Below are 56,541 nucleotides of genomic sequence, written 5' to 3'. Positions count from 1 at the left end.
GTCTGCCACCGAGGAGCCGCGACGACCGGGGGTCGTGGGCTTGTACTTTCTAATAGCCATGAGTTATCCCTCTTGCGTTTCTATCGACGCAGGCTTAGCCGACAGCCGTGAAGATGTCGATGGAACCGGACTTGAGCGTGACGATGGCGCGCTTGGTGTCCTTGCGCTTGCCGATGCCGAACCGCGTGCGGCGGGTCTTGCCGGGACGGTTCAGGGTGTTCACCGAGTCCACCTTGACGCTGAAGATCTTCTCGATGGCGAGCTTGATCTCGGTCTTGTTGGCTCGCGGGTCCACCTCGAAGGTGTACTTGCCGTCGTCGATGAGGTTGTAGCTCTTCTCGGAGACGACGGGCGCGATGATGATGTCGCGGGGGTCCTTGTACGTGAGCGTCATGCGCTGGCCTCTTCCTTGGTCTTGGCCGTCTTCGACGCGACGAACGCCTCGTAGGCGGCCTTCGTGAAGACGACGTCGTCGCTGACGATCACGTCGTAGGCGTTGAGCTGGTCGGCCCACAGCACGTGGAGGTTGCGGAGGTTCCGCACGCTCTTGTAGCCGACCTCGTCGCCGCGCTCGAGCACCACGAGGATGTTCTTGCCGGTGACCGAGGCGAGCAGCTCCGCAGCGCCCTTGGTCGACGGAGCGCCGGCCTTGCCGAACGAGTCGACGATCGTGAGGCGCTCGCCACGGGCACGGTCGGAGATCGCGCCGAGCAGGGCCGCGGCGATCATCTTCTTGGGGGTGCGCTGCGAGTAGTCGCGCGGCACGGGGCCGTGGACGGTGCCACCGCCGCGGTGCTCGGGAGCGCGGACCGAGCCCTGACGGCTGCGACCGGTGCCCTTCTGCTTGAACGGCTTGCGGCCGGAGCCGGAGACCTCGCCGCGGCCCTTGGCCTTGTGCGTGCCCTGGCGGGCGGCGGCGAGCTGGGCGACGACGACCTGGTGGATGAGCGGGACGTTGGTCTGCACGTCGAAGATCGACGCGGGCAGCTCCACGCTGCCGGTCTTCTTGCCCGAGGTGTCGACGACGTCGAGGGTGTTCGCCATGGTTAGGCCCCCTTCACAGCGTTGCGGACGAAGACGATGCGACCACGAGCACCGGGCACGGCGCCCTTGATGAGGACGATGCCCTTCTCGAGGTCGACCGAGTGGACGGTGAGGTTGAGCACGGTGACGCGGTCGCCACCCATGCGGCCCGCCATGCGCATGCCCTTGAAGACACGGCTGGGGGTCGAGGAGGCGCCGATCGAACCCGGCTTGCGGTGGTTGCGGTGCGCACCGTGCGACGCCGAGACGCCGGCGAAGTTGTGGCGCTTCATGACACCGGCGAATCCCTTGCCCTTGCTGGTGCCGACGACGTCGACCTTCGAGCCCGGCTCGAAGATCTCGGCCGTGAGCTCCTGGCCGAGCGAGTACTCGCTCGTGTCATCCGTGCGCAGCTCCGTGAGGTGGCGGCGCGGCGTGACGCCGGCCTTCTCGAAGTGGCCGGTGAGGGGCTTGGTGACCTTGCGCGGGTCGATCTGGCCGTACGCGATCTGCACGGCGCTGTAGCCGTCGACCTCGGGCGTGCGGACCTGGGTGACCACGTTCGGGGTGATCTCGACAACGGTGACCGGGACGAGCTTGTTGTTCTCGTCCCAGACCTGCGTCATGCCGAGCTTCTTGCCCAGCAGACCCTTGGTCGTCTTGGTGTTAGACATGGCGGTTTCCTATTGGCTTGACGACGAGCTAGAGCTTGATCTCGATGTTGACGTCGGCGGGCAGGTCGAGTCGCATGAGCGAGTCGACGGCCTTCGGCGTCGGGTCGATGATGTCGATGAGCCGCTTGTGGGTGCGCTTCTCGAAGTGCTCGCGGCTGTCCTTGTACTTGTGAGGGGAGCGGATCACGGCGATCACGTTCTTCTCGGTCGGAAGCGGCACCGGGCCCACCACCGTGGCACCCGCGCGGGTGACCGTGTCGACGATCTTGCGAGCCGACGAGTCGATGACCTCGTGGTCATAGCTCTTGAGCCGGATGCGGATCTTCTGTCCCGCCATGGTTCTCTCTCTCTGCTTCCTGGTCTTGCTGCGAGCGCTGGGCAACGGTCTGCCTCGCGGCATCCTCGTGCTCAGCTCCTGCTGTCGCACCACTGTTTATCTGTCAATGTCGCTCCCCGACCGCGCACGGGGGTGCGCGGCGCATGGAGGAGCGATTGAGCTTGTGGGAGTCCTGCTCCCCGCGGCCTAGCCTCTGGACTCTTCTGAGCCGGACTATGCACTGCCTGGGAGTGATCCGCGCGCTACGCAAGCGGCGAAATGTTGAACTAGAAGAGTTTGCCATATAGCCGCATTTGCTGCAACCCGGGCGTGTCGCGCTCGCGGTTGCGTGCTCCTCGGCACACTCGGAGCACGACGAGGAGGCTCGAATGGCTCGGAACTGGGATGCCCGTCGCGGTGCGACCACTCTATCGACGGCCGCCGTGGGCACTGTCGCCGTGCTCGCCGCGCTCGGGCTGCTGAGCGCAGCGCTCGCGGTACCGTACGCCGATGCCGGAGCCGCATTCGTGGTTGCGGGAGTGTTCTGGATCGGCTCGGCCGTTCTCGTCCTCCCGGTGACGGCGGCCGCGGTGGTCGGCATCGTGCTGGGTGCGCGGACCGGCGTCTGGCCGCCGATCGTGCTCGGTGCGCTCGCGCTCGCCGGCGTCGCCCTCGGGGTGTGGTGGTTCCTGACGCTGTAGGCGCTAGAGCACTCGGCGCACGAGCGGCACGCCGGGCCGGTAGGCGAGGTGCACGTAGGTGGGGGCATCCAGGAGCACCGCGTCCGCGCGAGCGCCGATCCGCAAGTGGCCGATGTCGTCGCGGCGCAGGGCGGCGGCTCCGCCGAGAGTCGCGGCCCGCAGTGCCTCGGCGGGCGTCATCCCCATCTCCCGCACCGCGACGGCGATGCAGAACGGCAGCGAGGTCGTATAGCTCGACCCGGGGTTGCAGTCGCTCGCGAGGGCGACCGTCGCGCCCGCGTCGATGAGGCGCCGGGCATCCGGGTAGGGCTGCCGCGTGGAGAACTCGGCGCCGGGCAGGAGCGTCGCGACCGTTCGCGACCCGGCGAGGGCGTCGACGTCGGCGTCCGAGAGGAACGTGCAGTGGTCGACGCTCGCCGCCCCGAGCTCGACGGCGAGCAGAACGCCGTCGGACTCGCCGAGCTGCGCGGCGTGGATGCGGGCACCGAGACCTCGGGCGAGGCCGGCCTCGAGGATGCGGCGGGACTCCGCCACGGTGAACGCGCCGGACTCGCAGAACACGTCGATCCAGCGCGAGTGCGGCGCGCACGCGTCGAGCATCGGCCCGCAGACGAGGTCGACGTAGTCGTCGCGGTCGATTCCGTCCGGCACGACGTGGGCGCCGAGGAAGGTCACCTCGCTCGTCAGCTGCGCGGCGAGCCGCACCGCGCGCGCCTCGTCGTCGACCGACAGCCCATAGCCGCTCTTGATCTCGATCGTCGTCGTGCCCTGCGCTCGGGCCTCCGCGACGAGCCGCGCGGCGTTCGCGAGCAGGTCCTCGTCGCTCGCGGCGCGGGTGAGGCGGACCGTGCGACGGATGCCCCCCGCCTCGTACCGGCGTCCGGACATCCTGGCCTCGAACTCGTCGGCGCGGTCGCCCGCGAACACGAGGTGCGCGTGGCTGTCGACGAAGCCGGGGATGACGCAGCCCCCCTCCGCGTCGATGCGGGTGTCGGCGGCCGGCGCCGCGGCGCTCTCGCCCCACCACGCGACGCGCCCGTCCTCGATGAGGAGTGCCGCGCCCTCGACCTCCGGTCGCTCCTCGTCGTGCGTCACGAGCAGGCCGATGCCGTCCACGAGGGTCGTCGTCATCGCGCCGCGACCCCGGAGATCACCTCGAGAACGCACAGCGCCATGAGTCGAACAGTACGCCCGTCGGGGGCGTCGGCGGCGGCATCCACCTCGGTGAGGTCGACCGAGACGACGGCGGGATGCCCGCCCGCCGCTCGGGCCGCAGCCCGCAGCTCGAGAGCGCTGATGCCCCCCGGCACCGACGCCGGGCATCCCGGTGCGACGCTGCGGTCGCACGCGTCGACGTCGAGGTCGACGTGCACGGGGCCGAACCGGGCTGCCCGGTCGATCGCCTCCGTCATGAGCTCGACGATCGGGCGCCGGCCGAGCTCGGCGCGCTCGATCACCGTGATGCCGAGCTCGGCGCGCTCGATCACCGTGATGCCGAGCTCGTGGGCGCGGTCGCGGTAGGCGCGGGAGTTGGCGAGCGGCTCGATGCCGAGCTGCGTGATCGCGGGGCCGGGCATCCCGAGCTCGACGAGCTCGCGAACGGGCGAGCCGTTGCTGATGCCGTCGCGGAGGTCGTGGTGGGCGTCGACGGTGACCAGGCCGGCCGCGCCGCGTCCCCGCGCCACGGGAACCGTCGCCGAATTGTCGCCGCCGAGCGCGATCACGACCCGGGCGTCGATCGCGGCCACCCAGTCGGTCGCGTCGACGGCGTCCGGATCGGTCGCGTCGCCCGCATCGACGATGTGCAGCTCCGTGTCGAGACTGTAGCGACGCAGTGCCTCCCGCACGGCGGCGGGGGTGAGGTCGGCGCGCGTCGGCGAGAGTGACCGGCGGAACGTCGGGATGCCCGCGACCGCGACATCCGCCCGCTCCCCCGCCACCGGTGCCGGCCAGCCGCCGGCCCGCGGCCACAGCGGATCGTGCGGCAGAGCCGGCACCGGCGGGGTCACTCCGCACCCTCCCGCATCGGCACGCGGACGTCGAGGCGCTCGGCCGTCGCGATCGCCTCCGGGTAGCCGGCGTCCACGTGCCGGATCACGCCCATGCCGGGGTCGTTGCGCAGCACGCGCGCGAGCTTCTCCGCGGCGAGCGCGGTGCCGTCCGCGACCGAGACCTGGCCGGCGTGGATGCTCCGCCCGATGCCCACGCCGCCCCCGTGGTGGATCGACACCCAGCTCGCCCCCGACGCCGTGTTCACGAGCGCGTTGAGGAGCGGCCAGTCGGCGATGGCGTCGGAGCCGTCGAGCATCGCCTCCGTCTCGCGGTACGGGCTCGCCACCGACCCGGCGTCGAGGTGGTCGCGGCCGATCGCGAGAGGCGCCGCGAGCTCGCCGGAGGCGACCATGTCGTTGAAGCGCAGGCCCGCGACATCCCGCTCGCCGTAGCCGAGCCAGCAGATGCGCGCCGGCAGTCCCTGGAAGTGCACCTTCCTCTGGGCGAGGGGGATCCAGCGCTGCAGCGACTCGTTCTCGGGGAAGAGCTCCAGCACCGCCTGGTCGGTCTTCGCGATGTCGCTCGCCTCGCCGGAGAGCGCCGCCCAGCGGAACGGCCCCTTGCCCTGCGCGAAGAGCGGCCGGATGTACGCCGGCACGAAACCGGGGAAGTCGAACGCCCGAGCAAACCCCGCCGCGAGCGCCTCGGTGCGAATGTTGTTGCCGTAGTCGAAGACCTCGGCACCGGCATCGAGGAAGCCCACCATCGCCTCGACGTGCACCGCCATGGATTCGCGCGCGCGGTCGGCGAACCCGGGGCCGGAGCGAGCGTCGGCCCAGTCCTCGAACTCGACGCCGAGCGGGAGGTAGGCGAGCGGATCGTGGGCGCTCGTCTGGTCGGTGACGATGTCGATCTCCGCGCCGAGGGCGAGGAGCCCCGGGAGCACGGCGGCGGCGTTGCCGAGCACTCCGATGGAGAGGGGGCGGCGGGCATCCCGGGCCTCGTACGCCAGACGCAGGGCCTCCTCCAGGCTCGTCGCCTCGACATCGAGGTAGCCGTGGTCGATCCGTCGACGGATGCGGCTCGGGTCGACATCGACGCACAGGGCGACCCCGCCGTTCATGGTGACGGCGAGGGGCTGCGCGCCGCCCATCCCCCCGAGACCGGCGGTGAGGGTGATCGTGCCGGCGAGGGTGCCGCCGAAGGACTTCGCGGCCACGGCGGCGAACGTCTCGAAGGTGCCCTGCAGGATGCCCTGCGTGCCGATGTAGATCCACGAACCCGCCGTCATCTGCCCGTACATCGTGAGCCCGAGCTGCTCGAGGCGGCGGAACTCGCTCCAGTTCGCCCAGTCCCCGACGAGGTTCGAGTTGGCGAGGAGCACCCGCGGCGCCCACTCGTGCGTCTGCAGGACGCCGACCGGTCGGCCCGACTGCACGAGCAGCGTCTCGTCGCCCCGGAGCGACTCCAGTCTGCGCACGATCGCGTGGAAGCTCGGCCAGTCACGCGCGGCCTTGCCCGTGCCGCCGTAGACGACGAGCTGCTCGGGGTGCTCGGCGACCTCCGGGTCGAGGTTGTTCTGCAGCATGCGCAGGGCGGCCTCCTGGGGCCAGCCCAGGGTGTGCAGCTCGGTGCCGCGGTGGGCGGTGATCATGCGGGCTCCTTCTCGGTGAGGGGGGCGAGGACCGCGCCGGTCGCGACGAGCTCGACCGCCGCGGCGATATCGGGGGCGAGGTAGCGGTCGGGCCCGGCCGGCGGGATGACCCGGCGCACGACCTCCACGAGCGCCCCCGTGATCGGTGCCGGCCGCTCCCCCCGCAGCTCGATGCCGCGCACCGCGGTCATGATCTCGATCGCGAGCACGCGAGTGAGTCCGTCGAGGCTGCGGCGCAGCTTGCGGGCCGCCGACCACCCCATCGACACGTGGTCCTCCTGCATCGCGCTCGTCGGGATCGAGTCGACGGATGCCGGTACCGCGAGCCGCTTCAGCTCGCTCACGATTCCCGCTTGCGTGTACTGCGCGATCATGTGGCCCGAGTCCACTCCCGGATCGTGGGCGAGGAACGGGGTGAGCCCGCCGTTGCGGCTCTTGTCGAGGAACCGGTCGGTGCGCCGCTCGCTCATGCTCGCGACATCCGCGACGGCGATCGCGAGGAAGTCGAGCACGTAGCCGACGGGCGCGCCGTGGAAGTTGCCGTTCGACTCGACGCGGCCGTCGAGGGTGACCACGGGGTTGTCGATCGCGCTCGCGAGCTCCGCTGCCGCCACTCGGCGCGCGTGGTCGACGGTGTCCCGGGCGGCGCCGTGCACTTGCGGGGCGCAGCGCAGCGAGTAGGCGTCCTGCACTCGGGTGAACCCGGTGGCGCGGTGCGACGCGATCGCCCCCGACCCGTCGAGGGCGCGGCGCATCGTCGCGGCGCTCACCGCCTGGCCCGGGTGCGGGCGCAGCGCCTGCAGGTCGGCGGCGAGCACCGCGTCCGTGCCCGCGAGACCCTCGATGGAGGCGGCGGCGGCGAGATCGGCGGTGGTGAGGAGGCGGTCGAGGTCCGCGAGCGCGAGGCACAGCATCCCGAGCATCCCGTCGGTGCCGTTGATGAGGGCCAGGCCCTCCTTCTCGCGGAGGACGAGCGGCTCGATCCCGGCGCGCTCGAGGGCGGTCGCCGCGGGGACGAGCTCGCCGTCGGCGCGAACATCGCCCTCCCCCATGGCCGCGAGCGCGAGGTGGGCGAGAGGTGCCAGGTCGCCGGAGCAGCCGAGACTGCCGTACTCGCCGACGATGGGCGTGATGCCGGCGTTGAGGATCGCCGCGTAGGTTGTCGCGACGAGCGGGCGGACCCCCGTGCGGCCCGTGGCGAGGGTGGACAGGCGCAGGAGCATCGTCGCCCGCACCACCTCGCCCTCGACCTCCGGGCCCGAGCTCGCGGCGTGGCTGCGGACGAGGGAGCGCTGCAGCTCCATCCGGCGGTCGAGTGGGATGTGCTTCGTCGCGAGGGCGCCAAAGCCCGTCGAGATGCCGTAGTGCGGCTGCGGGTCGTCGGCGAGCGACTCGATCACCGAGCGGGATGCCGCCATCGCGTCGATCGCGTCGGGGGCGAGCTCGACGGGCGCGCCGCCGCGCGCGACCGCCACGACCTCCTCGACCGACAGGGGACCGACACCGACGACGACTGACTGCATGCGACCAGTGAACGCCGCCGAGCGCGTGCGCGGGAGGCCGAGCGGAGATACTGTGTCTGAGATATCAGACAGGAGCGACGGATGCCCCAGATCCCGGCCGCGCGAAGCACCCTCGCCATCCTCCGCTACCTCGCCCGCCGCCGCGGGCCCGTCGGCGCCGCCACGCTCGCCCGCGACCTCGGGCTGCCGCGCTCCTCGGCGTACCAGCTGCTCGCCGTCATGATGGACGAGGGCTTCGTCGTGCACTACCCCGAGGACCGCACCTACGGACTGTCCGGCCTCGTCTCCGAGATCGGCACGTCGGCACTGCGCAGCGAGCAGCTCGGCCGACTCGCCCGACCGCTCCTCGACGACCTCGTCGCGCGCTCGCCCACTCCCGTGGTCGCGCACCTTGCCGTGCTGAGCGGGGCCGACGTGATGTACGCCGGGCGGGCGCAGGGGTTCCGGGCGCCCACGACGGTGTCGGCGGTCGGGGTGCGGCTCCCCGCGCACCTCACGGCGACCGGGCGCGCGATGCTCGCGCGGCTCCCGCACGAGCAGGTGCGGGCGATCTACCCGTCGCGTGATCGGCTCGTGCGCCGGGCATCCGCGGGGCCGTCCACGCTCGGCGAGCTCGACCGCCTCCTCGACGCGGCGCGGGAGCGCGGCTGGGCGGTGGAGGAAGGGGATGTCACGGACGAGTACGCCTCTGTCGCGGCATCCGCCCTCGACCGCAACGGGTACCCGACCGCCGCGATCGGGCTCACGTATCGGCGCGACTCCGACCACGACGCGGACGCCCTCGGCCGGGCGGTGGTGGCCGCCGCCGACGCCCTCACCGCCCGGTTGGCCGGGCAGCGGTAGGGGCGAGCTCCCGTTCGCCCGCGCGCGCGGGAGCTACTGCCCGGCGCGGGAGCCAGGCCTCCCGCGCTCGGCATCACCTCCCGCGCAAGCGGGGCACCCCGGGCACCAGACCCAGCTCGAGGAGCTGGGGTCGAAGCGCTCTCGGCGAGAATGCCTCCGCGCTGCCCCACCGTTGGAAACCTCGGACCTGGCGGCGGATCGCATCTTCGCGTCGCTTCTCCGCGCGGACTACCTCTGCGACGCTTCGGCCGCGGAGGAACTCCGGGTCCTCGTATTTCGTCTCACCGTCGCACTCTCCCACCCCCCTGACGGACTCCCAGAAGAAGTCGGTCCACGCGTCGCCGCCATCGACCAGGAAGTGGTGCTGGAGTTCGGGAGCGGGGAAGCCGAGCACAGCCATCGTCACCCGGCTGCCGGACTCGGAAGGAGAGGCCGCTCCCGTCTCCGCGAACTCGATCAAGCGGTGAGCGCGCCGGAATCCGCGAAAAGGCCCCTGCCGGTCCCACTGGTCGAGCACCGCATCCCTGGTGATCAGGGGGCCGGATCCGAACCGTGGGGTGAAGAACGCCGCATCCAATGCAGCCACGGCGCTGTAGACAGGAGAGGTGGCGGCGAGATCGACGAGCGTCCTAGCGAGGGTCGTCACGGCGATGCCGTCGATCACGGTGACATCCCGGTCGTCGACGCCCAATGCGTGCCTGCGGACGCCCGGATCAGATCGACCCCCAGTGGTCTTCGGGACGAGGAGATGGACATCGTCGGGCCACGGCCCGATGTTCGGCAGACCCCACAGAGCCGCCGCCGACTGGTGCGAGAACACTCGCTGCTCTCGTTGGGCGGTCGCCGCCGCGCGGATCACCGCCCGATAGCGATCGTCCGCGCTTGAGGCGGCCCAGTCAGAGCCGAGAGCGTAGGCACCACGCCGAACCCGGACCAGAGTTCCCGACCGCACGCGGGATCGGCGCTCGGACGCCGAGAGGAGCGGGTCGATGGCGGCCGCCGTTATGACAACGGGATCGGTTGGAGACATCCGCCCAGCATGAAGTCCCGCAGAGATCGGTTGCACGGAGCGAGAGGGATCGTGGACTTGAGGGAGAGGGACAATCTGGGGAGGAGCGGTGCGCCCGAGTCCGCGACTGGTGCGCGCGGGAGTCGGTGCCGCGCGCGGGTGCCAGAGCACCCGCGCCCAGCATCAGCACCCGCGCAGGATCAGCACCCGCGCAGGACGGTGCCGGAACGACGAAGGGGTCGGACCCGAAGGCCCGACCCCTGTCGTGTGCTCCTGATGGAGCTCAGAACTACTTGATGATCTTGGTCACCTTGCCGGCGCCCACGGTGCGGCCACCCTCACGGATGGCGAAGCCGAGGCCCTCCTCCATGGCGATCGGCTGGATGAGCGCGACCGTCATGTCGGTGGTGTCGCCGGGCATGACCATCTCGGTGCCCTCGGGCAGCGTGATGACGCCGGTGACGTCGGTGGTGCGGAAGTAGAACTGCGGGCGGTAGTTCGCGTAGAACGGGTTGTGACGCCCGCCCTCGTCCTTGGACAGGATGTACGCGGTGCCCTCGAAGTCGGTGTGCGGCGTAACCGAACCCGGCTTCACGACGACCTGGCCGCGCTCGACGTCCTCACGCTTCGTACCACGGAGCAGGAGACCGCAGTTCTCGCCGGCCCAGGCCTCGTCGAGCTGCTTGTGGAACATCTCGATACCCGTGACGGTGGTCTTCTGCGTGGGGCGGATGCCGACGATCTCGACGTCCGAGTTGATGGCGAGGGTGCCACGCTCGGCGCGGCCCGTGACGACGGTTCCACGACCGGTGATCGTGAAGACGTCCTCGATGGGCATGAGGAACGGCTTGTCCTTGTCGCGCACCGGGTCCGGAACGGACTCGTCGACGGCGTCCATGAGGTCGAGGATGGACTGGGTCCACTTCTCGTCACCCTCGAGGGCCTTGAGGCCCGAGACGCGCACGACGGGAGCGTTGTCGCCGTCGAAGCCCTGGCTGGAGAGGAGCTCGCGGACCTCGAGCTCGACGAGCTCCAGGATCTCCTCGTCCTCGACCATGTCGGACTTGTTGAGCGCGACGAGCAGGTACGGCACGCCGACCTGCTTGGCGAGCAGCACGTGCTCGCGGGTCTGCGCCATCGGGCCGTCGGTCGCCGCGACCACGAGGATCGCGCCGTCCATCTGGGCCGCACCGGTGATCATGTTCTTGATGTAGTCGGCGTGACCCGGGGCGTCGACGTGAGCGTAGTGACGCTTCGGGGTCTCGTACTCGACGTGCGAGATGTTGATCGTGATACCGCGCTGACGCTCCTCCGGAGCCGAGTCGATCGACGCGAAGTCGCGCTGCACGTTGGTCGCCGACGGGTACTTGTCGGCGAGAACCTTGGAGATCGCCGCCGTGAGGGTCGTCTTGCCGTGGTCGACGTGACCGATGGTTCCGACGTTGACGTGCGGCTTGCTCCGCTCGAACTTGGCCTTAGCCACTGTGGGTCCTCCTCAGGACTCGGTGCTTCGGCATCCGGATGGTTTCCGGATGCTTCGGCGATTGGGATGTAGTTACTTTAGTTGAATCTGCCGTAGGCACGAGGTGGTGTACCTCGTAACCGGAGGAATGCCGGTGCGAGCACCGGAATCCCTCCGGCGATTGACTACGTCAATCGCCCTTGTTCTTCTGGATGATCTCGTCAGCTACCGCTTTGGGAACTTCCGAGTAGCTGTCGAACGTCATCGAGTACACCGCTCGACCCGAGGTCTTCGACCGCAGATCACCGACGTATCCGAACATCTCCGACAGAGGCACCTTGGCCGTGACGACCTTGACGCCGGTCGCGTCCTCCATGGACTGGATCTGTCCACGGCGGGAGTTGAGGTCGCCGATCACGTCGCCCATGTACTCCTCGGGAGTACGCACCTCGACCGCCATGAGCGGCTCGAGGAGCACGGGGCTCGCCTTGCGGGCGGCCTCCTTGAACGACATGGAACCGGCGATCTTGAACGCCATCTCCGAGGAGTCGACGTCGTGCGCAGCACCATCGAGCAGGATGCCCTTCACGCCCACCATCGGGTAGCCGGCGAGAACACCGACCGCCATGGCGGCCTGGAAGCCCGCATCCACCGACGGGATGTACTCGCGCGGAACGCGACCACCCGTGACCTGGCTCTCGAACTCGTAGGTCTTGTCCGCCGTCACCTCGAGGGGCTCGAGCGAGATCTGGACCTTCGCGAACTGACCCGATCCACCCGTCTGCTTCTTGTGGGTGTAGTCGTGCTTCTCGACCGTGCGACGGATCGTCTCGCGGTAGGCCACCTGCGGCTTGCCGACGTTCGCCTCGACGTTGAACTCGCGCTTCATGCGGTCCACGAGGATGTCGAGGTGGAGCTCGCCCATTCCCTTGATGATGGTCTGGCCGGTGTCCTGGTTCTGCTCGGTGCGGAACGTCGGGTCCTCTTCGGCGAGCTTCTGGATGGCCGTGCCGAGCTTCTCCTGGTCGGCCTTGGTCTTCGGCTCGATGGCGACCTCGATCACGGGCTCCGGGAACGTCATCGACTCGAGGACGACCTGGTTGTTCGCGTCGGACAGGGTGTCACCGGTGGTGGTGTCCTTCAGGCCGATGACCGCGTAGATGTGGCCAGCGGTCACGCCGTCAACCGGGTTCTCCTTGTTGGCGTGCATCTGGAAGATCTTCCCGATGCGCTCCTTCTTGCCCTTCGTCGAGTTGACGACCTGCTCGCCGGAGGCGAGCTTGCCCGAGTAGACCCGGATGTAGGTGAGGCGGCCGAAGAACGGGTGCGTCATGATCTTGAACGCGAGCGCCGAGAACGGCTCGTTCGCGTCGGCGTGACGCTCGATGACCTTCTCCTCATCGCGGACGTCGTGGCCCTCGATCGCCGGCATGTCGAGCGGCGACGGGAGGTAGTCCACGACCGCGTCGAGCATCGGCTGCACGCCGCGGTTCTTGAACGCCGAGCCGCACAGGACCGGGTAGATCTCGCTCGCGATGGTGAGCTTGCGGATCGCGCCCTTGATCTCGGCGACGGTGAGCTCCTCGCCGGCGAAGTACTTCTCGAGCAGCGCGTCATCCGTCTCGGCGACCGTCTCGAGCAGCACCTGGCGGTACTCGTTGGCCTTCTCGACGAGGTCGGCCGGGATCTCCTCGATCGCGTACTCGGCACCCATCTTCACGTCGCCCTTGGCGTCGCCGCGCCACGTGAGCGCGCGCATCTCCACCAGGTCGACGACGCCCTCGAAGGAGCTCTCGGCGCCGATGGGGAGCTGGATGACCAGCGGCTTCGCGCCGAGGCGCTTGATGATGGTGTCGACGGTGAAGTAGAAGTCCGCGCCGAGCTTGTCCATCTTGTTGACGAAGCAGATGCGGGGCACGTCGTACTTGTCGGCCTGGCGCCACACGGTCTCGGACTGGGGCTCCACGCCCTCCTTGCCGTCGAACACCGCGACCGCGCCGTCGAGGACGCGGAGGTTGCGCTCAACCTCGACGGTGAAGTCGACGTGGCCGGGGGTGTCGATGATGTTCAGCTGGATGTTGTTCCAGAAACAGGTCGTCGCGGCCGACGTGATCGTGATGCCGCGCTCCTGCTCCTGCGCCATCCAGTCCATCGTCGCGGCGCCGTCGTGGACCTCGCCGATCTTGTGGGTGATGCCCGTGTAGAACAGGATGCGCTCGGTCGTGGTGGTCTTACCGGCATCGATGTGCGCCATGATGCCGAAGTTGCGGACCTTCTTGAGGTCGGTGAGCACGTCCTGTGCCACGGGGTTTCCTTACTGTTGAGGATGAACTTGCTGCTGCCGCACGGACCGAGCGGCCGAGGCATCCCGCCGACTGGCGTCGGGGACTCGGCCGGCTCGGGCCGCGCGAGCGGCTACCAGCGGTAGTGCGCGAAGGCCTTGTTGCTCTCGGCCATCTTGTGGGTGTCCTCGCGGCGCTTGACCGCGGCACCGAGGCCGTTCGACGCGTCGAGGATCTCGTTGGTGAGTCGCTCGGTCATCGTCTTCTCGCGGCGCGACTTCGCGTAGCTCGTGAGCCAGCGGAGGGCGAGGGTGTTGGCGCGGTGCGCCTTCACCTCGACCGGCACCTGGTACGTCGAGCCACCGACGCGGCGGGACTTGACCTCGATGGTCGGGCGCACGTTGTCGAGCGCCTTCTTGAGGGTGACGACAGCATCCTGACCGGTCTTGGCGGAGACGCCCTCGAGTGCACCGTAGACGATGCGCTCGGCGAGGCCCTTCTTGCCGTCGAGCAGGATCTTGTTGACGAGCTGGCTGACGATCGGCGCGCCGTAGACGGGGTCTGCGACGACGGGGCGCTTGGGAGCGGGACCCTTACGAGGCATTACTTCTTCTCCATCTTCGCGCCGTAGCGGCTGCGAGCCTGCTTGCGGTTCTTGACGGCCTGGGTGTCCAGGGCGCCGCGGACGATCTTGTAGCGAACGCCGGGGAGGTCCTTAACACGGCCGCCGCGGACGAGCACCATCGAGTGCTCCTGCAGGTTGTGGCCCTCGCCGGGGATGTAGGCGGTGACCTCGGTGCCGTTGGAAAGCTTCACACGGGCGACCTTGCGCAGAGCCGAGTTCGGCTTCTTGGGCGTGGTCGTGTAGACGCGCGTGCAGACGCCGCGCTGCTGCGGGTTGGAACGAAGGGCGGGGGCCTTGGTCTTGGTGACCTTCGGCGAGCGGCCCTTGCGCACCAACTGCTGAATGGTGGGCACTAACTGACTCCTTGTAGTTGCTGCACGGTGACAGCGGGTTGATGTGGGTGACATCCGACCCGGTCCACGCCGACGAATCGACGCGATATGACTGGGTATGCCGTGGGGGCCGCCCGGCGGGCGAATCCCTGATGATGTGGAGTGCCGACCCCTCTCGTACGCTGGGCATACGTCAAGGGCGCGACAAAGCGCACACCCGATCAAGAATAGTCTTCGGCGACGCGCCGGTCAAATGGTTGCGCTGTCGGCGGACGGAGTCTCGGTGGGGGTTACGCGCTGTTTGCGCGCCAGCTGGATGAGCGAGAAGATGCCGATCCCGCTCCACACGATGTTGAGGATCACCGACGGCCACGCCCCGTGCACGGCGCCGTTGATGAGCAGTCCGATCGCCCCGAACAGGTTGAAGAGCTGATAGGCGCGGCCGTTCGGGATGCGGCCGATCGACAGCAGGAAGTAGGCGGCGATGAGCAGGACCGTGCCGACCCACCCGATCACCTCGAAGACGATGTCCATGGTGACTCGAGGCTAGCGGCGCGCGCGGGACAGCGCCCACGTTCCCACCGCCGCGAGGAACGCGAGCACGGCGGCGGCGACCACGAACGGGCTGAGGGCGAAGTGGGCGGCGGCCAGCAGCATCCACGCCGCCGACCCCCGGATGAGCCCGTACCCGACGCCGCCGACGACCACGAACGCCGCGAAGGCGCCGAGAGCGGTGAGCAGCGCCGGTAGCCAGGGGGCGGATGCCCGGGCCGATCGCCAGCACCCTAACCAAGTGAGCACCCCGGCCGCGACCACCATGACGACGCCGAGCAGGGGGCCCGCGTCCGGGTAGTCGATGACGTCCCGGTCGGTGAGGAGGCTGATGATCCCCGAGGATGCCACGACCGCCGCCGCCCACGTGACGGCGGCGAGAACCGGCGGGAGCGCCGGGTTAGACGGCGGAGGAAGCTGCCGCGGTTGCTCGCTCATGCTCGGCCTTCTTCTCGGCGAGCTCCCGTTCCCACGCCTCGCGCGCCTCGGTGTTGCGCACCTTCACGCGGCGACCGCGCCGGGCGATGATCGAGCCTGTCCACAGCGACACCTCGCGGGCGAGGAGCGCCGCGGCGATCACGATCGGGTTGGCGAGGCCGTTGGCGAACATCGCCGCTGCCTCGTCGGGCGTGCGCAGGATGACCCCCGAGCCGAGCAGGACGGCTCCGACGGTGCCGAAGTAGACGACGAGGCCGACGACCACGCTGCCGACGATGTACGCCCACCAGTTGGCTCGGTTGGCGAGCAGCACGAGCAGGACGAAACCGATGACGAAGAAGAGGGTCGGCAGGTAGAAGTTCGCCTGAGCGAGGAAGCCGAACGAGAACCGGCCCGTCGCGACGCCGCCGATAATCGCGGTGATGATCGCCAGCAGGGCGGTGAACACGAGGGCCGAGAGCAGCGCGATGAGGGCGCCGACGCCGCGGTTGCCCTTCTTGACGGGAGCGGCGGGCGCCTGCACGTACACGACCTGCGGCTGAGCGGGGCGAACGGGCTCGGGCTCGACGACGGCCTCCACGACCCGCGGCTCGCTCGACTCGGCGGGCTTAGGAGCGGGCTCGACGGCGGTCTCCTCGACGACGACCGCGTCTTCGATGACCTCGGACTTCTTGGGCTTGCGGGCGCTCGAACTGCTCGTGGCATCGGTCATGCGCGTAAGCCTAGCAACGGGACACACCCCGCCGGCAGGGGGATGGCGGCGGGGTGCGCCCGGTCTGGACCCAGCTCCTAGGGGCTGGGGGTCGGTGACGGCGTCGAGGTGTCGCTCGGCGCCGGGGTCTCGGTGGGGGTGGGGTCGGGGTCGGCGATCTCCTCGGCAGTGGGTACGGGCGCGTTCGGGTCCACGATCACGAAGAGGTAGCCGGTGATGGTGCCGGTCTTGTCCTCGTCGGCGTCGTAGCTGATGTTGGAGATCACGAAGAGGCGCTCGCCCTTCTGCAGGGCGTTGATGAAGGCGAAGAACGGGGCCGGATCGCTCTGGGTAGTGATCGTGACGGCGATCGTGTAGACCCCCTCGGGTGCGGTCGGGATCGGTGGCGCCTCGGCGCCCTGGGCCGGCTCGGGCGCCGGTGCGCCGTCGGAACCGGCGGCGACCCCCCAGCCGCCGGGTTCGGCAAAGATCGCGCCACCGAACGTGACTTGCGCTGCCGCAGCCGCGGCCGCGATCGAGTCTGTGAAGTCGTCCACAGCCGCCGAGTCGGGGATGCTCCGACGCGCGTTCTCGACGTCCGCCTCAAGGTCGTCGAAGTTCTCCTGCTGATCGCGGAGGACCTGGATTTCGGCAGCCTGGGCGGTATTGAGGAGGTCGACGCTGTCGCGCTCCGCGGCGGCTCCCGCCGCTTCCGCCAGACGCGGGGAGATTCCGAGCAGCCAGCCGATCAGCACGATCGCGACGATCGCGGCGGCGGCGCCGAGGACCCACAATCTATTGCCCTTCATCGCTGCCCTCCTCGTCGTTAGTCTCCGCCCCGTCGGTTGAGGTGCCGTCCGTCGACTCGTCCTCGTCCTCGTCCTCGCCCCACCGCGCCGAGAGTGCGTCCGCATCGAAATTGATCGTCACTGTCGTGGCGAAGACCTTGAGGTCATCGAGCCACTCCACGGAGTCGATCGAGACATCCGCGACGCCGTCCACTCCGGCGAATGCCCGGTACAGCCGCGTCGCCTCCGGCGGGGTGGGGCTGACATACCTGAGTTCGAGCGACGCGACGCGCGGAGTGCGCAACGAGCCGGTCACCAGCATCGGCGCCTCCCAGGGCATGGGCGCGAGCCCGGTCATCTTGTTGACGAGGATGACCTGACCGGGTGCGGCGAGGATGAGCTCCTGCATGAGGTCGCTCCACATGACCTCTGTCGATGTCGCCTGCTGCTGGGTGGAAGTGATGAGTGCCAGCCCGCTCGTCGCCGAGATCACGTCGGAGTAGGTCGCCTTCTCCTCGAGGAGCTCCGACGTTCGCGCCTGCGCCGCGGCAAGCCCCGCCTGGGCGGTGAGAGCCTGGATGGAGGCGTACGCGTACCCCGCGGCCGTCGCGATGAGCACGACCACGACGAGGAGAACGAGGTAGCCCCGCACCCTGCGCGCCTTCGCCCGCTCGATAACCTCGGGCGGGAGCAAGTTGGCTCGCGGTTGAGCGCCGAGCACGAGCCCCGGCGTCGTCTTGGCGGCGCGGGCGCTCACGCGACGCCCCCGAGCGCGAGGGAGTATGCGGTGGTCAGAGCATCGTGCTGCTCGCGGGTGGTGCGCGACTTCTCGCGAGGCAGCGGCGCCCCGCCGACCGGCTCGGCCGGCGCGACGGGAGTCCCCGACAGGTCGCTAAGCGCTCGAGCCAGCCCCTGGAGCTGGCTGCCGCCCCCGGAAAGGACGATGCGATCGATTACAGACCCGGGTCGGCTGTTGGTGTAGTACGCGAGGGTGTTGCGGAGCGCATTGACCTGCTCGCCCGCGACCTCGAAGATGACCTCCGCCGCCGGTCGGTACTCTGGCCGCAGCGGGTTCTGGGTGAGGCCCAGCTCTCGCTTGGCGGTTTCCGCCTGACCGGGCGACAGCTGCAGTCGCTGCACGAGCGCACGGGTGATGTCGTCGCCGCCAGCCGGGATGATGCGCACGAACTGCGGTACGCCGTCCTGCACGAGCACGACATTGGTCGTGTTCGCACCGATGCTCACGATCGCGATGAGACCTCGACCGCCGCCCGGGGGAATGAGTCCGCGCACGAGCGCGAAGGGGATGAGGTCGACGCCCACCGGGTGCAGACCGGCTCGCGTGATGGCGGCGACGTTCGCGTTCACCGCCTCCTTAATAGCGGCGACGAGGAGTCCGTGAACAACGGGACCGTTCTCGCCCGCGCCCTCAGAGATCGGGTAGAAGTCCAGGAGCGCCTCGGCCACCGGGACCGGCAAGAGGTCCTGGACGTGGAAGGGCAGCGCCTCCCGAATCTGAGCGAGGGGGGCCCGGGGCACCGAGAGGTCTCGGGACAGGACGCGAGGTCCGCCCATGCCGAGCACGACGTCCTTGGTCGAGAATCTGCCATTCGCCCACAGCCGCTTGAGCGCCGTGGCGACCGTCGCGATCTCGAGCACCTCGCCGCGGCGGACCGACCCCTCGGGAAGCGGCACCTCCGCATACTTGACGATGCTCGGACGCTTGTCCGGACTCTTGACCTCGACCGCGCGGACGCTCGCGCTGCCGATGTCGACTCCCACCAATGAACTCACGGCTCCCCCAAACCGAATAGCGACAGGTACCAGGTGGCGAGCGGGTGGCCCGCCAGGATTCCGAGCCAGGCGCCGGCGAGCATCCACGGCCCATAGGGGATGCCCGTCGAGCGGCCCGCGCGACGGAAGAGCAGGAGGGCGAGGCCGAAGAGGCCGCCCATGACGAAGCCGGCGAGGGCGCCGACGGCGAGCGCGTCCCAGCCGAGCCACGCGAGGAACAACCCGAGGGCACCGGCGAGTTTGACGTCTCCGAAGCCCATGCCCCCGGGCCGAATGACGGCGATGAGCAGGTAGGCACCGCCGAGGATGATCGCGCCGAGCGCCGCGCGGCCCAGTGCCGCGAGGTCGCCGACGAGGAGAGCGGCCGTGCCGAGCAGCACCGCGCCGACGGCGTACGCCGGCAGCACGATCACGTTCGGAAGCCGCTGCACGTCGAGGTCGATGAGTGCGAGGACGAGCGAGATCGCAGCCAGGTAGAGGAAGGCGACCAGGGACAGGACGCCTGCCGCGATCTCGAGCCCGCCCTCGCCTACCGGGATGCTCGGGATGAACCGCAGCGCGACAACGGCGAAGAACACCGCCGCACCGAGCTCGACGAGGGGGTAGCGCGCGGAGATGGGTGCCCCGCAGTCGCGGCACTTGCCCCGCAGCAGCAGCCACGACACGAGCGGGATGTTGTCGTACGGCCGCACCTCGTGGCCGCACGACCCGCACGCGCTCGGCGGCGAGACGATCGAGCGCCCCGCCGGTACGCGGTAGATCACGACGTTGAGGAAGGAGCCGATGAGCGTACCGAAGGCTCCCAGAGCGATGGCCGCGATCATCCGGTCACGTTCCTCAGGGAGAGCACGGTGCGGCTTGCCGTCGAGGACCCCGTCGGAGTCGTCGTGCCCGTCGACAGGTTGACACCCGGAAGACCGATCGGGGTGTAGCGCAGAGTGGCGGAGCCGCTCATCTCGACATCCGCAGCGAAGACCTGACCGGTCACCGTGATGCCGGAGCCGACCACGACCTTGCAGCCGGAGTAGAGCATCGTTGAGATGTTCGTGAACTTCGTGTCGCCGCCGGTGATCTCCAGACTCCCCGGGCAGTTAGGCGTGCCGTTGGCGACGGTGTCGGGGTTGATCAGCCACAACCGCTTCGGCGTCGTCGAGGAGAACCGTCCACTGCCGTCGATGCGGATGTTGTTCGCGATGATCGCGAGGTCGTTGGTGATCTGGATGTTGTTGTTTCCGCCGATGCCGAGGTTGCCCGAGCACGTGCGGCCGTCGATGACTCCCGGAGCGCTCCCGATCGCGGTGATGGCCGCGCGCAGCGCCGTCTCGTTGCAGTTGGTCCCCATCGTGTACACGGTGAACCCGTTCCACACGGTGGTGGTGTAGTCCTCGGCGCGCGAGCCGAAGTCCACCCAGTTCGGCACGACGGGCGTCGCGGGCAGATCCGAGTTGAACGTCGGTGCCGTAATCGGGTTGACGCGCGAGATCTTGGAGTTGCCGCCCCACCAGTCGGGGGGCGTGGGGTTCGCCGTCTGAGTAGTGAGGGTGCCGTTGAGCGTCGTGCCACCGGCGTTCTTCACGTTGGTGTTGCCATAGATGTACGCAGCGGAGCTGAACGTGCCGCCATCCAGGCTGGCGCTGAACGCCTTCACGATGCCAGAGACCGTCGGGTTGCCGGTGAGGGTGATGTCCGAGGTCGACCAGACGCGCTGGTAGATGCGCGTGCTGCCGGACATCGTCACTCCGTTGGCGACCACGAAGCCCTGCACGTAGCCACCGCCGTCGAACGTCATCCGTCCGCTCGAGAACGCGTTGCCGCTGATCTTGCAGCTGCCCCCGACGGAGAGCGAACCGCCGTTGACGACGAAATTCGCCACGCCCGTCGCGTCACCGGTGCAGTTGACGTTGCCTGTCTTGACGAGGACATCCGGAACTGAGCCGTCGACGGAGACCAGGCTGCCGCTGCCCCCGAAACTGCTGGCGCTGTAGGCGTAGATCGCCGGCCCGCTCGCAGCGATGGTGATCGGGGTGGATGACGCGGCGAGGATGGCCTCGAGCACCGTGGAATTTGCTGCGCTGTACCCCGACGCCCCAGGCGCGACGGCGTAGCCTGTGGAGAGGATGCGCACCTGGGTCGACGTGCCGATCGGGCATCCCTGAACCCAGCCGCCGGAGCCGTTGGGTCGCCAGATGGTGGCGGCGTAGGCAGGGACGTCTCCAGTCGCGCTGCGGTAGGTGGGCGTCGAACCGGAGCACGTGCCCGCGGTGAGACCGGCGCGCGCGGCCGCGATGCCAGCCTCCGCCGCGGCCTGCGCCTGCACGCCCGCCCGCGTGTAGCCCGAGAAGCTCTGCGCGCTGACGACCGACGTCAGGATGACAGACGTCAGGATGAGCCCGACGGCGAGCAACCCGAGCACGGCGGCCATGGCGACCCCGTCCTCACGGCGGCTCGACCGAACAATCCTGGTGATTCTCGTCAGTAGCATGACCCCACCTCCGCGACGCCGGTGCGCTTGATGGCCGTCGTGTCGATCGCGACCGGGCGGCCGTTGCTGATCGTGGCGTTGTAGGTGATCGAGATCCCGCCGGCCACGACGGAGAAGATCTGAGTGCCGCTCGCCGGTGTCACTCCCGTGACGAGCGTGCTCCAGGTCGCGAGCTGGGTGGAGTTCGGCGCCGGGATGGCGGCACCTGTCGTCACCTTCGTGCGGATCGTTCCCGTCGACGCCTGGTAGTACCATGCGCGGCAGCTCCAGCTGAGCGTGCTCGTCGTGTTGGCGGTGCGGACGACAAGCAACTGGTCCGAGCCGGTCGGCGTCGAGAGCCGCACGTCGGAGGCGTTACGCACGCCCGTGGCGATCGCCGTCGCGGCGCTCTGCGCGCTCGTCGCCGTCTGCGTGACAGCGGCGACCGTGCGTTGCGCGGACAGGATGCCGACGGTGATGCCGCCGATCGCCAGAAGGACGAGAGAGAGGATGAGGCCGGCGACCATGAGCTCGATGAGCGTGAGGCCGGAGTCACTGCGTCGCATGCTCAGCCCCCCACGTAGACGATCGTGGAGGCTGACGTGATGGTCTCGACCGTGTCGAGACGGACGACCGCCGCCGACACGGACAGCAGGGTCGTGCCGGATTGGCAGAGGCCGGTCGTCGTCGTCACCTGAAGCGGAACGCCACGCCCGTCGGTGAACGTCGTGACGCCGCCGAGCGCGGCGACGTTCGCACAGACGGGACCCGCGGCTTGGGCGAGCTGCATCTGCTCGGAGACGAGCTGCGTAGCTGTGGCGAGCGTAGTGTTCCGCGCGGAGAGCTTGAGGCCCTCGACGAGCAGCGGAAGGAAGGCGACCGCGAGGATGGCGAGCATCAGCATCGCGACGACGATCTCGATGAGTCCGAGGCCCGCGTCCTCGCTGTCTGAGCGGTTGGCCGAGTGGCGGCGCCCGGTCGGTGCGGTGGTCATGCGATCGAGTCCCCCTCTCGAATCGGATGTGGCGGTCGTGCGTATGAAGTTTGGTGCGGAGGTGGGGCGGCACTGGTGCGCCGCCCCACCTCCGGTGCTAGATGTTTACGGCGCGCAGTCGGTGTTGTTCGCGGCGGAGTCGCTGGCCGACAGATACCACGTGGTCGTGCCCGCCACCGCCGACAGGCAGAACGACGCACCGCCCGCCTCGATGGTCACGCTCCCGTCCTTCGGGAAACCGAGAGACTCCAGCTTGTTCGTGGTGTCAGGAACCGTGGCGGTCCCGCTCGGGTTGCTGACCAGGTAGGCCGAGTAGGCGATCTTGGCGTTGGCGAGGTTCGCCTTCGCCGCCGCCTCCTGCGCCTGCGCCTGCTGGCCGAGGAAGACCGGGATGGCGATCGCGGCGAGGACGCCGATGATCAGGATGACGACGAGGAGCTCGATGAGCGTGAAGCCCTTGTCCTCGTTCTTGATCGCGTCGCGCTTAGCGGCGAGCGAGCGGTGAATTGCAGAAATCATGCGTGTTCTCTACTTCCTGTTCCGTTGATATGGACAGGAGGCCCCCCAGTGGAACTGCCCCCACCAGAATGGTGCTCCCCCTCCGACCCCCCGTACATCCCGCGAACAGGGGGTTTTGTCCCCCTGATCCGCCCCCAGTACGCGGGGCAGGTCTTTTAGTGGATCTGTTGAAAGATCGTGAAGATCGGCAGGTACAGCGCGACGATCATCCCGCCGATGACGAGCCCGATGAACCCGATCATGAGCGGCTCGATGAGCGACGTGAGCTGCTCCGTGGTCGTCTGCACCTCGTCCTCGTAGAAGTCGGCGATCTTGTTGAGCATGGGCTCCATCGACCCGGAGTCCTCGCCGACGGCGATCATCTGCACGACCATCGACGGGAAGACGGGTTCCTGCGCGAGCGGAGCCGCGATCGACTTGCCCGTGCGCACCGAGTCCTGCACCTTGTGCAGAGCCTCCTGGATGACCCAGTTGCCCGAGGTGTCCCCGACGATCGCGAGCGACTGCAGCACCGGCACACCGGACTTCGTCATCGTCGCGAAGTTGCGGGCGAAGCGGGCGATCGCGACCTTCTTCGTCAATTGCCCGAACACGGGCAGCTTGAGCTTGATCGGATCGACCTTCGCCCGGACGCGATCCGCGTGCTTGTTGCGGCGCCACCAGATCGCGCCGGCCACGCCGCCGACCACGAGGATCGGCAGGATCCAGATCATGTTGCGCGAGAGCACGACGAGGATCTGGGTCGGGATCGGCAGCTCGCCCCCGAGGTCCGCGAACATCTTCTCGAAGATCGGGACGATGAAGATGAGCATCGCGATGACCGCGACGATCGCCATGATGAGCACGATGACCGGGTACGTGAGCGCCGACTTGATCGTCGCGCGGAGCTTGACGTCGGCCTCGAACGTGCGGGCGATCGACTCGAGCGACTGGTCGAGGAAACCGCCCGTCTCGCCGGCTCGAACGAGGTGGATCATGAGGGGCGGAAACACGTCGGAGTGCCGGGCGAGGGCCTCCGAGAGCGACGAGCCCGACTCCACCTGGGCCCGAACGGTGCCGAGCACCTTCGCGAGCGCCTTGGACTCGGTCTGCTCCGAGAGAATCGTCAGGGACTTGAGCAGCGGGATGCCCGCGCTCACCATCGTGGCGAGCTGGCGGCTCATGATCGCGAGGTCCTTGAGGCCGACCCCCTTCTCGAACGCGCCGAGGGAGATCTCCCGGTTCAGGCCCGTCCCTGCGGAAGCCTCGGTGATCGACACCGGGGTCAGGCCGAGCGTCTTCATGCGCGCCACGACGGCGGACTCGCTCGGCGCCTCGAGCTTGCCCGAAACCACCTTCCCCTCGGCGTTGCGCCCCTTGTAGGCGTAGGTCTGCACGGCGATGGTCATGGGCTACCTGCCCTCCAGTCCGGCGCCGAAGTCCGACGCGAAGGCGGCTGGCGTGCCCGTGCTCTCCTGCCGGTGCACGAGGCGCGAGAACGTCTCGGCGTCGTGCACCTTCGTCAGCGCGGCCCGATGGGTGATGAGGCCCAGGTTGACGAGCTCGGCGAGGTGCTGGTCCATCGTCTGCATTCCGTGTTGGCGACCCGCCTGCATCGCCGAGGCGAGCTGGTAGGTCTGGCCCTCGCGGATGAGGTTCGCGATCGCCGGCGTCGTCACCATGACCTCCGCGGCGACGACTCGACCGGTGCCGCTCGCGTGCTTGACGAGCGTCTGGCAGACGACGCCCTGCAAGGTCGCGGCGAGCTGTGCCCGCACCTGTTCCTGCTGGTGGGGCGGGAAGACGTCGATGATGCGGTCGACGGTCTGCGGGGCGTCCTGCGTGTGCAGCGTCGCGAAGACGAGGTGGCCGGTCTCCGCCGCCGTGAGGGCGGTCGAGATGGTCTCGAGGTCGCGGAGCTCGCCGATGAGGATGACGTCGGGGTCCTGCCGCAGGACGTGCTTGAGCGCGTTCGAGAACGAGTGGGTGTCATGCCCCACCTCGCGCTGGTTGATGAGCGACTTCTGGTTCGAGTGCAGGAACTCGATCGGGTCCTCGACCGTCATGATGTGGTCGGAGCGAGTGCGGTTCACGAGGTCGATGAGCGCGGCCAGGGTCGTCGACTTGCCCGAGCCGGTCGGGCCGGTGACGAGCACGAGCCCTCGGGGAAGCGTGGCGAAGGTGGAGACGGCGTCGGGGATGCCGAGGTCGGCGAGCTGCTTGATCTCCGTCGGGATGAGACGGAATGCCCCGCCGATCGCGTTGCGCTGCTGGTAGAAGTTCACGCGGAAGCGCGCGTTCGCCGAGAGGGTGAACGCGAAGTCGAGCTCGAGCTCGCGCTCGAAGACCTCGCGCTGCTCCTCGGACATGATGCTGTAGAGCGCGCTCGTCACCTTGTGGCGCTCCCACACGACGTTCGACGCGATCGGTCGCAGCGCGCCGTCGACGCGGATCATGGGCGGCGCGTTCACCGTCACATGGAGGTCGGATGCCCCGGACATGAGCACCTCCTGGAGCGCCGCCATGAGGTCCTGGTCCGCTCCCGACTTGCTCGACGCGCGCGTCGCCTCGTGCGGGATCGGGGCTGCGGGCGGCGGGAACGCGGAGAGGTCCGGGGCGGCGGCCGCGGGCGACGGAGGCGCCGGCGGCGGGAATCCCGACGGCGGCGGCGCCGAGGCGAGAGTCGGGGGCACCGGCGGGACGGCAGACCCGGGTGCGGGCGGGGCGCCGACGGGGGCATCCACCACCGGCGGCGGTCCGTAGCCCTGCGGCGCGCTCGGCGGGAAGCCGGGCGGCGGCACGGGCTTGCTGTCGTTGAGTCCGCCGGTGACGGGGATCTCGTAAATCGGCTGACTCATCAGGCCACCACTCTCAGGATCTCTTCAATCGACGTCAGTCCCATCTGCGCCTTCGCCCACCCGTCCTGGCGGAGCGTGGTCATGCCCTGCTGAATCGCGACTCGGGCGATCTCCGCGCTCGAGGCGCGAGCGACCGCGAGCCGCTCGATCTCCTCGGTCACCGTCATGAGTTCGTGAAGGGCCAGCCGGCCGCGGTAGCCGGTGTTCGAGCAGCTCGAGCAGCCCTGCGGCCGGAACAGCTGCCCGATCGGCTGCCCATACTGGTACCCGAACTTGAGCTCCACGAGCTCCGCGGGGTCATGGGTGTAGGGCTGCTTGCAGCGGTCGCACAGCCGCCGCGCGAGTCGCTGGGCGACCACCGAGTCGAGCGCCGAACCGACCAGGAACGGCTCGATGTCCATCTCGGTGAGCCGGGTCACCGCGCTCGGGGCGTCGTTGGTGTGCAGGGTCGAGAGCACGAGGTGGCCGGTGAGCGAGGCCTCGATCGCGATCTGCGCGGTCTCGTGGTCGCGGATCTCCCCGAGCAGCACGACATCGGGGTCGGAGCGCAGGATGCTGCGCAACGCGCTCGCGAACGTGAGCCCCGCCTTCGGGTTGACCTGCACCTGGTTGATGCCGGCCATGCGGTACTCGACCGGATCCTCGACCGTGATGACGTTGATCTCGGGCCGTGCCACGGCGTTCAGCGTCGTGTAGAGCGTCGTCGACTTGCCGGACCCCGTCGGGCCCGTGACGAGGATCATCCCGTACGGCTTCGTGTACGAGCGCCGGTACGCCTCGAAGTTGTGCGGCAGGAGGTTCAGGTCGGACATCTGCATGCTCGACGAGTTGTTGTCGAGGATTCGCATGACGACCTTCTCGCCCCACACCGTGGGCAGGGTCGCGACGCGCAAGTCGATCTTGCGCCCGCCGTGGCTCACCGACATGCGGCCGTCCTGGGGCTTCCGCCGCTCCGCGATGTCGATGTCGGCCATGATCTTGAGCCTCGAGATGACGCCGTTCTGGATGTTCTTCGGGGCCCGCTGCATCTCGTGCATGACGCCGTCGATGCGGTAGCGAACGCCCATGTCGTACTCGCCGGGCTCGATGTGGATGTCGGATGCGAGGTCCTGGATGCCCTGGCTGATGAGGAGGTTGACGAAGCGCACGATCGGCGCGTCGTCCTCCTTCGGCTCGTTCGGCTCCTGCCGGACGAGCTCCGAGGGGCCAGCCTGCTCCTCGAGCTCGGTCGAGAGGCTCGAGAGCTCGCCGTCGGCGCGGTGGTACCGGTCGATCGCCGCGAGCAGGTCGCTCTTCTCCGCGACGACGCACTTGACCTGCTGGCGAGCGATCGAGCGGACGTCGTCGACGGCGAACACGTTGCCCGGGTCGATCATCGCGAGGATCAGGTAGTCGCCCGAGAACGCGATCGGTAGCACTCCATAGCGGCGGCAGACGGCCGCGGGGACGAGGGAGACCGCGCGCTGGTCGACGGCGAAGTCGAGAAGTTCGACGAACGGAAGACCCACGAGCGCGGCTCGAGCGGAGGCCAGCTGGACCTCGGTGAGCACTCCGCGCTCGAGCAGGTCACGGACCGTGCTCTCCTCGTCGGCGGCACCCGACATGCTGTCGAGGCTCTCGATCGGCATGACGCCGCGCAGGATGAGGATCTCGGTGAGCGACGCCATTCTTTCACCCCCCAGTGATAGCGACGTCCCACGCTATCCACACGCGTCACACCGCTACCAGTCCCGCAACCGGGGGGCAGCGCAGCGCGCGAACCGCGGCAGTCCGCGGGAGCTCCCTCGCCCGCGGACCGCCGCTGCCTCCCGCGCTCGATCGGGTTCGATGCGGAAGGCGGCTCGGGTGGGTCAGGACAAGAGGTCGACCCTGACGAGACCCCGCTCGAGCTCCCCCTGAGCCCAGGCCTCGACCCGGGGCTCGACGCACTCGGCGAGCACGTCCCGCAGGTCGTCGGCGCTGTCTCGGACGCGCGAGGCGATGTACTCGCGCACCTCCTCGAAGGAGCCGTTCACGGTCAGTGAGTCGAACACCTGCAGGCTCAGCGACTCGAGGGTGGAGGCGAGCTGGTGGATGAGTTCGTGGGGCCACTCGGAGGTCTCGACGCAGTCAGCGAGGAGGGAGGTGCGGCACAGGGCGCACGTGTCGGCACCCCACTGGCCGGGCGGCATCCACTCGGCGATGGACTCGTACCATCCGGACAGGATTCCGCCCAGGAGGTCGTTTATGGCGGGGCGATTCACGGCTTGCGGCTCCGTTGTGCTCGGGTTACTACCATCGTTGCAGTGGACAGAACAGTCCGCAGTCGTCGAATCCACTGACACCCGTTCGGGGGTCAGTGCGGGTGCATCCCGACGAAACGTGGCATTCTCATAGCAACAACGGGAGGGGCGATGTCGCGAGAGTCCGAGCGGGTGCGCGCGCTGCGCATCGCGCACGTCGACGATCACGAGACCGTGCAGCTCGGCTTCGCCTCCCTCCTCGCCGGCGCTGAGGATCTCCACCTCGTGCAGTCCTCGACCCGAGTCGACGACATCCTGCCGATCGTGCCGACTCTCGATCTCGTCGTCCTCGACATCCGCCTCTCCGACGGGTCGACGATCGCGCACAACCTCTCCGTGCTGCACGCCGCCGGGGCGCGGGTACTCGCCTTCACCGCTGCCGACAACGCCGCCGAGCTGCGCACCGCGTCGCGGGGCGGCGTGCTCGGCATCGTCCGCAAGTCCGAGTCGCGCGACACCATCGTCGAGGCGGTGCGCAGCGCGGCGCGCGGCGTCACCGTCGCCACCACCGAGTGGGCGGCGGCCCTCGACGCCGACCCCTTGCTGGCCTCCGCGGGACTCAGCCCCAAAGAGCGCGAGGTGCTCGCGCTCTACGCCGGCGGGGACAAGTCGGTGACGGTCGCGAACCGCGCCGGGCTCTCGACCGGAACCGTCGCCGAGTACGTCCGCCGCATCCGCTACAAGTACGCCATCGCCGGCCGACCGGCCCACACCAAGGTGGACCTCTACAAGCGGGCCGTGGAGGACGGCATCCTGCCCGCCCCCGAGCAATGAGCGCCGCCACCGCGGAGCGTCAGCGCCTCGGTGCGCTCGACGGGTTCGGCCCGCACGCTGAGGAGCGCGTCGCGCGCACCATCACCGTCGTGACCGCGGCCGCGGCATTGCTGCTGGGCGGCACGGCCGTCGGCGGGATGCTCGACGCCGCGTCCTACCTGCAGCCGTGGTACACCCCGTTCGCGGCCGGCGCGATCTTCGGGGGACTGGGGTTCGTGGCGGTCGTCACGTTCCTCGTGCCGATGCCGGGCATCCGCATCGCTCACGGCATCTACGCCATCGTCTTCGTCGTCGTGCAGCTCGCGTGGTTGCCGGCGCTCGACCACTCCACGCCGGGCAACCTCAACCCCTGGGTGCTCGAGATGACGGCGCTCGGCTCGGTCCCGGCGACGATCGCGTGGCGTGCCTGGATCGCGTGGGCGTACCTCCTGCTGAACGCCGCGGTCGTGGGCGTCGTGCGCTACATCTCCCTCGACGGCACCGACCTCGTCGTGCCGCTCCAGTACGCCCTGCTCACCGTGACTCTCGCGGGGCTCTTCACCGCCCTCGCGAGCGTATCTCTGCGCAACGCGGCCATCGTCGATGCGGCCACGGCGGAGCTCCGCGAGACGGCGGCGAGGTCGGCGGCCGCGACCGCCCGGGCCCAGGAGCAGGCCCGGCTCGATGCGCTCGTGCACGACGAGGTCATGAGCACCCTGTTCTACGCCTCGCGAGACGACGGGTCCCTGCTCGCGAGCGTGCGGTCGCAAGCGGCCGACGCGCTCGCGCAGCTCGAGGCGCTCAGACTCGGCCGGCCCGAGAGCAGCGGCGAGGTGGATGCGGCGACCTTCGTCTCGCGCATCCGCTCCGTGGTCCTCGACGCCTCCCTCGCCTTCGCGTTCTCGCAGCACGGCTCGCGGACCGAGTCCATTCCCGGAGCTGTGGCGGAGGCGTTCGCGGAGGCGACCGCGGAGGCCGCGCGCAACAGTCTCACCCACGCCCCCGAAGCGCGCCATCGCGCGGTCAACGTCGTGCTCACGGACTCGGGCGTCGAGGTGATCGTGCAGGACGACGGTCGCGGCTTCGACCCGCGGGATGTCGCACCCCACCGCCTCGGCATCCCGGTGAGCATCCAGGGCCGCCTCGCCGCGCTCCCCGGCGGTCGTGCCGCGGTGAGCAGCCGTCCGGGCAGCGGAACGGTCGTCGCACTCGGCTGGAGCGAATCGTGAGCCCCGCGGCGCAGCGCCTCGAGCTCGTCGCCCTCACCGGCCCGGGCACGCGGGTGCTCATCTGGGGCTACGTGGTGACGATGGCGGCGCTCGCCCTGTGGTCCCTCGACGAGGTCGTCTCACCCCTGCCGACCCTCCACGGGATCGCGATCCTCGTCGCCGTGGGAGTGCTGCTCACCCTCGACCGCGCCGAGCCGATGTCGCGGACGACCGCGATCGTCGTGGCCGCGGCGTGGGTCGCAACCGCCGTCCTCATCTCCTGGCAGCTTCGCGAGCCGGGTGGGCACTCGCAGTGGTACTACGGCGCCGGCACCGTGAGCATGTTCTTCGTCGGTCTGCGCGGACGCCAGGTCATCTCGTGGCTGGGTTTCGCTGCGCTCTCCGCCGTGATCGCCGCCGCCACCGTCTCGATGGGCTTCGGGCCCGTTGTCGCGGTCCTGCTCATCGGCAAGCAGCTGCCCATCCTGCTCGTGAGCACGCTGTTCGTCTACGGGCTGCGACGCACGTCGGCGAGCATCCTCCGACTGAGCGCTGAGACGTCGACGCGGGCCGCCGTCGAAGCAGCGCAGCTCGCCACGACGGCCGAGCGCAACGCCCGGCTCGCGGAGCTCGACGCGATCGCCACTCCCCTGCTCGCGCGGATCGTCAGCGGGGAGCCGCTCACCGCCGAGGACCGCCTCGACTTCGCGGTCGCGGAGGCGCAGCTGAGGGACGGGCTTCGCGCTCGGGCCCTCGTCGCCCCCGAGGTGGTCGAGGCGGCACGGGATGCCCGCCGCCGAGGGATCGAGGTGGTCCTCCTCGACGATCTCTACCCGGCCGAGGCCGACCCCGCCGTGCTCGACTCGGTGCGTTCGCGCGTCGCCGAGGCGCTGCGGTCGGCGACGGACGGTCGCGTCGTCGCCCGGCTGCTGCCCGAGGGACGCGACGAGATCGCCACGATCCTCGTGGACGGGTTAGGGATGCAGCGGCGCGACGTCGTGCTCGCGGGCTGAGCATCCGCGACGCCAGCCCACCCGCCGCACGAACGACGACGGCCCGCCACCCCGGAGGGTGACGGGCCGTCGTTCGGGTCGCCTTAGTTGTAGGTGCCCGGGGTGTAGTCGTCGGAGCTGAAGCTGTCGAAGTCGACGAAGCTCAGGTCGGACTCGCTCACGCCGAAGTCGTCGGAGAAGATGCGGTTGGGGTACCGCTCCGCCTTCGCCTCGTCGGTCGCCTCGACGGAGACGTCGCGGTAGCGCGCCAGGCCGGTACCGGCCGGGATGAGCTTTCCGATGATGACGTTCTCCTTGAGACCCATGAGCGGGTCGGACTTGCCCTCCATGGCGGCCTGCGTGAGAACACGCGTGGTCTCCTGGAACGACGCGGCCGACAGCCACGACTCCGTTGCGAGCGAGGCCTTGGTGATTCCCATGACCTCCTGGCGGGCGGATGCCGTCTGCTTGCCCTCGGTGAGAGCGGCGCGGTTGATCTCGTTGTACTTCTGACGGTCGACGAGCTCACCCGGGAGCAGCTCGGTGTCGCCGTGGTCGACGACGGTGACCTTGCGCAGCATCTGACGGACGATGACCTCGATGTGCTTGTCGTGGATCGGCACGCCCTGCGAGCGGTACACGCCCTGCACGCCGTCGACGAGGTGCTGCTGCACCGCGCGGACGCCCTTGACCCGGAGGACCTCCTTGGGGTCGAGGTTTCCGACGTGCAGCTGCTGACCGAGCTCGACGTGCTGACCGTCCTCGACGAGGAGGGTCGCGCGGCGCAGCACCGGGTAGGCGATCGGCTCGTCGCCGTTGTCCGGCGTGAGGATGACCTTGCGGGTGCGGTCCGTGTCCTCGATCGAGATGCGGCCGGCGGCCTCGGCGATCGGCGACGCGCTCTTCGGGGTGCGGGCCTCGAAGAGCTCGGTCACGCGGGGAAGACCCTGCGTGATGTCGTCCGCCGACGCGACACCACCGGTGTGGAAGGTACGCATCGTCAGCTGGGTGCCGGGCTCGCCGATCGACTGGGCGGCGATGATGCCGACCGCCTCGCCGATGTCGACGAGCAGACCGGTCGCGAGCGAACGGCCGTAGCAGACCGCGCAGACACCGACGGCCGACTCGCACGTGAGCACCGAGCGCACCTTGATGTGCTCGACGCCCGCGGCGATGAGCGTGTCGATGAGGACGTCGCCGACGTCGCTGCCCGCGGGGGCGACGACGTTGCCCTTGCTGTCGACCGCGTCCTCGGCGAGGCTGCGGGCGTAGACCGAGTTCTCGACGTTGGGGTCGCGGACGGGCTTGCCGTCAGCATCCTTCGTCGCGATCACGAGCTCGAGGCCCTTGGTCGTGCCGCAGTCGTCCTCGCGGATGATGACGTCCTGCGAGACGTCGACGAGTCGACGCGTCAGGTAGCCCGAGTCAGCGGTACGCAGAGCGGTGTCGGCGAGGCCCTTGCGCGCACCGTGGGTCGAGATGAAGTACTCGGCCACGGTGAGGCCCTCCTTGTAGGAGTGCACGATCGGACGCGGGATGATCTCACCCTTCGGGTTCGACACGAGGCCGCGCATACCGGCGATCTGGCGCACCTGCATCCAGTTACCACGCGCTCCCGACGACACCATGCGGTTGATGTTGTTGTCGGCGGCGAAGTTCTCCTGCATCGCGGTGGCCACCTCGGCGGTCGCCTTGTTCCAGATCTCGATGAGCTCCTGGCGGCGCTCCGCGTCGGTCGTCAGACCCTTGTCGAACTGGTCCTGGACCTTCGCGGCCTGCTTCTCGTAGCCGGCGATGATCGCGGGCTTCGTCGGCGGGGTCACGATGTCGGACAGCGACACGGTCACACCCGAGCGGGTCGCCCAGTAGAACCCGGCGTCCTTGATCCGGTCGAGCGCCGCGGCGACCTCGACCTTCGGGTAGCGCTCGGCGAGGTCGTTGACGATCGCCGAGATCTGGCCCTTGTCGGCCACAGCCTCCACGTAGGGGTAGTCCGCCGGGAGTGCCTCGTTGAAGAGCGCGCGACCGAGGGTGGTCTCGAGCAGGACGGTCTTGCCCTCCTCGAAGCCCTCCGGCGCCTGGCCCTCGGCGAAGTGGATGCCGTCGAGACGGATCCGCACCTTCGCGTTGAGGTCGAGCGTGTGCTGGTCGTGCGCGAGGATCGCCTCGGCGACGGACGCGAACGCGCGGCCCTCACCGGTCGCACCCTCCTTGAGGGTGGTCAGGTGGTGCAGGCCGATGATCATGTCCTGCGTCGGGAGCGTCACCGGGCGGCCGTCGGACGGCTTGAGGATGTTGTTGCTCGCGAGCATGAGCACGCGCGCCTCCGCCTGCGCCTCCACCGAGAGGGGGAGGTGGACGGCCATCTGGTCACCGTCGAAGTCGGCGTTGAACGCCGCGCACACGAGCGGGTGGAGCTGGATGGCCTTGCCCTCGACGAGCTGCGGCTCGAAGGCCTGGATGCCGAGGCGGTGCAGGGTGGGGGCGCGGTTGAGCAGCACGGGGCGCTCGCGGATGATCTCCTCGAGCACATCCCACACCTGCGGGCGCGACCGCTCGACCATGCGCTTGGCGCTCTTGATGTTCTGAGCGTGGCTGAGGTCGATGAGGCGCTTGATGACGAACGGCTTGAACAGCTCGAGCGCCATCTGCTTGGGCAGACCGCACTGGTGCAGCTTGAGCTGCGGACCGACGATGATGACCGAACGGCCCGAGTAGTCGACGCGCTTGCCGAGCAGGTTCTGGCGGAAGCGGCCCTGCTTTCCCTTGAGCATGTCGCTCAGGGACTTGAGGGCGCGGTTGCCGGTGCCCGTGACGGGACGACCGCGACGGCCGTTGTCGAAGAGGGCGTCGACCGCCTCCTGCAGCATGCGCTTCTCGTTGTTGACGATGATCTCGGGGGCACCGAGGTCGAGCAGGCGGCGGAGTCGGTTGTTGCGGTTGATCACACGACGGTAGAGGTCGTTGAGGTCGGAGGTCGCGAAGCGGCCGCCGTCGAGCTGCACCATCGGGCGCAGCTCCGGCGGGATCACCGGGACGACCTCGAGCACCATGGCCGCCGGCGAGTTGCCGGTCTGCAGGAAGGAGTTGACGACCCGGAGGCGCTTGATGGCGCGGATCTTCTTCTGGCCCTTGCCGTTGGCGATCTCGTCGTGCAGCTTCTCGCTCTCGGCATCCAGGTCGAACGCCTGCAGGCGCTTCTGGATGGCCTCGGCGCCCATGTAGGCCTCGAAGTACATGCCGAAGCGGTCCTGCAGCTCCTGAAACACCGAGTCCTCGGGCTTCAGGTCGCCGACCTTGAGGTTGCGGAAGTCATCCCACACGCGCTCGAGCTGGGCGATCTGCTCGTCGAAGGCCTTGCGGGTCTGGCCCATCTCCTTCTCGGCGCCGTCCTTGACCTTGCGCTTCTGGTCGGCCTTGGCACCCTCGGCCTCGAGCGCCGCGAGGTCCTCCTCGAGGCGGGCGAGACGGTCCGCGATGCGGGCGTCGCGCTGGCCCTCGAGCGTCTTGATCTCGAGACGGATCTCGTTCTCGAGGCCGGGGAGGTCCTGGTGACGGCCCTCCTCATCCACCGAGATGATCATGTAGGCGGCGAAGTAGATGACCTTCTCGAGGTCCTTCGGCGCCATGTCGAGCAGGTAGCCCAGGCGGCTCGGCACTCCCTTGAAGTACCAGATGTGGGTGACCGGGGCGGCGAGCTCGATGTGGCCCATGCGCTCGCGGCGGACGGAGGACTTGGTGACCTCCACGCCGCAGCGCTCGCACACGATGCCCTTGAACCGGACTCGCTTGTACTTGCCGCACGAGCACTCCCAGTCGCGGGACGGCCCGAAGATCTGCTCTCCGAACAGGCCGTCCTTCTCGGGCTTCAGGGTGCGGTAGTTGATGGTCTCGGGCTTCTTGACCTCACCGTGCGACCAACGACGGATGTCGTCAGCAGTCGCGAGGCCGATCTTGATCTCGTCAAACGCGTGAACGTCGAGCAACTGTGTCTTCTCTCTTCGAAACTTCTGTCTTCGAAACTCTGTGTATCGGCCGGCTTAGATCTCGTCGATCGACGACGACTCGAAGCGCGTGGAGATGTTGATGCCCAGCTCCTCCGCGGCGCGGAAGACCTCGTCATCCGTGTCGCGCAGGTTCACCGCGGTGCCGTCGGCCGAGAGGACCTCGACGTTCAGGCAGAGCGACTGCATCTCCTTGATGAGGACCTTGAAGGACTCGGGGATGCCCGGCTCCTGGATGTTCTCGCCCTTGACGATCGCCTCGTACACCTTGACGCGGCCGAGGATGTCGTCGGACTTGATCGTGAGGAGCTCCTGGAGGGCGTACGCGGCACCGTAGGCCTCGAGCGCCCACACCTCCATCTCGCCGAATCGCTGGCCACCGAACTGCGCCTTACCACCGAGCGGCTGCTGGGTGATCATCGAGTAGGGGCCCGTCGACCGCGCGTGGATCTTGTCGTCCACGAGGTGGTGCAGCTTCAGGATGTACATGTAGCCGACCGAGATCGGGTCCGGGAACGGCTCGCCCGAGCGACCGTCGAAGAGTCGCGTCTTGCCCGAGGAGTCGATGAGGCGCTCGCCGTCGCGCGTCTTGAGGGTCGAGTCGAGGAGACCGGCGATCTCCTCCTCCAGCGCACCGTCGAAGACGGGGGTCGCGACCTTCGTGCCGGGTGCCGCGCTGCGCGCGGACTCGGGGAGCTCGGCCGCCCACTTCGGGTTGCCCTCGACCTCCCAGCCCTGCTTGGCGACCCACCCGAGGTGGGTCTCGAGCACCTGGCCGAAGTTCATGCGGCCGGGGATGCCGAGCGGGTTGAGGATCACATCGACCGGCGTGCCGTCCGCGAGGAACGGCATGTCCTCGACGGGCAGGATCTTCGCGATGACGCCCTTGTTGCCGTGACGACCGGCGAGCTTGTCGCCCGCGGTGATCTTGCGCTTCTGGGCGATGTAGACCACGACGCGCTGGTTGACGCCCGAGCCGAGCTCGTCGTCGTTGTCGGCGTTGAACTCCTTGACCGCGATGATCGTGCCCTCTTCACCGTGCGGAACCTTGAGCGAGGTGTCGCGCACCTCGCGGCTCTTCTCGTTGAAGATGGCGCGCAGCAGGCGCTCCTCGGCCGACAGCTCGGTCTCGCCCTTCGGCGTGACCTTGCCGACGAGGATGTCGCCGGGGCGGACCTCGGCGCCGATGCGGATGATCCCGCGCTCGTCGAGGTCGGCGAGCAGCTCCGGGCTCACATTGGGGAGATCACGGGTGATCTCCTCCTTGCCGAGCTTCGTGTCGCGGGCATCCACCTCGTACTCCTCGATGTGGATCGACGAGAGCACGTCGTCCTTCACGAGGTTCTGGGACAGGATGATCGCGTCCTCGAAGTTGTGGCCCTCCCACGGCATGAACGCGACGAGGAGGTTCTTGCCGAGCGCGAGCTCGCCGTTCTCCGTCGCGGGGCCGTCGGCGAGGACCTGACCGGCCTCGACGCGGTCGCCCGCGCTCACGATGACGCGGTGGTTGTAGCTCGTGCCCTGGTTGGAGCGGTCGAACTTGCGCAGGTAGTAGTCCTGCGTGCCGCCCTCGTCGAGCTGCACGGTGACGACGTCGGCCGACACCTCGGAGACGACACCGGCCTTCTCGGCGGTGATGACGTCGCCGGCGTCGATGGCCGCGAAGCCCTCCATACCGGTTCCGACGAGCGGGGACTCGCTGCGCAGCAGCGGCACCGCCTGACGCTGCATGTTCGCACCCATGAGGGCGCGGTTCGCGTCATCGTGCTCGAGGAAGGGGATGAGCGAGGTCGCGACCGACACCATCTGGCGCGGCGAGACATCCATGTAGCCGATCTGGTCGACGGGGATCAGGTCGACCTCGCCGCCCTTCTTGCGCGCGAGCACGCGGGGCTCGGCGAAGTGCGAGTCGGCGGTGAGCGGCGCGTTGGCCTGGGCGACGATGAAGTCGTCCTCCTCGCTCGCGGTCAGGTAGTCGATCTTCGACGTGACCTTGCCGTTCTCGACGCGGCGGTACGGCGTCTCGATGAAGCCGAACGCGTTGATGCGCGCGAACGAGGCGAGCGAGCCGATGAGGCCGATGTTCGGGCCTTCCGGGGTCTCGATCGGGCACATGCGGCCGTAGTGCGACGGGTGGACGTCGCGGACCTCGACGCCCGCGCGCTCACGCGAGAGACCGCCGGGGCCGAGGGCCGAGAGGCGGCGCTTGTGCGTGAGGCCGGCGAGCGGGTTGTTCTGGTCCATGAACTGCGACAGCTGGCTCGTTCCGAAGAACTCCTTGATCGCGGCGACGACGGGGCGCACGTTGATCAGGGTCTGCGGCGTGATCGCCTCGATGTCCTGAGTGGTCATGCGCTCGCGGACGACGCGCTCCATGCGGGACAGTCCGGTACGGACCTGGTTCTGGATGAGCTCGCCCACGGCGCGGATGCGGCGGTTGCCGAAGTGGTCGATGTCGTCGACGTCGAGCCGGACATCCACCTTCTTGCCGTCGCGGACGCCCTTGATGGTCGCCGTGTTGTTGTCGTGCACGGTGACGATGGGCGACGAGGTGTCGTGGAGGGCGACCAGGTACTTGATCGTCGCAATGATGTCCTCGATGGTGAGCACGGACTCCTTGATGTCCGTGTCGAGACCGAGCTTGCGGTTGATCTTGTAGCGGCCGACCTTGGCGAGGTCGTAGCGCTTCGGGTTGAAGTAGAAGTTGTCGAGGAGCGCGCGGGCGGCCTCGGCGGCGACCTGCTCGCCCGGACGGAGCTTGCGGTAGATGTCCTTGAGCGCCTCCTCCTTGGTGAGGATGGCGTCCTTCTCGAGGGTGAGCTCGATCGACGGGAAGCCCTTGAACTCCTCGAGGATCTGCTCGCTCGTGAGGCCGAGGGCCTTGAGGAAGACGGTCACCGACTGCTTGCGCTTGCGGTCGATGCGGACGCCGACCTGGTCGCGCTTGTCGATCTCGAACTCGAGCCAGGCACCGCGGCTCGGGATGATGCGGGCCGAGTAGATGTCCTTGTCGGAGAGCTTCTCGGGCGTGCGGTCGAAGTAGACGCCGGGCGAACGGACGAGCTGCGACACGACGACGCGCTCGGTGCCGTTGATGATGAAGGTGCCCTTCTCGGTCATGAGCGGGAAGTCGCCCATGAAGACCGTCTGGGTCTTGATCTCACCGGTGAGGTGGTTCATGAACTCGGCGTTCACGTAGAGCGGCGCGGCGTAGGTCTTGCCGCGCTCCTTGCACTCGTCGATCGAGTACTTGGGCTCCTCGAGCTCCGGCTCGGCGAAGGAGAGCTGCATGGTCTCGCCGAGGTCCTCGATCGGGGAGATCTCCTCGAAGATCTCCTCGAGGCCGCTGCGGGTCGCGAGGTCGGTGCGCCCGGCGGCCTCACCGGCGGCCACGCGCTCCTTCCAGACGTCGTTCCCGACGAGCCAGTCGAAGCTCTCGGTCTGCAGCGCGAGCAGATCGGGAACCGTCAGGGTGTCGGTGATCTTGGCGAACGAGAGCCGGGATGCGTTCCGGCCGTTCTTGGGGGACTTTTTGGTGGACGCGGTGCGCGCAGCAGCCAAGGAACTAACCTCCGTGGACCCTCTCGAGGGCCCTCATGTCATCAAATGACGGTCGGCAATGGAAGACTCACCAGGACCCACGAAAGATTTGCCCCGCCGCTATACTCGGGGCGCGCCAGCTGTCCACAATATGACGGCATGGGTGTCTGGGAGCGCAAAGAACAACTATAGGCCGGTTCGACGCGCCATTGCAAGCTTTTTCTTGACCTGATTCGCTGGATCGGCTATAAGCGCGGGGCGGCGTCCCTTCGAGGGCCTCAGGGAACCAGCACGGTGCCGAAGACCTGCGCCTCGACGAGCGGTCGGATGGCTCGCTCGAACCGCTTGTCGACGAAGTAGTCCTTGAGCCGGTCATCGAGCAGCGCATTGCCGATCGCGGCCATGATCATCGACTGGTCGAGCGACAGGTACCGGTCCGCGATCGTGCCGCTGCCCACCGCGACCGCATCGTAGAACCCGCCCGGACCGTACGCGCCGAGGTCGTTCTCGAGCCCGGCGAGGTTCTCGAGCACGGCATCCTCGTCGTAGGGAAGGGCGAGGAAGGCGGCGTGCGGCGTCACGACGCCGTCGCCGAAGGCGGGGTCGGGATTGGTCGCGTCGCGGCATCCCTCGTACCCGGTGTCGACGTCCGTCGACTCGGCGTCGCTCGCGTAGCCGTCGGAGCTGATCCCGAGGTGCTCGACCCCGTACTCGCGGTAGGACGCGAACGGGTCGCTCGCGGGCGAGAATCCCCAGTAGCCGTAGCCGGCCTCCTCCATGCCGTGCCAGCGCTGCGCCTCCACGGTCGCCGGGTGGTTGAGGCCCCACGACCTCGGCCCCCACTCGGCCTCGGGCACGAACAGGTCGGGCATGAGGGCCTCGAACATGCTGCCGCCCCACGACGGCACGAGGCGCATCCCCGCATACTCGTACGTTCCCTCGAAGACGCTGACCCCGAGGTACTCGCGGGTCTCGCCGACGGGCTTCTGCTCCTGCCAGCCGAAGTCGCAGCCCTGGTCGGGCATCGTGCGGTACGTGCCGTAATAGGCGGTCGCGGGGATCTGGCCGTTGGCGATGCCGATGTAGGTCGCGATGCGCGCTTCGCTCACCGTCGTGTCGTACCAGTGGCACGTGTAGTAGACGTCGGGCCCGGAGCCCGCGTAGTTGCCGGGCACCGCGCATCCGTCGCCCGGCGGGTCCACCCAGAAGCCACCGCGGTTGAGGCTCACGCCCTCGCGGGCGCTCAGGTCGTGGAACCACGAGAAGTCCATCGCGTCGTAGAGGGCGAGCGCCTCGCGCTTGAGGCTCGGCTCCGCCTTCGCCACCACGCGCAGAGCGGCGGCGAGCCAGCCGTTGTCGACGGTGGAGAGGAAGGGATGCACGACGTCGCCGCTGTCCGGCCAGGTCGTGAGCTTCGAGCCGTCCGCCGGCGAGTACCAGTTGTAGAACATGCCGCTCGGCTCGTGCTTCTCGAGGGAGGCGAGAGTCGAGAGCGTCGTCGTCAGCCGGTCGCGCGCCTCGTGGCGGTCGATGATGCCGAGGTCGCGGGCGACGACTGTCGACCACAGGTAGCCGCCGATGTTCGTCGGCGACGTGTACGCGGACGGCGCCGAGAGGTCGCCCTCGATGTTGTCGGACGGCAGGCCGGTCGCCTCGTCGGTCATCGCCACGAGAGACGCCCACGTGTCCGCGGCGTAGCGCTCGAGGGTGGCGACGTCGCCGTCGGGATGGCCGCCTCCGCCCGCGTGGGCGGCGAGCGGGGTGGCGACGAGCGCGACCGCGGCGAGCACGGTGGGCACGAGGATGCGGAATCGTGAGCGCACTGGAAACTCCCTTGTTCTCCGTGCTCTCAGGCAAGCATGACCCCCGTTCGGGGGGCAAGGGGTTGCGGATCGGGAAACGGTCGGGTACCCGACACGCGAAGGAGCGGGGCAGCCCGACCAGAGGCTACCCCGCTCCCGGGGAGGGGATGCGCGCTACCGGACGCCGCTCCGAGCACGGCCGCGCCGCATCACCACCGCCCCGATCGCGACGAGCAGGAGCGCGCTGAACGCCGCGAGGGCGCTCACGCTGCTGCCCGTCGACGCCAGGCCCGCCGCGCCGGTGCCCGTCGGCGAGCCGTCCGACGCCCCGCTAGGTGCGTCGCCCGGGCCGTCCGGCTGGGTGGGCAGCTCGGGAGCCGACTCCGCGGGGGTCACGGTGATCGTCACCGTCGCCCACTCGGAGAGGTTCGAGCCATCCGTCACGCGGTACTCGAACGTCGCGTCACCCGTGAAGCCGGCCGACGGCGTGTAGTCGAAGCCGCCCGAAGGATCCACCGAGAGCGTTCCGTCCGAGAGGTCGTTCGTTCCCGAGACGGAGAGCAGGTCGCCGTCGGGGTCGGAGTCGTTGACGAGCACGCCCAGGAGGCTCGACACCGAGAGCGTGCCGCCCTCGGCGACGGTGTACGCGTCATCCATCGCCACCGGCGCGCCCGCCTCGGGCGCCGGGACCTCGGCGAGGACGTGGATGATGACGGTCGCGGAGTTGCTCTCGCCGCCCTGCGGGTCGACGGCGACGTACGTGAAGCTGTCGTCGCCGACGAACCCGGCGGCGGGCACGTACTCGAAGGCACCGGTGAGCGGCGACATTGAGGTGATCGCGCCGTGGTCGGGCACGATGTAGGACGTGAGGCTGAAGCCCGAGTCGGCGTCGGAGTCGTTGCCGAGAATCCCGGGCGCGGGCACCGAGAGCGTCGTCCCCGTCACGACCGAGTACTCGTCGTCGACGGCGACCGGTTCCGCGTAGTCGACGGGCTCCTCGGTCACCTCGATGACGAGGTCCACCGGCGCGGAGTAGTCGATGCCGTCCCACGCCCGCGAGCTCCAGGTACGCGTTCCCGTGAAATCCGTCGGGGGCGTGTAGTACATCGTTCCGTCGAGGTCGTTGAGCAGCATCTCGCCGGGGAGCTTGCCGCCGACGGGCGCCGTGAGGGAGAACATCAGCGGATCCCCATCGGCGTCGGTGTCGTTGACGACGACGCCGGGGGCCGGGATCACGAGCTTCTGGTTCTTGCCGGTGACGTAGGCGTCGGCGACCGCGACGGGCACGTGGTTGACGTCCGGGTCGTCGTCGATGACGGTGATCGTCACGGTCGCGTAGTTGCTCGTGTCGGTGCCGTCGTAGACGTAGTAGGTGAAGGTGACCGGGCCGGAGTAGCCCGCAGCAGGAACGTAGGTGAACAGGCCCGTCCCCGAGTCGAGGGTGAGGAGCCCCGACGGCGGCCCAGAGTTCCAGTCGACGACGAGGGCGTCGCCCTCGGCGTCCGTGTCGTTCGCGAGGATCGAGACGGGCGCGGTGAGGGTCTCGCCCGCCGGCGTCGAGTAGTAGTCGTCGACCGCGACGGGCGCGGTGTTGACGGGAGCCGGGTCGTCCACGGGCGTCACCTCGACCGTGACCGTCGCGGGCGCGATGCTCGACTGCACGTGGTCGTGGGCGAAGTAGGTGAACGTCGAGACGCCGGAGAAGCCCGCCGGCGGGTAGTACCAGAACTCGCAGCTCGAGCCGTTGTAGTCGAGCTGGCCGCCGGCGGACGGGGTGCCCCACCCGACGGCGTCGAGGTCGCCGGCCTCCGGGTCCGAGTCGTTGCCGCACACGCTGCCGGTGATGACGGAGTCCTCGGTCCCGGAGAAGTAGTCGTCGGCAGCGACCGGGGGGAGGTCGACGGGGTCGTCGGCGAAGGCGGGTAGCACGGCCCAGAGGCTGAAGCCGATCGTGAGAATGATCACGAGGATCATCGCGCCGATGCGGAGGGGGTCGGGGGTGATCGCCACGGGCCGGAAGCGGCGTGCGGGCGACTCGAGCGGAGCAGGCATGATCGTCCTTCGGAAGTGTTGAGGATGAGGGGTCGGTGTGCCGATGGGCACATCGACAACAGTGCCGTCGACCCCCCGGGCGCCGGATGGGGAGGTGCTGCTCAATCTCGACGACGCCGTTACTCAGTCGCCGCCGATTACTTACTCCGCCCGTCGCTAGAATCCCTTTCATCCGCCCGAGGAGGCACCCGTGACCCGCTCCGCACCGACCGGCACCCGAGCGGCCGACAGCCGGTGGCCGCTCGTCGGCCGCGGAGCGCTCGTCGACCGGCTCCGCCGCTGGTTGGCGGGCGACGGCGCTCGCGTCGCCGTGCTCTACGGCCCTTCGGGGGTCGGCAAGTCGCGGCTCGCGGCGGAGGTCGCGGCGGCCCTCGTGGCGACCGGCTGGGCATCCTTCCCCGTCACGGCCAGCACCATCATGGCGACGGTGCCGCTCGGCGCCCTCACCCCGCTCTTCGCGAGCGGGCGCGATGCCCTCGACGCGGTCGCGACCGACGCCGGCGCGCTGTTCCGGCGGGCCACCGAGGCGGTTAGGGATGCCTCGGCCGGCCGCCCGGCGCTGCTCGTCGTCGACGACCTCTCGCTCCTTGACCCGCTCTCCACGACACTCATCGCCCAGCTCGTGGCCTCCGGGTCCGTTCGGCTCCTCGCGACCGTCCGCGACGGCGAGCCCCTCCCCGACCCGATCATGACGCTCTGGTCGGCCGACGCTGCGCTGCGCGTCGACGTGCCGCCGCTCACCGTGCCCGATTACGAGGCCCTGCTCGCCGACGTCCTCGGCGGAGCCGTCGCCCACCGCACGGCCGTCGAGCTGCACCAGTCGACGGCGGGCAACCCGCTGTTCCTCCGCGAGCTCGCGATCGGCGCCCTCGAGGCGGAGCGACTCGTCGAGCGCGCCGGGGTGTGGCAGCTCATCGGCGAGCCGGTGGGCACTCCCGCCCTCCGCGACCTCATCCTCTCGCGGCTCCGCCACCTCGACGACGCGGAGCGCGACGTCGTCGAGCGGCTCGCGCTGTGCGGCGAGCTGCCCGTCGATCAGTTGCGCGCCGAGGGCGCTCGGGCCGCTGTCATCCGACTCGAGTCCGCGGGGATCGTCGCGCTCGGTGACGGCCCGCGAGGTCTCGCAGCGCGACTGGTGCACCCGCAGTACGCGGGGGCGGTCGTCGGCTCGCTCAGCCGGCTGCGGGTCTCGGACGTGCTCCTCGAGCAGGCCGGCATCCTCGAGGCCGACCGCTCGAGCGCGAGCGACGACCTGCGCGTCGTGATGTGGCGGCTCGAGGCGGGTCGCGCGACCGACCCCGAGCTCCTCGCGAGCGCCGCGCGCCTCGCCCGACAGGCGGGCGACCACGCGACCGTCGACCGGCTCGCCGCCGCGGCCATCCGCGTCGCCGGGGACCGGCCCGACCTGCTCCTCCTCCAGGGCGAGGCGCTCCTCAGGATGGGCCGGGCCGCCGACGCGCTCGCTGTCCTGTCGCGCTCGCGCCCCGAGGACGCGCCGCCGGAGCTGCGCACCGCCATCGCCGCGACGACGGCGATGGCGCACGCGAGCATCCACGACGGCCTCGAAGCGGGGCTCGGCGTCGTCGCCGCCGCGGAGCAGTCGCTCGACTCCCCCGACGTGGGGCTCGTGCTCACCCGATCCCTCATCGAGCTCTACCAGAATCGCGCGATCGAGGCCGACGCCCTGCTCGCCCGGCTCGACGTGGAGCTCGGGGACTCCCCTGCCGAGCGCGCGCTCATCGCCTCTGCCCGAGCCCAGCCGCACGCGGCCCTGGGGCGAACGGACGAGGCCCTGCGGGATGCCCGGCTCGCCCTCGACTTCGCGCGGGCGACCAACGGGGCGGCGATCCCGGGGCTTACCGTGGCGAACACGCTCGCCACGCTCGCGACCGTCCAGCTCCACGTCGGCGACCTCGACGGCGCGCTGCAGTCGGCGACGTCGGCTCTGCTCGAGTCGCTCGTCGCTGACGACGAGATCGTGGCGCGGTCGATCGAATTCCTCCTCGCGCGCATCGAGTGGGAGCGGGGCAACCTCGACGCCGCGGAGCGCTGGAATCTCGACACCATGAGCGGCGCCCTGTCACTCGGCCCCATCAGCCTCCACGTTCCCGCCGCGTGCGGACTCGCGATCACGCTCGCCACGCGCGGCGACGCCGCGGCCGCGCGCGACGCCCTCGCGACCGTTCCCGATCCCGCCGACCACGTCCCCGGCGCCGTGATCGCCCGCGCGTGGCTGAGCGCCCTCAGCGGGGATGCCGCGGCCGCCCGCACCGCGCTGCTCGGCGGCGCCGAGCGCTTCGGCCGCCCGGGTCACCGCTACCTCGAGGCCGTGATGCTCTTCCACCTCACCCGGCTCGGCTTCGCGGCGGACGCCGCCCCCCTGCTCGCCGCACTCGCCCGCGAGACGGGCAGCGCATTGTTCGACCGGCAGGCCCGGCACGCGGCGGCCGAGGCGACGGGCGACCGAGCCGGGCTCGTCGCCGTCGCCGAGGAGTGGGCGGCGTCCGGAGCACGGCTGTTCGCGGCGGAGGCGTTCGCGTCGGCCGCGCGCGCGGCGCGGCGGGCGGAGGAGCACCGGGCGGCGGTGTCGTTGCAGGCGTCGGCGGACGAGCACGCCCGGGCGTGCGGCGGAGCATCCACCCCCCTGCTGCAGTTCACCGAGGAGCTCAGCCCGCTCACCCGGCGCGAGCGCGAGATCGGCGCGCTCGCGGCTCAGGGTCTGAGCAGCAAGGAGATCGCCGATCGGCTCTTCCTCTCGGCGCGGACCGTCGACAACCACCTGCAGTCGCTGTACGGCAAGCTCGGCATCCGCGGTCGGCACGAGCTCAAGGCCGCGTCGCTGCGCTGAACCGCCCTCGGCTAGTCCGCGGCGGTCTGCAGCGAGACGACCCGGTCGCGCAGCACCGCGATCCGGGCGCGCACCTCGCCGATGGCGTCGTCGCCGACGCCGAGGTCGTGCAGCGCGACCGCGAGGTGCTGCACCACGGCGTCGAATGCTTCCGGGGTGATCTCGAGCCCCTCGTGCGCGACCTCGAGGTCGCGGCCGGCGAAGAGCTCGGGGCCTCCGAGGGCCGCGGTGAGGAACGCGCGCTGGTGGGCCTTGAGCCGGGAGAGGTCGACGCCCTCGAACCAGGGCGCCAGCGAGTCATCCGCCGTCACCCGGTTGTAGAACACGGTCACCGCCGCCTTGACCCCGGCGGCGCCGCCCACCTCGTCGTACACGCTCATGGGTTCGAGCCTAGGGCGCTGTCGTCGCGGCGACCTGAGCAACCACTACTCAGTTCCCGGCATCGCGCCGCTTCACGGCGAGCGCCGCGAAGGCCTCCCAGATGAGCCGGTGAGCGGCATTGACGGTGAGGTCGGCGTGGTCGTACGCCGGGGCGACCTCCATGACGTCGAAGCCGACGACGTCGAACTCGAGCACGAGCGCGCGCACGATGCGCAGGAGGTCGATCGTCGCAAAGCCTCCCGGCTCCGGGGTGCCCGTCGCGGGGGCGTGGGCGGGGTCGAGCACGTCGACGTCGATGGAGATGTAGACCTTGTCGCCGCGCTCCCGACCCGCCGCGATGAGATCGGCGAGCACCGCGTGGACGCCGCGCTCCCAGAACTCCTGCATCATGAAGTGCTTCAGGCCGTGGTCGCGCATCCACTTCTGGTCGTCCTCGCCCGGCCAGTAGCCGCGCAGGCCGACCTGGATGAACTTCTCGCCGGGGATCGCCCCCGACTCGATGAGGCGGCGCATGGGCGTTCCGTGGCTGGCGAGGTTTCCCTCGAGGATGTCGGCGGTGTCGGCGTGCGCATCGAAGTGGATCATCGCGACGTTCCCGAAACCGTGGTGCCGCGCGACCGCGGTCGCCGTCGGCCACGTGATCGAGTGGTCGCCGCCCAGGACGAACGGGATGATCCCGCGGTCGACGACCTCGCCGACGCGCTGCTCGATCGCCGCTTTCGACAGCTCCCACATGCCGTGGCTGATGATCGCGTCGCCGTAGTCGACGACCTCGAGGTGGTCGAAGATCTCGACGCCGAGGTCGAGGTGGTACGTGCCCGGGTCGTACGTGCTCGCGCGGAGGGCCCGGGGGCCGAATCGCGCTCCCGGCCGGAACGTCGTGTTGTCGTCCCACGGCGCCCCGATGACAGCGACGTCGGGCTGCCAGGAGTCGAGCTGCTCGGGCTCGGTGAGGAGGGGGCGCATGCCGAACGTCGCGGGGCCGAGGTAGGACTGCGAGTCGAGCTGGGCGCGGAGCCCCGGCGGGACGGGGCGGGATGGCTCGGTCATGAACTCACCGTATGTCAACGATCGCGGCGCGCATGAGCTCGACCCGGCGCACGACCGTGGCAACGAGCTCGGGGTCCGCCCCGAGCGCGGTGAGCGCGTCGGCGAGGTGCGCGACCGTTCGCGTGTAGGCGTGATCGGTGATGCCGAGACCGGCGTGCGCGGTGCGCATGCTGCGGCCGCTGTACTCTTCCGGGCCGCCGAGGGCGACCGCGAGGAAGGCGCGCTGGTGGTGCTTGAGGGCCTCGAGGTCGAGCTCCTCGAACCAACCGGCGAGCTCGGGATCGGCGGTCATCCGCGCGGAGAAGTCGTCGACGGCGAGCGCGATCGCCGCTTCTCCCCCGAGTTTGTCGAAGACGGACACGAAAACCTCCCGGTGTGGCAGTGTCATGTGGTGGCTGACTTTCCGCACAGAACGCTGACCCATAGTGGCATGCACGCCGTCATTACGCCCGACAAGTGGGTTCCCGGCGCGTACACGCTCACTGTCGACGGTACCCCGCAGTCCCACGTCAACCTCGACGACCCCACCCAACTGTTCTTCGAGTACGTGCAGCGCATGGGGCACGTCATCGACCAGATCGGGATGCCCGGCGAACCGATCACCGCCGTCCACCTCGGGGCGGGCGCCCTCACGCTGCCCCGCTACGTCGAGGCGACCCGCCCCGGGTCGCGGCAGCAGGTCGTGGAGCTCGAGTCGGAGCTCGTCGAGCTCGTGCGGCAGGAGCTTCCGTGGTCGTCGCGGGCGAGCATCCGGGTCCGTCACGGGGATGCCCGCGAGGTGCTCGAGAAGCTGCCCGCCGGACTCACGGGCCAGGTCGACCTCCTCGTCGTGGACGTGTTCAGCGGGGCGCGGACTCCCGCGCACGTGACGTCGGTGGAGTTCTACCGCTCGGCGGCGCGACTGCTGTCGGCTCGCGGCATCCTGCTCGCCAACATCGCGGACGGACCCGGCCTCGCGTTCGCTCGCGGCCAGGCGGCGACCCTGTCAGAGGTGTTCGGCCACGTCGCCGCGCTCGCCGAGACGCAGATCCTCAAGGGCCGCCGGTTCGGCAACATCGTCTTCGTCGCGTCGCCGTCGCCGCTGCCGCTCGACTGGATGCCGCGGTTGCTCGCCGCCGGACCCCACCCCTCCAAGGTCGTCGACGAGGCCGAGCTGCGAGAGTTCATCGGGTCCGCTGCGGTCGTCACGGATGCCACGGCCCTCCCGTCACCGCCGCCGGCGAAGAGCATCTTCCAGGTGAGGCCCGGCTCGGACTGAGCCGGTTGTGGGTGCATCCTCAGCCCAGTCGTGGTGGGATGAAGCATGCGCCGATCGACCGTGACCGCCGGCCTGCTGCTCGCCTCCGGCTTCGCCCTCGCGGGCTGCGCCGCCGCTCCTGCCCCCACCCCGACCCCGTCCGCCTCGTCGCCGTCGCCGAGCCCGACGCCCACGGTCGACCCCGCGAGTCTCGGGCCGGTCATGCCCACCGGCGGCGTGGGCACGATCACCGAGGGGCTCGACGTGCCGTGGTCGATCGTGCCGCTCGCGAGCGGATCGACCCTCATCAGCGAGCGGGACCGCGGCGTGGTCCGCGAGCTCACCCCCTCCGGCGCCCTGCGCGACGTCGCGGTCGTGCCCGACGTCGTCGCGGCGGGCGAGGGCGGGCTCCTCGGCATCGAGGTGGTCGACTCGTTCCTCTACGCCTACCTGACGACCGCCACCGACAACCGGATCGTCAAGTTCGAGCTGCTCGGCAACGCGTTCGACGGGTACTCCCTCGGCGCGGGCACCGACATCCTCACCGGCATCGCCAAGGCGGGCAACCACAACGGCGGTCGCATCAAGGTCGGGCCCGACGGGATGCTCTACGCCACGGTCGGCGACGCCTCGGTGCCCTCGCTCGCGCAGGATCCCTCGAGCCTCAACGGCAAGATCCTGCGCATGACGCTCGACGGGGACGTGCCCGACGACAATCCGTTCCCCGGCTCGCTCGTGTACTCGCTCGGGCACCGCAACCCGCAAGGCATCGCGTGGGACGACGAGGGCCGGCTGTGGGCCGCCGAGTTCGGCCAGGACACCTGGGACGAGCTCAACCTCATCGAGCCGGGCGCGAACTACGGCTGGCCGGTCGTCGAGGGCGTCGGCGGGGTCGCCGGGTACACCGACCCGGTCGCGCAGTGGCCCACCGACGACGCGAGCCCGAGCGGGCTCGCCTACTACCGGGGAACGCTCTTCCTCGCAGGACTCGGCGGCGAGCGGGTCTGGTCGATCGTGCCGTCGACGGGGGTGATCCAGGAGCACTTCACGGAACAGTTCGGGCGCATCCGCGACATCGTCCCCGGCCCGGACGGTTCGCTGTGGTTCGCGACGAACAACACTGACGGCCGGGGCACCATGCGCGCCGGCGACGATCGCATCCTGCAGTTCGACGTCGCGCCGGTCGGCTAGCGCAGGTTCGATACTCCGCGCAGGAGGGACTCGAGGGCCATCCCGAGACCACCCGACCGTCCGGCCTCGAAGTCCCGCCTGCGCTCGGTGAGTCGGAGCCGCCCGAATCCCGCATCGAGGTCGATGCGCTCCTCGGGGAGAACGAACCGCTCGTCGGCTTCTGTCTGATTCACGGGAGCAACGCTACGGAGAGCATCCGCTGTCCACAGGGGGCGATCATCCCCCGCAACCTTCCTGCAATCCGGATGCCCGCTGCCGCCGGGTTAGCCTCGATGAGTGGCTGATCTATTGCGCGTACGCACGTGGGCGAGCACCCTCATCTCGCTCCACCTGGATGACTCGTGGAGCTTCGGCTTCGACAATGCGAAGACGCGCGCCGGTCTGTGCAACTACACGACGAAGCGAATCTCGGTGTCGCGGTACCTCGCCGCCCGCTACGAGGACGACGAGATCCACCAGGTGCTGCTGCACGAGGTCGCGCACGCCATGGCGGGCAACCGGGCCGGCCACGGCCCGAAGTGGAAGGCGATCGCGCGATCGATCGGCTACGAGGGCAAGCGGCTCCACGACGGTGCGGTCGCCGAGGATCTCGCCCCGTGGGTGGGCACGTGCCCCGCGGGCCACGTCGTGCACCGCTACCGCAAGCCGACCCGGCCGCTCTCCTGCGCGAAGTGCTCCCGCCGGTACGACCCGACGAACGCGATCACGTGGGTGCGACGGTAGACCGGGCGATAGCCTGAGGGGGTGCCTCAGCCCTCCTCGGGAGACCGCGTCCGACCCGTCACCCTGTCGGACGTGGCTCGTGCTGCCGGGGTCTCGCAGTCGACGGCGTCGAGGGCCTTCAACGGGAGCGCCCGCCGCGTCGACGAGGCCCTCAAGCAGAGGGTGCTCGAAGCCGCGGCCCGTCTCAACTACGTGCCCAACACCCAGGCGCAAGCCGTGGCGCGCGGCAGGACGACGACGATCGCCCTCCTCGTGAGCGACATCGCCGACGCCTATTTCTCGTCGATGGCCGCCGCGATGATGGCGGAGGCGGAGAGCGCCGGGCTCCGTGTGAGCGTCATCGTCACCGAGCGCCGCATCGAGCGCGAGCTCGAGGTCGTCCGGGAGGTGCGCGGGCAGCACGCGCGGGCGATCGTGCTCGCGGGGTCCGGGTACCGCGACGCCGCCCTCACCGGCACGCTGCGCGCCGAGCTCGACATGGTGATCGAGTCGGGGGGCAGGGTCGTGACCGTGAGCCGCGGCGATCTCCCGTTCGAGAGCGTCGACTTCGACAACGCCGGCGGGGCGCGACAGCTGGGGGCCTCGCTCGCGCGGCTCGGCTACCGGGACTTCCTCGTCCTCGCCGGCGAGCCCGAGCTCGTCGCGACCCAGGACCGGGTCGCCGGCTTCCGGGCGGGGCTCGCGGACGCCGGCATCGAGCTCGACGACGACCGCGTCATCCCGAGCGCGTTCAGCTGGGAGGGCGCTCGAGACGCGGTCCAGCGCCTCGGAGACGACGTGCTCGCCGGCACCCGGCTCGTCTTCGCCGTCAACGACGAGATGGCGCTCGGGGCGGTCGCCGCCCTGCGCGGGCGCGGATTCCGCATCCCCGAGGACATCTCGGTCGCCGGCTTCGACGACATCCGCACCCTTCGCGACGTCGTGCCCGGGCTGACGACGGTGCACGTGCCGATCGCCGACCTCGCCGCCGAGGTGGTCGGCCGGATCGCGCACGGCGTCCCGGGGGCGCCGGGCAGCATCCTGCCGACCTCGGTCGTGCTGCGGGACTCGACGCCCCGGCTGAACTGACGACGGTGCTACGCCTTGACGCCGCCGCTCAACAGGTCGATGCGCCAGAACCGCTGCAGGCTGAGGAACAGGATCACGACGGGGATGATCGATAGCAGCGAGCCCATGATGACGAACGAGTACAGGGCCGCCTGACCGCCGCTGACGCGGAGCATCCCGAGCAGGCCGAGCGTGAGCGGGTAGAGCTTGTCGTTGCTCAGCATGATCGAGGGCAGCAGGAAGTTGTTCCAGATGCCGATGAACTGCAGCAGGAAGACGGTGACCACGGCCGGGGCCATGAGCCGCACGCCGACCGAGCGGAAGATTCGCCACTCGCTCGAGCCGTCGAGCCGCGCGGCCTCCATGAGCTCGTCGGGCACGGAGGCCTCGGCGTAGATCTTGCACAGGTAGATGGCGAACGGGCTCACGAGCAGCGGCAGGATGACCGCGAGGTAGTTGTTCGTGAAGCCGAGCTGGGCGAGCATCAGGTACTGCGGGATCGCGAGGACGATCGCCGGCAGGAGCACGGCGGCGACGATGATGCGGAAGATCGTCGTGCTGCCGCGGAAGCGGTACTTTCCGAGGGCGTAGCCGGTGCCCGCCGCGATGAGCGTCGACAGGATGCCCCCGCCCCCCGCGTACAGCAGCGAGTTGAGCGCCCACTGCCCGAAGATGCCGTCGCGGTAGGAGAAGAGGCCGACGAGGTTGTCCTGGAACCCGCCCGTGAACGCCGGGACGAACGGCTCGGTGCCGAACAGCTCCGCGTTGGACTTCGTGGAGGCGATGAGGATCCACGCGACCGGCACGATCGTGTACAGCGCGCCGACGACGAGCACGGCCGTCGCGGCGAGGTTGAGCCGCGGTCGGGCAACGCGCGCGCTCACGACGCCCGCCCCTGCAGTCGGCGCCCGATCACGTTCACGAGGACGGTGGCCGCGACGGTGAGCACGACGATGACGAGCGCGCTCGCCGCTCCCTGGTGGATGTTGTTCTGAACGAACGCGTCGCTGTACACCTTCATGAGGGGCACCCAGCTCGACGTGATCGCGTTGGACAGCGGTCGCAGCGCGGTCGGCTCGTTGTAGAGCTGGAGGGCGCCGAGCACCGAGAAGAGAGTCACCATGACGAGCGCGGGCCGGATCATCGGGAGCTTGATGCGCAGCGCGATCTGCAGCTCGCTCGCGCCATCCATCATGGCCGCGTCGTAGATCTCGCCCGGGAGACCCCGGACCGCGGTGTAGAGGATGACCATGTTGAATCCGACGACGCCCCACACGGCGATGTTGGCGACGGAGAAGAAGATCTCGCGCGACCCGAAGAAGTCGATGACGTCGCCGCCGATCGGGCTCGTCGCCGGGAGGTAGAGAAAGCCCCAGAGCATGGATGCGAGCACGCCCGGCACCGCGTACGGGAGGAAGATCGCGATGCGTGAGAAACCGACGAGTCGAGCGCCGCGCGCGTCGAGGCAGAGGGCGAACGCGGTTGCGAGGATGACCGTCGCGGGCACTCCGATGACGGCGACGGCGAGCATCCGGCCGATGCTGGCCCAGAACTCCGCGTCACCGAGTGCGGCGGCATAGTTCTCGAGGCCGACGAAGACCGCCTGGGGGTCGCCTCCGAAGAGTCCGCCGGAGATCTTGGTCTGCTGCAGGCTGAGCACGAAGGCGTAGACCGTCGGGGCGACGGTGAAGCCCGCGAGCAGCAGCAGTGCGGGGGTCACGAGCACGACGGCGATGCGGTTGCTGTGCAGCTTCCGGCGCGGGCGGGCGGGAGCGGTGGTCATGCTGTTCCTCCGGGCGGAGCGGGCGCCGCGATCCATTCCGGTCGCGGCGCCCGCCCGAGGTGCTTACTGGGCGACGGTGAAGCCGAGCTTCTCGAGGTCCTCGACGCTCGTCGCCTGGATGGCGTCGAGCGCGTCGGACAGCGAGGTGCCATTCTGCAACGCCGTACCGAAGTCGTCACGGTAGGCGCCGAAGGTCACCGTGGCGTTCGGTCCCCAGATGTCGAAGCTCTTCGCCGTCGGCGCGACCTGCCCGATGAAGGCGTAGTAGTCGGGCTGGTTCGACATGAACGCCGGCGGGGCGTCGAGCTCGGGCAGCGAGCGGCCGGAGGTGGCCGCCGGGTAGACGTTGATGGTGGAGATCTGCAGCGCGAGGGCCTCGTCGCTCGTGTTGAGCCAGTCGAGGAACTTCGTCGCCTCCGCGGGGTGCTTCGAGTCGCTCGTGACAGCCATCGCCGAGCCGCCCCAGATGCCGGTGGCGTCGTCGCCCGCGGTCCACGCCGGCAGGGCCGCCGCGGTCCACAGGCCCGCCGTGTCGGGAGCGATGTTCGGGAACTGGGCGGGGGCCCACGCGGCGCTCACCCAGCCGACGAGGGTTCCGTCATTCATCTCGGCGGACCACTGGGTCGACCAGAACGGGTCGGACTTGATGACGCCCTCGCCGATGAGGCCCTGCCAGTAGTCGGCGACCTTCTTGCTCGCCGCGTCGTTGATCGCGACGGTCCACGTGTCGTCGGCGGCGCTCCACCAGTTGGCTCCCGCCTGCTGGGCGAGGCCGGCGAACCAGCCGGGGTCGCCCGCGCTGAACGTGCCGAGGTACTGGGCGGGGTTCGCCGCGTGGATGGTGCGGGCCGCGGCCGCGTACTCGTCCCACGTCGTCGGCGCGGACAGTCCGAGGGAGTCGAAGACGTCCTGGCGGTAGAAGAAGACGAGCGGGGCGAAGTCCTGCGGCACGCCGTAGAGCGCGCCCTCGAACTGCACCTGCGCGAGCGAGGCGTCGTCGAACTTGCCGGCGAGGTCGCTGTCGTACTCGTTCAGGTCGACGACGACGCCGTTGGCGATGAGCGCGGGCAGCGACTGGTACTCGACCTTGACGATGTCGGGGTTGGCGCCGGCCTGCGCCTGGGTGATGAACTTCGTCACGAGCTCGTCCGCCGACTCGCTCGGCTTGGTGAGCTCGACCTGGATGTCGGGGTTGGCCTCGTTCCAGGTGTCGACGATGGTCTCCATGTTCGGGTCCCAGGACACGAACTCGAGGGTGACGGGGCCGCCGTCCGAGCCGGTGCCGCCGGTGGTGGCGCAGCCGGCCAGCAGGGCGGCGGTCGCCGCGGTGGCAGTCGCAGCCGCGGCGAGGCGGCGGAGCGATCGAGGTGTCACGTGCATCTCCTTTGATGTGATTGCTGACCGGAGGGGTCGGGTGGTGCGGATTCGGTGGGAATGCGCATTCCAGAGAATAGGCATCCCGGGTCGTGCTGTCAATTGCTAGGCCATCGCGCTCAAGTGCTCGCGCAGAACGGGGTACGCCGCGGGGGCGCCGACGACAAACCGCTCGACCTCCTGCAGCACCGACTCGCCGAGCCGGAGGACCTCGTTGCCGAGCGCGCCGGCCACGTGCGGCGTCAGCACGAGGCCGGGGGCGGAGCGCAGGGATGCCCCGGCCTCGAGCGGGTCCGGGTCGGTGACATCCAGGATCGCCCGCAGCCGGCCGGCGCGCAGCTCAGCCTCGAGGGCGGCGCTGTCGACGATGGGCCCCCGGGCCGTGTTGAGGAGTACCGCGGAATCGGGCATCCTCGCGAGCTCGGCCCGGCCGATCATCCCGACCGTCGACGGCAGGAGCGGCGCGTGGATGCTCACGATCGAGCTGCGGGTCAGCAGCTCGTCGAGACCCACCCGGGTCGACTGGAGCGTCACGGGATCGCCGTCGTCGATGAGCGGGTCGTAGAGGAGCACATCGAAGTCGAACGCGGACAGCAGCCCGATCACCCGCCGGCCGATCGTCGACGCGCCGATGATGCCCACGGTTCTGCGGTAGTTGCCGATGTCCGGGTCGTGGTCGACGAGGCCGGGGTCGTGGTCGAAGTCGCGCTCCTGCACCACGAGCGGCAGGACGCCCTTGCCGGCGAGCAGGATCATGGCGAGCGTGTACTCCGCCACCGGGTGGGCGTTCGCGGCCGCGGCGGTCGTGACGAGCACTCCCCGCTCCCAGACCTCGGCGCCGAGGTGGCCCTTGACGCTGCCCGCCGCGTGGAAGATCGCGCGGAGGCGGGGCATCGCGTCGAGCTCTCTCGCGCCGATGGTGGGCGCACCCCAGCCGGTGACGAGCACCTCGAGCTCGGCGAGCACCTCGGGCGCGACATCGTCGAAGGAGGAGATCGGGGCATCCAGCACGACGTCCAGCCTCTCGTCGAGGCGCGAGCGTGCCGCGGCGTCGAAGAGGGCGGGAACGAGTCCCGCGTGCAGCGCGAACGCCGCCAAGGGTCGGCGACCCCGTCGTCCTGCCGCCACGTCGTCTTCCGTTCCGCTCGATGATCCGCACCCACGATAGGGCTATGCTGGGCTGCGGGCAACCGCATTCCCAGAATGCTCGCCACATGATGGCAAGCTCGAGCGCCCCTGTCAAAGACGAAGGATGATTGCAGCTATGACCACGCCCTCCTACCCCGACCTCGCGCTCTACGTCGACGGCGAGTGGATCCCTGCGGTCGAGCGCGAGACGCTCCCGGTCGAGGACCCCGCGACGCGGCGCATCGTCGGCAGCGTCCCCGTCGCCACCGAGGCCGACCTGGACCGCGCGCTCGACGGAGCGGCGCGGGCGGCGGACGGATGGCGCGCCACCTCGCCTTTCGAGCGCGAGCGCATCCTCGTCCGGGCCGCCGCGCTCCTCCGCGAGCGCCGCGAGACGATCGCCGAGGCGATGACGCTCGAGAACGGCAAGCCGCTGCGCGACTCCCTCGACGAGGTCGACTACACCGCCGACATCATCGAGTCGATGGCCACCGACGGCCCCCGCCGCTACGGCAAGGTGCTCCCCGCGGGAGAGGGCCAGGGCCGCATGATGCTCGTCGCGGAACCCGTCGGCCCCGTCGCGGCGTTCACGACGTGGAACTACCCGCTCACGGTGCCCGGTCGCAAGGTCGCCGCGGCGCTCGCGGCCGGCTGCACCGTCGTGATCAAGCCGGCCGAGGAGACTCCCGCGAGCGCCCTCGCCCTCGCCCACGCCCTCCACGACGCGGGGCTTCCCGCCGGCGTGATGAGCATGGTGTTCGGCGACCCCGCCGCGATCTCGACGCGGCTCATCGAGTCCCCCGTCATCCGCAAGGTCTCGTTCACCGGGTCGACCGCCGTCGGCAAGCTCCTCGCCCGCCAGGCCGCGGAGCTCGTCAAGCCCATCAGCCTCGAGCTCGGCGGCCACGCCCCGGTGCTCGTCTTCGACGACGCCGACCTCGACGCGGCGGTCGAGGGAGCGACGGGTGCGAAGCTGCACAACACCGGCCAGTCGTGCGGCTCTCCCATCCGGTTCTTCGTGCACGAGGCGGTGCACGACGAGTTCGTCTCGCGCCTCGGCGCCGCCCTCGACGCCGCAGTCGTCGGCGACCCGTTCGACGACGCCACCCAGATGGGGCCGCTCTCGAACGCCCGACGGTTCGACGCCATGAAGCCCCTCATCGACGACGCCCTCGCGAAGGGCGCCACTCTCGTCGCGGGCGGCACGGGCGACGACTCGACCGGGTACTACTGGCGCCCCACCCTCCTCGACGGGGTTCCGGAGGACGCGCTGCTCATGCACGACGAGCCGTTCGGCCCGATCGCCGTCGTGACGACGTTCAGCGACGAGGACGAGGTCGTCGCCCGCGCCAACGACGTGGCGTTCGGGCTCGCGTCGTACCTCTTCACGGGGTCCGCCGATCGGGCGCTGAGCATCCCCTCCCGCCTCGATTCGGGCATGGTGAGCGTCAACCGGTTCGGGGTCGGCGCTCGCGACACCTACTTCGGCGGGCGCAAGCAGTCGGGCTACGGCTCCGACGGCGGGCCCGAGGCCGTCGAGGACTACATGGTGCACAAGCTCATCGCCCAGGCATGATGGGAGGCGTGACCCGAACCGCGCTGCTGCTGTCCGGAGTCGGCCGGTACGCCGACCCGT

53 protein-coding genes (2 of these 53 running past the window's edge) are annotated in these 56,541 nt (G+C 69.5%); 12 read left to right on the top strand and 41 right to left on the bottom strand.

Features of this window, described 5'->3' with window-relative positions:
* The 5 genes in view from rplB to rpsJ are tightly spaced (at most 34 nt apart) and all read right to left on the bottom strand, a layout consistent with a single transcriptional unit that may run on beyond the window.
* Positions 1–60, bottom strand: the 5' end (the start) of a protein-coding gene (rplB, locus tag Q5716_RS11610) for a 50S ribosomal protein L2 (protein ID WP_305003304.1). The gene continues 780 nt to the left of window position 1, outside the view; 60 of the gene's 840 nt are visible here — the first part of the coding sequence; it begins with the start codon at positions 58–60; its stop codon lies off the left edge, out of view.
* Positions 61–94: 34 nt separating this feature from the next.
* On the bottom strand, positions 95–394 hold the full coding sequence (rplW, locus tag Q5716_RS11605) for a 50S ribosomal protein L23 (RefSeq protein WP_305003303.1): 300 nt from the start codon (positions 392–394) through the stop codon (positions 95–97).
* Complete coding sequence (rplD, locus tag Q5716_RS11600; protein ID WP_305003302.1) at positions 391–1,044, bottom strand: 50S ribosomal protein L4; 654 nt, start codon at positions 1,042–1,044, stop codon at positions 391–393. Before rplD ends, rplW begins: the two co-directional genes overlap by 4 nt.
* Positions 1,045–1,046: 2 nt before the next feature.
* On the bottom strand, positions 1,047–1,697 hold the full coding sequence (rplC, locus tag Q5716_RS11595; protein WP_305003301.1) for a 50S ribosomal protein L3: 651 nt from the start codon (positions 1,695–1,697) through the stop codon (positions 1,047–1,049).
* Between the two features lie 28 nt (positions 1,698–1,725).
* On the bottom strand, positions 1,726–2,034 hold the full coding sequence (rpsJ, locus tag Q5716_RS11590; protein WP_009773132.1) for a 30S ribosomal protein S10: 309 nt from the start codon (positions 2,032–2,034) through the stop codon (positions 1,726–1,728).
* Between the two features lie 368 nt (positions 2,035–2,402).
* Between rpsJ and Q5716_RS11585 the strand changes: the two genes are divergently transcribed.
* The gene (locus tag Q5716_RS11585; protein WP_305003300.1) at positions 2,403–2,714 is read left to right on the top strand and encodes a hypothetical protein; all 312 of its coding nucleotides are present in this window, start codon (positions 2,403–2,405) and stop codon (positions 2,712–2,714) included.
* A 3-nt stretch (positions 2,715–2,717) separates the two neighbouring features.
* Here Q5716_RS11585 and hutI read toward each other — a convergent pair whose 3' ends face one another.
* From hutI to hutH, 4 genes are read right to left on the bottom strand one after another with little or no spacing between them, the layout of a single operon-like run.
* On the bottom strand, positions 2,718–3,845 hold the full coding sequence (hutI, locus tag Q5716_RS11580) for an imidazolonepropionase (protein ID WP_305003299.1): 1,128 nt from the start codon (positions 3,843–3,845) through the stop codon (positions 2,718–2,720).
* Positions 3,842–4,723, bottom strand: coding sequence for an arginase family protein (locus Q5716_RS11575; protein ID WP_305003298.1), 882 nt, complete (start codon positions 4,721–4,723; stop codon positions 3,842–3,844). The genes hutI and Q5716_RS11575 overlap by 4 nt, the downstream gene beginning before the upstream one ends.
* On the bottom strand, positions 4,720–6,360 hold the full coding sequence (gene hutU / locus Q5716_RS11570) for a urocanate hydratase (RefSeq protein WP_305003297.1): 1,641 nt from the start codon (positions 6,358–6,360) through the stop codon (positions 4,720–4,722). The genes Q5716_RS11575 and hutU overlap by 4 nt, the downstream gene beginning before the upstream one ends.
* Positions 6,357–7,883, bottom strand: coding sequence for a histidine ammonia-lyase (gene hutH, locus Q5716_RS11565; protein ID WP_305003296.1), 1,527 nt, complete (start codon positions 7,881–7,883; stop codon positions 6,357–6,359). The genes hutU and hutH overlap by 4 nt, the downstream gene beginning before the upstream one ends.
* Positions 7,884–7,964: 81 nt before the next feature.
* Between hutH and Q5716_RS11560 the strand changes: the two genes are divergently transcribed.
* A complete protein-coding gene (locus Q5716_RS11560) occupies positions 7,965–8,726 on the top strand; it encodes an IclR family transcriptional regulator (protein ID WP_305003295.1) in 762 nt (253 codons plus the stop codon).
* Between the two features lie 73 nt (positions 8,727–8,799).
* Here Q5716_RS11560 and Q5716_RS11555 read toward each other — a convergent pair whose 3' ends face one another.
* From Q5716_RS11555 to Q5716_RS11460, 20 genes are all read right to left on the bottom strand, one after another.
* Positions 8,800–9,585, bottom strand: coding sequence for a hypothetical protein (locus tag Q5716_RS11555; protein WP_305003294.1), 786 nt, complete (start codon positions 9,583–9,585; stop codon positions 8,800–8,802).
* A 439-nt stretch (positions 9,586–10,024) separates the two neighbouring features.
* Positions 10,025–11,218, bottom strand: a complete 1,194-nt coding sequence (tuf, locus tag Q5716_RS11550; RefSeq protein WP_305003293.1) for an elongation factor Tu — start codon at positions 11,216–11,218, stop codon at positions 10,025–10,027.
* 169 nt (positions 11,219–11,387) lie between these two features.
* Positions 11,388–13,502 carry an elongation factor G gene (fusA, locus tag Q5716_RS11545; protein ID WP_305003292.1) on the bottom strand — a complete coding sequence of 705 codons (2,115 nt, stop codon included), beginning with the start codon at positions 13,500–13,502 and terminating at the stop codon, positions 11,388–11,390.
* A gap of 110 nt (positions 13,503–13,612) precedes the next feature.
* The gene (gene rpsG / locus Q5716_RS11540; protein WP_305003291.1) at positions 13,613–14,083 is read right to left on the bottom strand and encodes a 30S ribosomal protein S7; all 471 of its coding nucleotides are present in this window, start codon (positions 14,081–14,083) and stop codon (positions 13,613–13,615) included.
* Complete coding sequence (rpsL, locus tag Q5716_RS11535; protein WP_305003290.1) at positions 14,083–14,457, bottom strand: 30S ribosomal protein S12; 375 nt, start codon at positions 14,455–14,457, stop codon at positions 14,083–14,085. The genes rpsG and rpsL overlap by 1 nt, the downstream gene beginning before the upstream one ends.
* Positions 14,458–14,685: 228 nt before the next feature.
* A complete protein-coding gene (locus tag Q5716_RS11530; protein ID WP_305003289.1) occupies positions 14,686–14,970 on the bottom strand; it encodes a CBU_0592 family membrane protein in 285 nt (94 codons plus the stop codon).
* A gap of 12 nt (positions 14,971–14,982) precedes the next feature.
* Positions 14,983–15,426: a DUF6121 family protein gene (locus tag Q5716_RS11525; RefSeq protein ID WP_305003288.1), complete on the bottom strand. Its 444-nt coding sequence runs from the start codon at positions 15,424–15,426 to the stop codon at positions 14,983–14,985.
* Positions 15,389–16,138, bottom strand: coding sequence for a hypothetical protein (locus Q5716_RS11520; protein ID WP_305003287.1), 750 nt, complete (start codon positions 16,136–16,138; stop codon positions 15,389–15,391). The genes Q5716_RS11525 and Q5716_RS11520 overlap by 38 nt, the downstream gene beginning before the upstream one ends.
* 77 nt (positions 16,139–16,215) lie before the next feature.
* Positions 16,216–16,926 carry a hypothetical protein gene (locus Q5716_RS11515; protein ID WP_305003286.1) on the bottom strand — a complete coding sequence of 237 codons (711 nt, stop codon included), beginning with the start codon at positions 16,924–16,926 and terminating at the stop codon, positions 16,216–16,218.
* Positions 16,913–17,662: a hypothetical protein gene (locus Q5716_RS11510; protein WP_305003285.1), complete on the bottom strand. Its 750-nt coding sequence runs from the start codon at positions 17,660–17,662 to the stop codon at positions 16,913–16,915. The genes Q5716_RS11515 and Q5716_RS11510 overlap by 14 nt, the downstream gene beginning before the upstream one ends.
* Positions 17,659–18,687 (bottom strand): type IV pilus assembly protein PilM, encoded by a 1,029-nt coding sequence (gene pilM / locus Q5716_RS11505; protein ID WP_305003284.1) that lies wholly within the window; start codon positions 18,685–18,687, stop codon positions 17,659–17,661. The genes Q5716_RS11510 and pilM overlap by 4 nt, the downstream gene beginning before the upstream one ends.
* An 8-nt stretch (positions 18,688–18,695) precedes the next feature.
* Positions 18,696–19,523, bottom strand: a complete 828-nt coding sequence (locus Q5716_RS11500) for a prepilin peptidase (protein WP_305003283.1) — start codon at positions 19,521–19,523, stop codon at positions 18,696–18,698.
* On the bottom strand, positions 19,520–21,181 hold the full coding sequence (locus tag Q5716_RS11495) for a hypothetical protein (protein WP_305003282.1): 1,662 nt from the start codon (positions 21,179–21,181) through the stop codon (positions 19,520–19,522). The genes Q5716_RS11500 and Q5716_RS11495 overlap by 4 nt, the downstream gene beginning before the upstream one ends.
* Positions 21,172–21,726 (bottom strand): prepilin-type N-terminal cleavage/methylation domain-containing protein, encoded by a 555-nt coding sequence (locus tag Q5716_RS11490; protein ID WP_305003281.1) that lies wholly within the window; start codon positions 21,724–21,726, stop codon positions 21,172–21,174. The genes Q5716_RS11495 and Q5716_RS11490 overlap by 10 nt, the downstream gene beginning before the upstream one ends.
* A gap of 2 nt (positions 21,727–21,728) precedes the next feature.
* Positions 21,729–22,154, bottom strand: coding sequence for a type IV pilus modification PilV family protein (locus Q5716_RS11485; protein WP_305003280.1), 426 nt, complete (start codon positions 22,152–22,154; stop codon positions 21,729–21,731).
* Between the two features lie 105 nt (positions 22,155–22,259).
* Positions 22,260–22,673, bottom strand: a complete 414-nt coding sequence (locus tag Q5716_RS11480; protein ID WP_305003279.1) for a type II secretion system protein — start codon at positions 22,671–22,673, stop codon at positions 22,260–22,262.
* Positions 22,674–22,828: 155 nt separating this feature from the next.
* On the bottom strand, positions 22,829–24,061 hold the full coding sequence (locus Q5716_RS11475) for a type II secretion system F family protein (protein WP_305003278.1): 1,233 nt from the start codon (positions 24,059–24,061) through the stop codon (positions 22,829–22,831).
* 3 nt (positions 24,062–24,064) lie between these two features.
* Positions 24,065–25,510, bottom strand: a complete 1,446-nt coding sequence (locus Q5716_RS11470) for a type IV pilus twitching motility protein PilT (protein WP_305003277.1) — start codon at positions 25,508–25,510, stop codon at positions 24,065–24,067.
* Positions 25,510–27,177 (bottom strand): GspE/PulE family protein, encoded by a 1,668-nt coding sequence (locus tag Q5716_RS11465; protein WP_305003276.1) that lies wholly within the window; start codon positions 27,175–27,177, stop codon positions 25,510–25,512. Before Q5716_RS11465 ends, Q5716_RS11470 begins: the two co-directional genes overlap by 1 nt.
* 183 nt (positions 27,178–27,360) lie before the next feature.
* Complete coding sequence (locus Q5716_RS11460; protein WP_305003275.1) at positions 27,361–27,753, bottom strand: hypothetical protein; 393 nt, start codon at positions 27,751–27,753, stop codon at positions 27,361–27,363.
* 150 nt (positions 27,754–27,903) lie between these two features.
* Between Q5716_RS11460 and Q5716_RS11455 the strand changes: the two genes are divergently transcribed.
* The 3 genes from Q5716_RS11455 to Q5716_RS11445 are packed head-to-tail and all read left to right on the top strand — an operon-like array spanning position 27,904 to position 30,766.
* A complete protein-coding gene (locus tag Q5716_RS11455) occupies positions 27,904–28,566 on the top strand; it encodes a response regulator transcription factor (protein ID WP_305003274.1) in 663 nt (220 codons plus the stop codon).
* Positions 28,563–29,774: a sensor histidine kinase gene (locus Q5716_RS11450; RefSeq protein WP_305003273.1), complete on the top strand. Its 1,212-nt coding sequence runs from the start codon at positions 28,563–28,565 to the stop codon at positions 29,772–29,774. Before Q5716_RS11455 ends, Q5716_RS11450 begins: the two co-directional genes overlap by 4 nt.
* Complete coding sequence (locus Q5716_RS11445) at positions 29,771–30,766, top strand: DUF8320 family protein (RefSeq protein WP_305003272.1); 996 nt, start codon at positions 29,771–29,773, stop codon at positions 30,764–30,766. Before Q5716_RS11450 ends, Q5716_RS11445 begins: the two co-directional genes overlap by 4 nt.
* Before the next feature lie 83 nt (positions 30,767–30,849).
* Here Q5716_RS11445 and Q5716_RS11440 read toward each other — a convergent pair whose 3' ends face one another.
* The 4 genes from Q5716_RS11440 to Q5716_RS11425 all read right to left on the bottom strand — a co-directional run bounded on the left by Q5716_RS11440 (position 30,850) and on the right by Q5716_RS11425 (position 42,143).
* Positions 30,850–34,731 (bottom strand): DNA-directed RNA polymerase subunit beta', encoded by a 3,882-nt coding sequence (locus Q5716_RS11440; protein WP_305003271.1) that lies wholly within the window; start codon positions 34,729–34,731, stop codon positions 30,850–30,852.
* A gap of 54 nt (positions 34,732–34,785) precedes the next feature.
* Positions 34,786–38,310: a DNA-directed RNA polymerase subunit beta gene (gene rpoB / locus Q5716_RS11435; RefSeq protein WP_305003270.1), complete on the bottom strand. Its 3,525-nt coding sequence runs from the start codon at positions 38,308–38,310 to the stop codon at positions 34,786–34,788.
* Between the two features lie 257 nt (positions 38,311–38,567).
* Positions 38,568–40,112, bottom strand: a complete 1,545-nt coding sequence (locus Q5716_RS11430; RefSeq protein ID WP_305003269.1) for a glucoamylase family protein — start codon at positions 40,110–40,112, stop codon at positions 38,568–38,570.
* Positions 40,113–40,265: 153 nt separating this feature from the next.
* On the bottom strand, positions 40,266–42,143 hold the full coding sequence (locus Q5716_RS11425) for a cadherin-like domain-containing protein (RefSeq protein ID WP_305003268.1): 1,878 nt from the start codon (positions 42,141–42,143) through the stop codon (positions 40,266–40,268).
* A 190-nt stretch (positions 42,144–42,333) separates the two neighbouring features.
* Here Q5716_RS11425 and Q5716_RS11420 point away from each other — a divergent pair, with 190 nt between their 5' ends.
* Entirely contained in the window at positions 42,334–44,991 is a 2,658-nt protein-coding gene (locus Q5716_RS11420) for a LuxR family transcriptional regulator (protein WP_305003267.1), read from the top strand.
* An 11-nt stretch (positions 44,992–45,002) separates the two neighbouring features.
* On the opposite strand, the gene Q5716_RS11415 is transcribed toward Q5716_RS11420, so the two are convergent.
* From Q5716_RS11415 to Q5716_RS11405, 3 genes are read right to left on the bottom strand one after another with little or no spacing between them, the layout of a single operon-like run.
* A complete protein-coding gene (locus Q5716_RS11415) occupies positions 45,003–45,371 on the bottom strand; it encodes a group I truncated hemoglobin (protein ID WP_305003266.1) in 369 nt (122 codons plus the stop codon).
* A gap of 49 nt (positions 45,372–45,420) precedes the next feature.
* On the bottom strand, positions 45,421–46,422 hold the full coding sequence (speB, locus tag Q5716_RS11410; protein ID WP_305003265.1) for an agmatinase: 1,002 nt from the start codon (positions 46,420–46,422) through the stop codon (positions 45,421–45,423).
* 4 nt (positions 46,423–46,426) lie between these two features.
* Entirely contained in the window at positions 46,427–46,783 is a 357-nt protein-coding gene (locus tag Q5716_RS11405; protein WP_305003264.1) for a group I truncated hemoglobin, read from the bottom strand.
* Positions 46,784–46,852: 69 nt separating this feature from the next.
* Here Q5716_RS11405 and Q5716_RS11400 point away from each other — a divergent pair, with 69 nt between their 5' ends.
* The gene (locus tag Q5716_RS11400; RefSeq protein WP_305003263.1) at positions 46,853–47,680 is read left to right on the top strand and encodes a spermidine synthase; all 828 of its coding nucleotides are present in this window, start codon (positions 46,853–46,855) and stop codon (positions 47,678–47,680) included.
* Between the two features lie 45 nt (positions 47,681–47,725).
* The gene (locus Q5716_RS11395; RefSeq protein WP_305003262.1) at positions 47,726–48,850 is read left to right on the top strand and encodes a PQQ-dependent sugar dehydrogenase; all 1,125 of its coding nucleotides are present in this window, start codon (positions 47,726–47,728) and stop codon (positions 48,848–48,850) included.
* On the opposite strand, the gene Q5716_RS11390 is transcribed toward Q5716_RS11395, so the two are convergent.
* Positions 48,847–49,023: a hypothetical protein gene (locus Q5716_RS11390; protein ID WP_305003261.1), complete on the bottom strand. Its 177-nt coding sequence runs from the start codon at positions 49,021–49,023 to the stop codon at positions 48,847–48,849. The genes Q5716_RS11395 and Q5716_RS11390 overlap by 4 nt on opposite strands.
* A gap of 103 nt (positions 49,024–49,126) precedes the next feature.
* Here Q5716_RS11390 and Q5716_RS11385 point away from each other — a divergent pair, with 103 nt between their 5' ends.
* Both Q5716_RS11385 and Q5716_RS11380 read left to right on the top strand, forming a co-directional pair.
* Entirely contained in the window at positions 49,127–49,573 is a 447-nt protein-coding gene (locus Q5716_RS11385) for a SprT family zinc-dependent metalloprotease (protein WP_305003260.1), read from the top strand.
* A 21-nt stretch (positions 49,574–49,594) separates the two neighbouring features.
* A complete protein-coding gene (locus Q5716_RS11380) occupies positions 49,595–50,641 on the top strand; it encodes a LacI family DNA-binding transcriptional regulator (protein ID WP_305003259.1) in 1,047 nt (348 codons plus the stop codon).
* Positions 50,642–50,649: 8 nt separating this feature from the next.
* On the opposite strand, the gene Q5716_RS11375 is transcribed toward Q5716_RS11380, so the two are convergent.
* From Q5716_RS11375 to Q5716_RS11360, 4 genes are all read right to left on the bottom strand, one after another.
* The gene (locus Q5716_RS11375) at positions 50,650–51,504 is read right to left on the bottom strand and encodes a carbohydrate ABC transporter permease (protein WP_305003258.1); all 855 of its coding nucleotides are present in this window, start codon (positions 51,502–51,504) and stop codon (positions 50,650–50,652) included.
* The gene (locus Q5716_RS11370) at positions 51,501–52,403 is read right to left on the bottom strand and encodes a carbohydrate ABC transporter permease (protein ID WP_305003257.1); all 903 of its coding nucleotides are present in this window, start codon (positions 52,401–52,403) and stop codon (positions 51,501–51,503) included. Before Q5716_RS11370 ends, Q5716_RS11375 begins: the two co-directional genes overlap by 4 nt.
* 63 nt (positions 52,404–52,466) lie before the next feature.
* Positions 52,467–53,777 carry an ABC transporter substrate-binding protein gene (locus Q5716_RS11365; protein WP_305003256.1) on the bottom strand — a complete coding sequence of 437 codons (1,311 nt, stop codon included), beginning with the start codon at positions 53,775–53,777 and terminating at the stop codon, positions 52,467–52,469.
* 105 nt (positions 53,778–53,882) lie between these two features.
* On the bottom strand, positions 53,883–54,905 hold the full coding sequence (locus tag Q5716_RS11360; protein WP_305003255.1) for a hydroxyacid dehydrogenase: 1,023 nt from the start codon (positions 54,903–54,905) through the stop codon (positions 53,883–53,885).
* A 136-nt stretch (positions 54,906–55,041) separates the two neighbouring features.
* Between Q5716_RS11360 and Q5716_RS11355 the strand changes: the two genes are divergently transcribed.
* Together Q5716_RS11355 and Q5716_RS11350 are read left to right on the top strand one after the other, a co-directional pair.
* On the top strand, positions 55,042–56,481 hold the full coding sequence (locus Q5716_RS11355) for an NAD-dependent succinate-semialdehyde dehydrogenase (RefSeq protein ID WP_305003254.1): 1,440 nt from the start codon (positions 55,042–55,044) through the stop codon (positions 56,479–56,481).
* An 8-nt stretch (positions 56,482–56,489) separates the two neighbouring features.
* On the top strand, positions 56,490–56,541 hold the start of the coding sequence (locus Q5716_RS11350; protein ID WP_305003253.1) for a ThuA domain-containing protein. Its footprint extends 596 nt past the window's final position; 52 of the gene's 648 nt are visible here — the first part of the coding sequence; it begins with the start codon at positions 56,490–56,492; its stop codon lies off the right edge, out of view.

It is taken from the genome of Antiquaquibacter soli, from assembly GCF_030580675.1.
GTDB lineage: Bacteria > Actinomycetota > Actinomycetes > Actinomycetales > Microbacteriaceae > Rhodoglobus > Rhodoglobus soli.
This window is presented reverse-complemented; position numbering and strand designations above follow the sequence as displayed.

Bases quoted from the DNA above. Each gene is read 5' to 3' on its own strand.
- rplW (WP_305003303.1), bottom strand. From the start codon at position 394: ATGACGCTCACGTACAAGGACCCCCGCGACATCATCATCGCGCCCGTC.
- rplD (WP_305003302.1), bottom strand. From the start codon at position 1,044: ATGGCGAACACCCTCGACGTCGTCGACACCTCGGGCAAGAAGACCGGC.
- rplC (WP_305003301.1), bottom strand. From the start codon at position 1,697: ATGTCTAACACCAAGACGACCAAGGGTCTGCTGGGCAAGAAGCTCGGC.
- rpsJ (WP_009773132.1), bottom strand. From the start codon at position 2,034: ATGGCGGGACAGAAGATCCGCATCCGGCTCAAGAGCTATGACCACGAG.
- Q5716_RS11585 (WP_305003300.1), top strand. From the start codon at position 2,403: ATGGCTCGGAACTGGGATGCCCGTCGCGGTGCGACCACTCTATCGACG.
- hutI (WP_305003299.1), bottom strand. From the start codon at position 3,845: ATGACGACGACCCTCGTGGACGGCATCGGCCTGCTCGTGACGCACGAC.
- hutU (WP_305003297.1), bottom strand. From the start codon at position 6,360: ATGATCACCGCCCACCGCGGCACCGAGCTGCACACCCTGGGCTGGCCC.
- hutH (WP_305003296.1), bottom strand. From the start codon at position 7,883: ATGCAGTCAGTCGTCGTCGGTGTCGGTCCCCTGTCGGTCGAGGAGGTC.
- Q5716_RS11560 (WP_305003295.1), top strand. From the start codon at position 7,965: ATGCCCCAGATCCCGGCCGCGCGAAGCACCCTCGCCATCCTCCGCTAC.
- rpsG (WP_305003291.1), bottom strand. From the start codon at position 14,083: ATGCCTCGTAAGGGTCCCGCTCCCAAGCGCCCCGTCGTCGCAGACCCC.
- Q5716_RS11530 (WP_305003289.1), bottom strand. From the start codon at position 14,970: ATGGACATCGTCTTCGAGGTGATCGGGTGGGTCGGCACGGTCCTGCTC.
- Q5716_RS11525 (WP_305003288.1), bottom strand. From the start codon at position 15,426: ATGAGCGAGCAACCGCGGCAGCTTCCTCCGCCGTCTAACCCGGCGCTC.
- Q5716_RS11520 (WP_305003287.1), bottom strand. From the start codon at position 16,138: ATGACCGATGCCACGAGCAGTTCGAGCGCCCGCAAGCCCAAGAAGTCC.
- Q5716_RS11515 (WP_305003286.1), bottom strand. From the start codon at position 16,926: ATGAAGGGCAATAGATTGTGGGTCCTCGGCGCCGCCGCCGCGATCGTC.
- Q5716_RS11500 (WP_305003283.1), bottom strand. From the start codon at position 19,523: ATGATCGCGGCCATCGCTCTGGGAGCCTTCGGTACGCTCATCGGCTCC.
- Q5716_RS11495 (WP_305003282.1), bottom strand. From the start codon at position 21,181: ATGCTACTGACGAGAATCACCAGGATTGTTCGGTCGAGCCGCCGTGAG.
- Q5716_RS11490 (WP_305003281.1), bottom strand. From the start codon at position 21,726: ATGCGACGCAGTGACTCCGGCCTCACGCTCATCGAGCTCATGGTCGCC.
- Q5716_RS11485 (WP_305003280.1), bottom strand. From the start codon at position 22,154: ATGACCACCGCACCGACCGGGCGCCGCCACTCGGCCAACCGCTCAGAC.
- Q5716_RS11480 (WP_305003279.1), bottom strand. From the start codon at position 22,673: ATGATTTCTGCAATTCACCGCTCGCTCGCCGCTAAGCGCGACGCGATC.
- Q5716_RS11475 (WP_305003278.1), bottom strand. From the start codon at position 24,061: ATGACCATCGCCGTGCAGACCTACGCCTACAAGGGGCGCAACGCCGAG.
- Q5716_RS11470 (WP_305003277.1), bottom strand. From the start codon at position 25,510: ATGAGTCAGCCGATTTACGAGATCCCCGTCACCGGCGGACTCAACGAC.
- Q5716_RS11465 (WP_305003276.1), bottom strand. From the start codon at position 27,177: ATGGCGTCGCTCACCGAGATCCTCATCCTGCGCGGCGTCATGCCGATC.
- Q5716_RS11455 (WP_305003274.1), top strand. From the start codon at position 27,904: ATGTCGCGAGAGTCCGAGCGGGTGCGCGCGCTGCGCATCGCGCACGTC.
- Q5716_RS11450 (WP_305003273.1), top strand. From the start codon at position 28,563: ATGAGCGCCGCCACCGCGGAGCGTCAGCGCCTCGGTGCGCTCGACGGG.
- Q5716_RS11425 (WP_305003268.1), bottom strand. From the start codon at position 42,143: ATGCCTGCTCCGCTCGAGTCGCCCGCACGCCGCTTCCGGCCCGTGGCG.
- Q5716_RS11415 (WP_305003266.1), bottom strand. From the start codon at position 45,371: ATGAGCGTGTACGACGAGGTGGGCGGCGCCGCCGGGGTCAAGGCGGCG.
- speB (WP_305003265.1), bottom strand. From the start codon at position 46,422: ATGACCGAGCCATCCCGCCCCGTCCCGCCGGGGCTCCGCGCCCAGCTC.
- Q5716_RS11400 (WP_305003263.1), top strand. From the start codon at position 46,853: ATGCACGCCGTCATTACGCCCGACAAGTGGGTTCCCGGCGCGTACACG.
- Q5716_RS11395 (WP_305003262.1), top strand. From the start codon at position 47,726: ATGCGCCGATCGACCGTGACCGCCGGCCTGCTGCTCGCCTCCGGCTTC.
- Q5716_RS11370 (WP_305003257.1), bottom strand. From the start codon at position 52,403: ATGACCACCGCTCCCGCCCGCCCGCGCCGGAAGCTGCACAGCAACCGC.
- Q5716_RS11355 (WP_305003254.1), top strand. From the start codon at position 55,042: ATGACCACGCCCTCCTACCCCGACCTCGCGCTCTACGTCGACGGCGAG.